The sequence below is a fragment of the Gleimia hominis genome (assembly GCF_002871945.2).
In the GTDB taxonomy this organism is placed as follows: domain Bacteria; phylum Actinomycetota; class Actinomycetes; order Actinomycetales; family Actinomycetaceae; genus Gleimia; species Gleimia hominis_A.
In genome coordinates this window covers 864775-922445 of record NZ_CP126963.1, presented here as the reverse complement: position 1 = coordinate 922445, position 57671 = coordinate 864775, and the positions used below count along the sequence as shown (strand labels likewise).

Sequence of the window (57671 nt, the reverse complement as noted above, 5' to 3'; positions counted from 1 at the left end):
GCCGAGCGCTTTGAAACGTTCAAAAAAATGGGATTGGGACAAGCCACCGACGTGCCCCTGCCCGGCGAATCCGCGGGCATTCTACGCAGCCCCAAAGACTGGGACCGGCGCCTGCGCTACACCACCATGTTCGGACAGGGATACTCGATGACACAGCTGCAGCAGGTGTCGATGATGGCCGCGGTCGGCAACGGCGGCGTGTACCTACCGCCACGCCTGATTGACGGGTGGACCGATGCGGATGGTTCGTACCATCCAACCGAAGCGAGTAAGCCGCGCCAAGCGATCGACCAGAAAACCTCGCAGATGCTTACCACCATGTTGGAGTCCACACTGTCGGACGAAGAGGGCACGGGCCACTGGTTCAAAGTAGACGGCTACAACATTGCGGCTAAAACCGGGACTGCGGAACTGTTCACAAACGGCTCCCACTCGGGAATCGCCGGATCTATCGTGGGGCTCGTGCCCGCACAAAAACCCTCAATCGCGGTCTCGGTTGTGCTCTACCGGCCGTCCACCGGTAAGTTCGCAACGGATACGGCTGGCCCACTGTTCCATGATGTAGTCGTAGAATCAGTGCGTAGCCTCGGGGTGCCTTCTTCAAGTGACTCGCCGACGCTCTACCCCACAAAACCGTAGTCGAAACACGGTTGTGGCAATACAGGGGAAATGGGAGGAACAGTGGAACTAGAACAGCTGCGACCCACAGCGGTCCAGCCAAAACCGATCGACGCGCTCGGTGGGCGCGTGATCCGCTCTGGCCCAGCCATAACCGGGGTGACCCTAGATTCAACTGATGTGCAGCCCGGTGACCTGTTCGTCGCCGTGCCCGGGGCAAAACACCACGGGGCGGAGTTCGCCAAGCAGGCATTCGAACGCGGCGCGGTGGCGGTGGCAACTGACGCGCGCGGAGTCGAACTGATTGCCGACCTAGACGCGGGCGTACTACAGGTTGCTAACCCCCGCGTTTTTGCTGGCGACGCCGCCGCACAGGTTTACGGGCATCCCTCAAGCAAATTGATAATGGTGGGAATTACGGGAACAAACGGGAAAACTACCACCACGCATTTTGTCCGCCACGCCCTGCAATCCCAAGGGTTGGCGACTCTGCTACTGGGAACCGTGGGAGTGAGCCTAGCGGGCGTGCACGTGCCGTCGGCCCGAACTTCGCTGGAAGCACCCGTCTTGCACCGCGTGTTGGCGTGGGCGTTGGAACAGGGCGCGCAGGCAGCGGTAATGGAAGTGTCATCGCATGCACTTACCCTTCACCGCGTGCAAGGGCTGCGATTCGACACCGTTGGGTTCTTGAATTTGCAGCGCGACCACTTGGATTTCCACCACACCATGGAAGCTTATTTTGAGGCCAAAGCTGCTCTGTTCACACAGCAGCTCGCGCGGCGGGCAGTAATCTGCATCGACGACCCCTGGGGGCAGAAACTAGCGCGCCGCTGCGAAGTGCCGTTCGAAACGGTACTAACGCAGCCGGGCAGCAATGGCACGAACAGTGGGTGGAGCGTGGAGGAAACGCGTGCGGATACCAGCACTGCGGGCACCGATGTGGTTGTCAGCCACGCGGGCGAACACGTCCACATGCACTGCCCCCTACCCGGGGATATTAACGTGCAAAACGCGACTGTCGCACTCGCGGCGGCTACCCAAGTAGTCGGCGAGAGTGGGGCAGCGACGCCAGCACCAGCGGACGCAGCAAAGCCGGCAGCAGCGGACGCAGCGGGTACGCATGCTTCCGCGCATGTTGCCGAGCAAGTGGCGGAAGCAATCAGCAATACCCCGCAGGTACCCGGCCGCATGGAAGTGATCGCGCACCGCGACGAGCAAACCCCACTGGTGATCGTAGATTTCGCGCACACGGCAGACGCGTTAACCGCCGCATGCCGCACCCTTGACCCCGTGACCCCGGGGCACCTATGGCTTCTGTTTGGAGCCACCGGGGAACGCGACCGTGGAAAACGCCCCCTCATGGCCCAAGCTGCGCAAGCAGCCGCAGACACAATAATCGTTACTGACGACGACGTGTACGGAGAAGACCCCGCGACCATCCGCGCCGAAGTGCTCGCCGGCTTCACCGGCAAAGAGGGACGCGCCTCACATATCTGGGAAGGCATGGAACGCGCCGCCGCCATCGACTACGCAGTCACCCACGCCAAACCGGCCGACACGGTCGTGATCGCCGGGCGCGGCCACGAAACCATCCAAACCATCGGCACCAGCACCATATTTCTGGACGACCGCGAACGAGCCCGGCAGGCACTGAAACAACGCCGCTTAGGTGCGGTTGCCTCGAGCGAAAACATGGTGGCCCACCACCCGGTTTAACCCGCGGGCACAAACGTGGGAAAATACAACAGACGGAACAACTAAACGCGCACCCGCGCGAAAAAACAAAAGGATCGCAGATGACCTACACAGCGCAATGGATCGCTAACGCGATGGCCGGACGCCTCGAAGGCGAGGACGTCACCATAACCGGCTCCACCGTAACCGATTCGCGCGAAGCGCAACCCGGGAGCCTCTACATCGCCCGCGTTGGCGAACACACGGACGGACACAACTTCATCGACGCAGCCCGCGAACACGGGGCCGTAGCCGCGGTAGTAACCCGGCCGCAAGAACAACTGGCCCTACCGCAAATCGTGGTGGAAGACGCCACCAAAGCACTCGGCATGTTCGCCCGCGCACACCTAAAAGAACTCCGCGAACACGGCACTATCTCCGTGGTGGGAATTACCGGGTCAGTGGGGAAAACCACTACGAAAGACATTACTTCCACAATCTTGAGTACGTTCGGCCCCACCGTGGCGCCCAAAAAATCTTTCAACAACGAAGTGGGAATGCCCCTAACGATCCTCAAAGCAGACGAAACCACACGGTACCTCGTGCTCGAAATGGGAGCATCGGGGCGCGGACACTTGCGGTACCTCACGCAAATCGCCCCACCCGACGTGGCGGTAGAACTCGCGGTTGGCAAAGCCCACCTGGGTGGTTTCGGCGACGTCGAAACCCTGGCGCGAGCAAAAGCGGAACTCGTGGACGGTCTGAAACAAGGTGGGACCGCCGTGCTGAACCTAGACGACAAAAACGTGGCGAACATGGCGGAGCTCACGAGCGGCCCCGTCCTGTTCTTCTCCGCCGCCGGTAACCCCAAAGCGGACGTGCAGGCAAGCAACATCACGCTCGATGAACGCTCGCGCCCCAGCTTCGACCTGCTCGCCGGTGAAGTTATCAAACGCGTCCGCCTCGGGCTGGTGGGCAAACACCAGGTGTCAAACGCACTCGCAGCGATCGCGACCGCGCTCGCGTTAGGTATTCCCCCGGTAAAAATCGTTGAGGTAGTAAACGATCTGCACGCGAAGAGCCCGCACAGAATGTCTATCTTCGACACCGACGGAGTGACGTACATCGATGACTCCTACAACGCCAACCCAGATTCGGTACGCGCCGGGCTCGACGTGCTCGAACGCGTCGGCGAATACGCGCCCCGCCGGATCGCAGTCCTGGGGGAAATGCTCGAACTGGGGGAGAAGTCTCAGCAGCTTCACGAGCAAGTTGGTCAACAAGCATTCGACCGCAACGTGGACCTCGTGATCGCAGTGGGGGAAGGTGCCGGCGCGATCCTCACGCCGATTCGTGACCGCCTCGAGTGTCACCAGGTGGATTCCGCGCAGGCGGCGGCTACGCTATTGAAGGAACTCGTTCGTCCTCGCGACGTGGTGTTACTGAAAGGGTCGAACGGAACGGGCATCTGGACCATCGCGGATAAGCTCGCTCGCTAGTTTAAGTAACGAAGGAAGGACTGAACCGTGGTAGCCGTTGTCGCGTCGTGCGCATTGTCGCTAGCTGTAACCCTGCTGGGGACAAAGGCATTCATCCGACTATTGGTTTCTAGGAACTTCGGGCAGTTCATCCGCCAAGACGGCCCCACGGCGCACTACACGAAACGCGGTACCCCCACGATGGGTGGGGTGGTGATCATCATCGCCGCTCTCGTGGGCTGGCTCGGTGGCCACGCCGCGATCGGGGAGATTCCCGACCTGTCTTCGTGCCTGCTGATGTTCCTATTCGTTGGTACCGGCGTGGTTGGTTTCTTAGACGATTACATTAAGATTTCAAAACAGCGGTCCTTGGGGTTGAACCCGGCCGCGAAGATCCTTGGCCAGTTAGCGGTCGGCACTATTTTCGCGGCCCTTGCCCTGTCTTTCCCGGATGCGCGTGGCAACACCCCGGCTTCCACCAAGTTGTCTTTTATGCGCGATCTACCGTTGGATCTGGCATTCGCAGGGGCCGCGATCGGCATCATATTGTTCATCCTGTGGGCTAACTTTCTGGTGTCCGCATGGTCGAACGCGGTGAACCTCACTGATGGTTTAGACGGGTTAGCAACCGGCGCTTCCATGTTCGCGTTCGGGGCTTATACGATTATTTCACTGTGGCAGTTCTTGCAGTCGTGCTCCGTGCAGGTTACGAATATTGACGTGTGCTATGAGGTGCGGGACCCGCTCGGGTTGGCGATCGCATGCGCCGCCATTGTGGGTGCTTGCTTTGGGTTCTTGTGGTGGAACGCCTCGCCCGCACAGATATTTATGGGAGACACCGGCTCGCTTGCCCTCGGGGGTGCGCTCGCGGGGATTTCAGTACTTACGCACACGGAGTTCCTGGCGGTGATTATCGGGGGGTTGTTCGTCACGATCGTAATGTCGGACGTCATCCAAATCGGGGTGTTCAAAATGACTCGCAAACGCGTGTTTAAGATGGCGCCGCTGCATCACCATTTTGAGCTTTCTGGGTGGAAAGAGATCACGATCGTGATTCGGTTTTGGATTATTGCTGGCCTGTGCGCCGTGGTTGGTTTAGCACTGTTTTATGGGGAGTGGGTGTCGCAACTATGATTCCGTTCAATAAGCCGATTGCCGTGGTTGGTCTCGGTAAGTCCGGTTGCGCTGCCGCCCGCGTGCTGACGGATTTGGGGGCACAGGTAGTGGGTTTTGACCGCCGGGAAGTAGATGTTGATTTTGAGGCGGTGTTCGGCACGGATGAGCAGCAGGCTAGCGCCGTAGCTGGTTACGATTTCGATATTGCAGTGCTTTCGCCGGGCGTGAATCCGCGTTCCCCGATTTGGCGGGCCCTGAAAAACAGTGGGTGTGAGATTTGGGGTGAGGTAGAGCTTGCCTGGCGGGTTCAGCAGCATTTGGGTAAGCACATTGAGTGGCTGACGGTAACGGGTACGAATGGGAAGACCACTACAGTTTCCCTGCTCGGCTCGATGCTGCAGGCCGCGGGGGCGCGCTGCGCCGTGGTTGGGAATGTGGGCACCCCGATTGTGGAGGCGGTTGCACACGCGGACCTTGAGGTTGTGGCTGTGGAACTGTCCAGTTTTCAGCTGTACACCACGCAGACCGTGCAGCCGCTTGCGAGCGTGTGTTTGAACGTGGATGCGGACCACTTGGATTGGCACGGTTCGTTGGAGGCGTATCGGGAGGCCAAGGCGCGGGTGTATCTGAACACGCGCCGCGCCTGCGTGTACGATGCGACGGACCCGATGATCCTCAAAATGGTGCAGGAAGCGGACGTGGTCGAAGGGGCGCGTGCGATTGGCTACACCGTGGGGATCCCAAGCATTTCGGAACTGGGCCTGGTGGAAGGGCAGTTCGTGGACCGCGCGTTCATAGAAAACCGGGAGCATGAAGCCCAAGCGGTAGCCAAGCTGGATGACATGGTGGGGTACGCGGGGCAGCACCCGTCGATCGCTTTAGTTAAAGACACGTTAGCTGCCATGGCTCTTGCCCGCGCGTGGGGTGCGAGCCCGGACGCCATCGCTCAGGGCATGCACCGGTTTGCGCTTGCTAACCACCGCAGGAAGATACTCGGCCAAGTGGAGCAGGTGACGTGGATCGACGATTCCAAAGCCACGAACGCCCACGCTGCCCTCGCGTCTATGGTGGGATTTCCAAACGAGCACGTGGTGTGGATCGTCGGTGGGGACACTAAAGGGCAAGACCTGCGCCCCCTGGTGTCCCAAGTTAAACCGCTTTTGCGGGGCGTGATTGTGATTGGCGCCGACCCTAAACCGGTTTTGAACGCGCTTGAGGACGCCGCCCCGCAAGTCCCCAAAGTGGTGGTCGATGGGCATGAAGACTGGATGTTCTCGGTAGTTAATGAAGCCGTCGCCATGTCCCGGCCCGAAGACACGGTGATTCTTGCGCCCGCATGCGCTTCGTGGGATCAGTTCAACTCGTACAGCGAACGCGGTGACGCATTCCAAGACGCAGTGGAGCGGCTAGCCCACCAGCGGGGTGTGCGGCTGTGAGCAAACCAGCGTTGCTCAAGCGGTTAAACCTGCGCATGCCGAAACTGAGGTTCAAACCAGCTACGGAACCTCCCGCACCTCCCTCAAACGTCACCACTTACTACATGATCTACGGGTCCGTCCTGTGCCTCATGTTCGTCGGGTTCATCATGGTGTTCTCCGCCTCCGCAGTGTCTTCCATTGCAGAAGGTCTGAACCCTTACCTCGCGTACATGCGTAACTGCCTGATCATGGTGCTCGGCCTCGTGCTGTTCCACCTGGTGGCGCGCGTCCCCGCGCGGATTTGGAACTCGTTCGCACTCCTCATATTTTTCGCCACCCTGGGGCTGCAACTACTGGTCCTCACCCCACTTGGACGCGGCGAAGGGGGCAACCGGAACTGGTTGAAAATCCCGGGCCTACCCATGGTGCAACCAGCGGAGATTCTAAAGCTTGGGCTAATTCTTCTGCTCGCCCACGTGCTCGTGCAATCTCGCCTCAAACACGACAACCTGTGGCACATGGTGCCCAACTTCTTCCTCCCGTGCGCACTCGCGATCGGAGCCATCATGGGTGGCCACGACCTCGGTACCGCCCTGATTTTTGTGGCAATCATCCTGTGCATCATGCTTCTGGTGGACTTCCCGCGCCGGTGGTACTGGTACCTGGCCGGTGGGGGGCTGTTCTTGGTCGGTTTTTTTGTGATGCAAAAAAGCTCACGCCTGGCACGCATCCTGTCGGTAATCCCCGGTTTTAAGCAGCCCCCATCCACGCACGCGCCCGAACAGTTAGACCACGCGATCTGGGCACTTGGAGCCGGCGGATTAACCGGAGTGGGGCCGGGTGCCTCAAGGGAAAAATGGAACTACTTAGCGGCCGCGCACACAGACTTTATTTACGCAATTCTAGGTGAGGAACTGGGGTTAATCGGCACGGTCGCGGTACTGGCATGTTTCGGTGTGCTCGCTGTAGGAATGTACCGCGTAATCATCCATCACTCCGACCCGTTTGCCCGGTACGTAACCGCGGGGGTGAACGGGTGGATCGCTTCCCACGCGCTCGTAAACATGGGGGCGGTGGTGGGGCTAACGCCAATTATTGGGGTGCCCCTACCGCTCATATCCACCGGAGGATCAGCGTTCGTATTCACTTCAATCGCACTGGGCATAGTCTTGGGGTTCGCGCGGCAAGAGGCGGGAATATCCAAGACAATGGGAGTGCGGCACTGGGTGAGCAAACCTATTAAGCGGCAGCGGCAACCGCGCGGCGCCAAGTTGAAAGAAAGGGCGGGACAATGACACGTAGGCGCATTTTGATGGCTGGTGGAGGTTCAGCCGGCCACGTCAACCCCCTGCTTGCGGTCAGCGCGAAACTGGCTGAACGCGGCACCGACGTGCTGGCGCTTGGCACCAAAGTCGGATTAGAAGCTGAACTGGTGCCCCAAGCGGGCTTTGAACTGTTAACAATCGACAAGATCCCAGCGCCCCGCCGCCCGGGACTAGCTGCCCTCCAGTTCCTCCCCAAACTTCGCCGCACCATCGCGCGCGTAGAAGAATACTTGCGGGAGCGCGAAGTCGACGCGGTCATGGGGTTTGGCGGATACGTGTCCGCCCCAGCTTACCTTGCGGCCCGGCGTCAAAAAATCCCTACGCTCATTCACGAGCAGAACGTGCGCGCTGGGTGGGCGAACAAGCTGGGGGCACGTTCGGCAGACCGGGTGGGCCTCACGTTTGCAAACACGAAGCTGCGTGCGCGCCGCGGTCGCACGGAGGTAACCGGGCTACCGTTACGCACGCAGATTGAACGGTTAGCGAAACTGCGGCAAAATCCGCAGTCACGCACACGCGTGCGTGAGAACGCGGCAAAGAAGCTTCATTTGGATCCGAACCAGCCGACCCTGTTGATAACGGGCGGGTCGCTAGGGGCGAAACATTTGAATGAGGTGATGGTCGCTGCTGCGAGCGCGTTCGACAAGCGGCTGCAGGTGCTGCACTTGACTGGGAAAGGTAAATCCGAAGGTGTCGAGCAAGCGGTTCGCTCATGCGGATTTGAAGGCCGCTGGATTGTGCGCGAATACGCGTCGAACATGGCGGACTTCTTCGCGGCCAGTGACCTGGTGGTGTGCCGCTCTGGTGCCGGCACTGTGTGCGAGTTAACGGCGCTTGGAATCCCCGCGGTTTACGTGCCTTTACCGATTGGCAATGGGGAACAGAAACTCAACGCGGCCGCGCAGGTACAAGCCGGAGGCGCGTACTTGTTTGCCGATAGTGAGTTCGACGAGTCGGTGGTGCAAAACTGGGTGGCGCCGCTGCTGGCAAGCCCGTCGCGGTTAGAGTCGATGGCTGCTGCGAGCGCGCAACTGGGCCGCGTGGACGCAGCGGGCGTGCTGGCAGATATGGTCAGTGAAGTACTGCACGAACGCGCAGGAGCACCGCACACTCCGGGAGCGACGGATACAGATCCCGATGCGAAAGAGGCGAGGTAGGCGAACATGGTGAAGTTTCATCTGATTGGTGTGGGCGGCGCTGGGATGTCGGTGGTTGCTCAGCTGTTGGCGGCGCAGGGGGCGCAGGTGAGCGGTTCGGACCAGGCGGATTCCCCTCGCCTGCAGAGCCTGAGTGAGCATGGGGTCACCACGTTTGTTGGGCATGATGCGGCGCATGTTCCCGAGGATGCCGTGGTGGTGGTGTCCACCGCGGTTAAAGATTCAAACCCGGAACTGGCGGTGGCGCGGGCCCGGGGGCAGCGGGTGATCCACCGTTCGCAAGCCCTCGCGTTGGCAGCCACCGGGATGGAGTTCGTGGCGGTTGCGGGTGCGCATGGGAAAACCACGACCTCCGGTATGTTGGCGCAAGCCCTGTCGCACGCGGGGGTGGACGCGTCTTTCGCGGTTGGTGGGGTAGTGAAAGGCTTCGGTTCGGGCGCGCACCTGGGGGCCAGCAATGTGTTTGTCGCCGAGGCAGATGAGTCGGATGCGTCTTTTTTGAACTATTCGCCGCGCATTGCGATGGTGACGAACGTAGAGGTTGACCACTTGGACTACTACGGTTCCAAGGACGCGTTCGAGCAGGCGTTTGTGGACTTCGCGGGGCGGATTGAACCCGGTGGGGCTCTGGTGGTGTGCGCGGACGATCCGGGTGCGAATAAGCTCGGGCAGGCGTATGCGCAGGCGGGGGGACGCGTTTTGACTTACGGTTTCCACGCGGATTCTGACGCGACTTTGCGCGACCCCCACTTGGGGGAGTGTGCGCGTGCCACCTTGAGTCACAACGGTTCGCAGTGGCCACTGCAGTTGCGGGTGGGCGGGGAACACAATCTGGAGAATGCGGCGGGCGCGTTCTTAGTTGGCGTTGAGTTAGGCGTCGAACCGGCAGTTATGGTGCGTGCGTTGAATGCGTTTGAGGGAACCGGGCGGCGGTTTGATTTCCGCTGCGAGGTAGATGGTAAGCGGTTGTTTGACGATTACGCGCACCACCCGTCTGAAGTGGAGGCGGTGTTGAAGCAGGCGCGTCAGGTTGCCGGTGATGGCCGGGTTCTGGTGCTGTTCCAGCCGCATTTGTATTCGCGGACGAAGAATTTTGTGATCGTTTTGCCGCGGCTCTTGCACATGCGGACGTGGTGGTGCTCACGGATATTTATGGGGCTCGGGAAGCTCCGATTGAAGGGGTTAGTGCCGCGCTAATTAGCGACCAGATTCCGGGGGCGTCGTTTGTTCCAGATTTGCATGAGGCGGCGCGGGATCTGGCGCTGCAAGCCCAGCCCGGTGACCTGTGTTTAACGATGGGCGCTGGAAGTGTAACTGAAGCGGGATCGACAATAGAACAGGTGTGGTTGAACCAATGAGGCGACCGCGTGGGCCGCGCAGCAGCAACCGCACCACTCGCACACCCGGGGATGACCGGGAGCGGCGCGATAATACGGGGGCGGAGGGAACTAAAGGAAAGCAGCCTGCCCAAGAGTCGCTGAAATCACGTATGCAGGCTAGGCTCCGAACCCAGAAGAACTATCTTCCAGCGCCGAGCGCATCGGAGGCGTTTTCCAGTAAGAAGAAAGTGCCGGAACTGTCGCGCTACCGTGACGAACGCAAGCGAGCGAAGACACGCGCAGCATTTTCCCGCATCGGGATTGCCGCACTCGTTGCAGTGATGCTACTGGCCGCGGTGTGGGCAGTCTTTTTCTCACCGATCTTCGCGTTAAACATGAATCAAGTAAAGGTAGCGGTCTCTGACTCGTCCGTGCCGGCAGATACTATTCGCGCGCAAGTTCGAACGTTCGAAGGTATACCCATTACACGCCTATCCACAACTACGGTGGCGCAGAAGGTAGAGGAAATAAACCGAGTGAAGCAAGTGACTGTGCGTCGCGCGGGCATACACGGCTTGACGGTGAACGTGCAGACGCGAAAACCAGCGGTCGCAGTAGCCCAGGGGGAGGCATGGTTGGTGCTCGACACCGACGGCGTACAAATAGACGCGGTTAAAGACCCACCGAAGAATCTGCCGCGCGCCCAAGTGGATGCGGGCTCGAAGCAAGAACGCCGTGCCGCCATTGACCTAATTACTTCCGTGCAGACGCAACTACCGGGGGAACTTATGCAGCGGGTGAAAGTGTTTGTCGCATCCGCCTCGCACCTGGATATTCAAACAGATGACGGCAAGACGATAAAGTGGGGCGATAGCAGTAATTCGAAAACGAAGGCACAGGTGGCGCTCGTGTTAATGAAGCAGCGGCCCGCAGAAACGTACGATGTGAGTGCGCCTTCTAGACCTGTAACCAGTTAGTGTCAACGCCCGTGCGCCGCGCAGTATCAACGCTGTGCAGCACGTGGCAACACCTGTTTGCGACACGCGGGTTCAGAAGTTGAACTAGTAGGTAAGTTTGTTTAACTTTCCTACGCAACGATCAGACGAAAACTGAACCTTCAACTTTAGGTTTAAGGTTCTGGGTTCGTAGAGGAACATTATTTGGGGGAACCAGTGGCAACAGCAACACCGAACTACCTGGCAACGATCAAGGTTGTGGGCGTGGGTGGTGGCGGCACCAACGCAATCAACCGGATGATCGAAGCCGGTTTGAAAGGCGTGGAGTTCATTGCGATGAACACGGACACGCAAGCACTTCTCATGTCCGATGCGGAAGTGAAAATTGACCTCGGCGAAGAACTCACCCGCGGTCTCGGCGCTGGCGCTGACCCCACGATTGGCCGCAAAGCTGCCGAAGCCAACGAAGATGGAATCCGCGAAGCCCTCGAAGGTGCCGACATGGTGTTCGTTACCGCGGGGGAAGGCGGTGGCACCGGAACTGGCGCCGCGCCCGTAGTCGCGCGCGTGGCCCGCGAAGAAGACGCGCTCACCGTCGGGGTAGTTACGCGCCCATTCGCGTTCGAAGGAAACCGCCGGGCGTCACAAGCCGAATCTGGGATTGAATCGTTGCGCAAGGAAGTGGACACGCTGATCGTTATCCCCAACGACCGCCTCCTGCAGATTTCCGACCGGAACGTTTCGTATTTGGATGCGTTCCGCATGGCCGATGAGGTTCTGCGCTCAGGTGTGCAAGGTATAACCGACCTGATTACGACGCCCGGCGAGGTGAACGTCGACTTCGCAGACGTTAAGTCCGTCATGAAAGATGCGGGAAGTGCCCTCATGGGCATCGGCAGTGCGCAGGGCGAAGACCGCGCGCTCCGGGCAGCGGAAGCGGCAATCGCCTCGCCACTTCTGGAAGCCAGTATCGATGGTGCCCACGGGGTTCTGTTCTTCTTCCAAGCTGCATCTGACATTGGCCTGTTCGAGATTCAGCAAGCCGCGATGCTCGTCAAAGAATCCGTGCATCCGGAAGCAAATATTATTTTCGGTTCCGTCACCGACGATTCTTTGGGCGACGAAGTTCGCGTCACCGTTATCGCGGCTGGTTTCGACGAGAGTCAGAGTTCCTACACAGATCCCGATGAGGTATTCGGTTCTGTAAAGAAGGCGGAGAAAGAAAAACCCGCGCAAGCAGAGAAGAAACCGACCGAAGAGAGCACGCCGGAGCGGCCCCTGGGTACTCTTCCGCAGCCTGCGCACCGAGCTGAACAGCCTGTGCCAACGCGGTCCGCTTTCCCCTCAGCCCGGCCAGAAAAAGAGAAGAAACGCGAGTCGGACGACTCCTTTGTCGTTCCCCGGATTTTCGATGAGGACGACGATGACGACAAGGGGCTGGACCTGCCGGACTTCTTGCGCTGATGCACACTAGCTCGCCCGACTTAGACGGTGCCCGCATCGGGTTCACGCGCATCCGTACTTCCGTTGCGGATGGTATCGACCGGCCCAACTACGGCCTCGCGGTCGGTGACGATCCGCAGGCCGTGCTTGCTGACCGGCGGTCCCTCGCGCACCTGGTGGGCAGTCCGATCGTGTGGATGGAGCAAACCCATTCCGACTGTGTCGCGGTGAACCCGCCTGCGGATCCGCGCGGCAAAAACGCGGTTCAAGCAGATGCGGTGATTGTTGCTTCGGGCGCGGCCGCGGTGCAGGTAGCGGACTGCGTCCCCATCCTCATGAGTGCCGATAGGGGCCGCTGGGTCGCAGCAGTACACGCGGGCCGCCGCGGTATCGAACAGTGCATTGTGGGCAAAGCCGTGCGGGCGTTGCGGGACCTGGGGGCAGAAAGCATCAGTGCCTGGGTTGGACCGTGTATTTGCGGCAAATGCTACGAGGTAGACGAAAAAACCTTTCGCGCGTGCACGCAGGTGCTACCGGTGTTGCAAGCGCAATCCCGGTGGGGGACGCGCGCGTTAGATTTGCGGGCGGGGGTGAATGCACAGCTAAACGAAGCTGGTGTTGATAACATCCATCACCGCGAAGAATGCACGTTAGAAACCCCTGACCTGCACTCTTACCGCAGATACGCCGGATGTGGCCGGCAGGTAGGGTGGATTCAAACCTCGGACCTGTAAGACACGCCGAGTCAAACCATGCGTCGCAAGCTTTCGTCATCTAACTTTGAGATATCGACTTAAGCCGGCGAAAAATGGGAGGTCTGGGATGTCAGGTGCGCTGAACCAGGTAATGGCAAAAATGGGGTGGCGTAGCTACTCGGATGAAGAACCTGAATACTACGAAGATGAGGCGGCGTACGAACCCGAGGAGGAATACGAACCCATGACTATGCTTCCGCGCCCTGAAGTTGTGTCTTCAAAGCAACCAGATCTGAGTCGGATTAAAACAGTGCGGCCCGCTTCTTACGAAGATGCGCGCACAATTGGGGAGGCATTTCGTGACGGCATTCCCGTGATCGTGAACCTCGCTGGGATGAGCGAGACAGAGTCACGGAGAATCGTGGACTTCTGCGCTGGGGTAACGTTTGGTCTACGCGGAGAAATCGAAGTTGTGGGCGGCGAGGTACTATTGCTTTCTCCCGAGTCCGTGAAGATTGAGAACGACGCGGTTAAAGCGTCTCGTTCTTCCTCCATTTTTGATTAAGAGCGATCCAACTTGGTATTAATCGGCAATATTATCCAGGTACTGGTCTCCGTGTACACCCTGGTTTTGCTGGCCCGGATGATCCTGGACTGGGTACAGTTTTTCTCCCAAGACTGGCGCCCTCAGGGTTTGATCCTTCTGGTGGCGAACGTCGTGTACGCGCTCACTGATCCGCCGTTGCGCTGGCTGCGGAAACGAATTCCTCCGCTGCGTCTGGGAGCGATCGCCTTGGACGTGGGCTTTATTGTGCTTTTTGTGGGGGTAATTTTTATAGGAAATTTGGCAAAATACCTGTTCTAGGTAGGAAGCCCGCTAGAAATTCGGTAACCTATTAGCGATGAGTGTTTGAAAGAACACGTCAATGGTGAAGGTCGGCGCTGGCTAGAGCTTCAGATCGCAATTGCGAAATGGGGCGTAGTCTGAACTCGACCCGCCGACCAAAAGAATTGTATCGAGATCCAGAGGTGAAGAAATGGCGCTGCTCACGACAGAGGATGTCTTAAATAAGACTTTCCAGTCAGTGAAGTTCCGTGAGGGTTATGACCAGGTCGAGGTAGATGAGTTCCTCGATGAGGTTGTAGAGACCATCTATGCCCTTCAGGTTGAAAACACCGAGCTGAAACAGAAGTTGGAAGAAGCGGAGTCGAATGCTCCGAAGGTGGCGGAAACTACGCCGCAGCCAGAACCTGTTGTTGAACCTGAACCCGAACCGGAACCGGAGCCTGAACCCGCTCCTGTTGCTGAACCCGCTCAGGCTACGCGCACCAGTGCTACCGGTGAGCCCGAGGACGCGACGTCCATGCTGGCGCTCGCTCAGCGGGTACACGACGAATACGTGCGCGACGGCCGGCAGGAAGGTGAGCGGTTGATCGCAGAGGCTCGCCAGCAGGGTGAGAAGATTGTGCGTGAAGCAGAAGATGAGCACACGTCAATCCTCAAGAAGCTCGATGAGGAACGGTCGATGCTCGAGTCGAAGATTAACGAGCTCAAGCACTTCGAGTCTGATTACCGCGGGAAGATCCGCAACCACCTCCAGTCACTACTTACTGAGGTGGACGCTCCACGCGAGTGAAATAGGTTCTGAACAAGCGAGCAATGTGGCGGCGGCAAGCACTATCGCTTGTCGCCGCTCTTGCTTGGACTCACGGGGATACGCAATTAGCTCTGCAGGTTTCAAAAAACAACGCACGACAACGGGGGTGTGGTGGGCGCACAATTAACGCGGCACGCAGTGACGCTTTGGGCCGTGGCGGCGGTGTGCGTTGCGGTTGACCAGGGAACAAAGCTTTGGGCCCTGACGGCCCTTGAATCTGGACAGGTACGGCCCTTTCTAGGGTCCTTCATTTCTTTACAGTTGGTGTCTAACCCCGGGGCTGCGTTCTCTTTCTTATCGGGTGCCACGTGGCTATTCACCCTCGTGGCAGGCGTTGTTTGTGCGCTAATCATTTACGTTTCGTTCCAGGTTAGTAGCCGGCCGTGGGCGCTGTGTTTAGGAATCCTTTTGGGCGGTGCGGTTGGGAACCTTGTGGACCGCATTACTCAACCTCCTGCGGTGGGAATGGGCCACGTGGTGGATTTCTTAAACTGGAACGGCTGGTTTGTTGGCAACGTGGCGGACATTTTTATCGTCCTGGCTGCCGCTGGCATATTTGGGCTGTCGATTGCCGGAATCCCATTTAGCCCCGAATCCAGCAAGGGTCGGAGCGAGCATCCTGCGGGCGTCCAAGAGCAAGTTGCACATAGACGAGGGCAACCCGATGAGTGACACCCGTTTCCTCCCGATCCCAGATGCCTTAGTGGGGATGCGCGTGGACACTGCGCTGGCGCGTATGCTCGGGCTGTCCCGCACCGCGAGTAGTGACCTCGTGGAAGCGGGGAAAGTTCGGGTTAATGCACAGACAGTGAAGAAGAACTTTAAACTACCGGGGGAAGGTCTGCTGGAAGTCGATATGGCGCAGCCGAAAGCAGTGCCACCCCCGGTGGTGGGCATGGACATTATCTATAACGACGAGGACGTCGTGGTGGTCAACAAACCGGTGGGAGTTGCGGCGCACACCGGGCCGGGCTGGTCCGGGCCAACCGTGTTGACCGAACTGGAGGCAAGTGGTTTACGTATCTCCACGTCAGGCCCACCGGAGCGACAAGGGATAGTACATCGCCTCGACGTGGGCACCTCTGGGGCAATGGCAGTAGCGAAATCCGAGCTGGCGTACACCAAACTCAAACACGCGTTCAAAGAACGAAAGGTGCGCAAAATCTACCACGCGATCGTGTGCGGTCACCCGGACCCGCAGACCGGGACGATTGACGCGCCGATTGCGCGCCACCCCTCAAAAGAATGGCGTATGGCAGTAGTAGCGGGAGGACGCCGCGCAGTCACGCACTACCGCACACTCGAACTGCTCGCGGGAGCCGCGCTGGTTGAAGTGGAGTTAGAAACCGGTCGTACCCACCAAATCCGCGTGCATTTCTCTGCCCTCCACCACCCGTGCGTAGGGGACACATTCTACGGTGCGGACGCGCAACAAGCACAGAAACTCGGGCTTAAACGCCAGTGGTTACACGCCCGCACCCTCGAATTCGAACATCCCCGCACAGGTATCCGCACGGTTGTGAACGCGCCATACATGGCGGACTTGGAAGGCGCGTTAACCCAACTGCGACACTTCGGTGAATAACCCGCACTCGGGTTAAACTGGCGCCATGGCTAAAGATCAGTTCGTTCACCTACACAACCACACCGAGTACTCAATGCTAGATGGCGCTTCAAAACTGAAGCCCCTGGTGGAAGAGGCTGCGCGGCTGAATCAAGAAGCCATCGCCATCACCGACCACGGCTACCTGTTTGGCGCCTACGAGTTCTACACCGAAGCGAAGGCCGCTGGAGTTAAACCAATTGTTGGGTTGGAAGCCTACATGACGCCCGGCATTTCCCGGTTCGAACAAAAACGCGTGCTGTGGGGCGAAGAGTGGCAGCGGCGCGACGACGTTTCGGCCCGCGGTGCGTACACTCACCTGACGCTCATCGCGGAAACGACCGAAGGGATGCACAACCTGTTCCGCATGGGGTCACTCGCTTCCCTCGAGGGACAGATGGGCAAGTGGCCGCGGATCGACATGGAACTACTTGAACGTTACTCAAAAGGACTGATCGCGTTCACCGGTTGCCCGTCCTCTGAGGTGCAGACCCGCCTGCGCCTCGGCCAGTGGGACGAAGCAGTGGCGGCGACGGGGCGGCTGAAAGACATTTTCGGTAAAGACAACCTCTACGTGGAACTAATGGACCACGGGATTGAAATTGAACGCCGCACCAAAGCAGACCTACTGAAACTGTCTAAACACATGGGACTGCCCCCGGTGGTCACCAACGACGCTCACTACGTGCGCAAAGAAGACCGCGATATTCAAGACGCGCTCTTGTGCATTAACTCCGGATCCACGCTCAACGACCCGGACCGATTCCGATTTGACGGTTCAGGCTACTACATTCGTTCGTCTGAGGACATGCGAAATGACTGGTTGGAACTACCGCAAGCATGTGACAACACGCTCGAAATCGCCCGCCGTTGCGACATCACATTCCGCACCACCGCGGATGGGGCGAACTTCATGCCGCGCTTCCCAGTGCCTCAAGGGGAAGATGAGACCTCATGGTTCGTTAAAGAGGTAGAGCGCGGACTCATCTCCCGGTTCCCGTCGGGCGTGCCAGACCACGTGCGTAAACAAGCGGAATACGAAGTGGGGATCATTACGCAAATGGGGTTCCCCGGCTACTTCCTGGTGGTGTCCGACTTCATCCGCTGGGCGAAAAGTCAAAACATTCGCGTGGGACCGGGCCGTGGCTCAGGGGCGGGCTCAATGGTGGCGTACGCGATGCACATCACGGACCTGAACCCCCTCGAACACGGATTGATCTTTGAACGGTTCCTGAACCCAGAACGCGTGTCCATGCCGGACTTCGACGTGGACTTTGACGAGCGTAGGCGCGGCGAAGTGATCGAGTACGTGACCCAAAAGTACGGTGACGACCGGGTCGCGCAGGTAGTTACCTACGGGAAGATTAAAGCTAAGCAGGCGCTGAAGGATTCCGCGCGCGTGCAGGGGCTCCCGTACTCAGTTGGCGAGAAACTGACGAAAGCCATGCCCCCATCCGTGATGGGTAAAGACATCACCGTGTCGGGCATCTTTGACCCAAACGATAAACGCTACGACGAGGCCGCGGAATTCCGGCGCTTACACGCGGAAGAACCGGACACGCACCCCGTGGTGGAAATGGCGAAAGGACTCGAAGGCATCACTCGCCAGTGGGGTGTGCACGCGTGCGCAGTAATCATGTCATCCGCACCGCTGCAAGACATCATCCCGATGATGAAGCGACCCGCAGACGGCGCGATCATCACGCAGTTCGACTACCCGACGTGCGAATCCCTCGGGCTACTAAAAATGGACTTCCTGGGGCTGCGTAACCTCACGGTACTATCGGACACGATTGAAAACATTGGGCTAAACGGAAAGAAACAACCGGACCTGCAGGAAGTCCCGCTCGACGACCAAGCGACATTCAAACTGCTCTCAACGGGGGAGACGCTGGGCGTGTTCCAACTCGATGGGGACGGGATGCAGAAACTGCTCAAACGGATGCGGCCCAACAACTTCGAAGACATTTCCGCTGTGGGTGCGCTCTACCGGCCCGGCCCGATGGGGGCAGATTCGCACAATAAGTACGCGGACCGTAAGAACGGGCGGGCCCCGATTGAACCAATCCACCCGGAACTGGCGGAACCACTGAAAGACATTCTCGGTACCACATACGGCCTGATCGTCTACCAGGAACAGGTGATGGCGATCGCGCAGAAGCTGGCGGGATACACGCTGGGACAAGCGGACTTGCTGCGCCGCGCCATGGGGAAGAAGAAAAAGGAGATTCTGGATAAGGAATACGTCCCATTCCGCCAGGGAATGATCGACCACGGGTACTCGGAAGACGCGGTGAAAACCCTGTGGGATATTTTGGTACCGTTTTCTAACTACGCGTTCAACAAGGCGCACTCGGCGGCCTACGGGTTGGTGTCGTATTGGACCGCGTGGTTGAAAACCCATTACCCAGTCGAGTTCATGGCGGCACTACTCACGTCGCAAAAGGACAATAAAGACAAACTGTCGCTGTACCTGTCGGAGTGCCGGCGCATGGGGATCACGGTGCTGCCTCCGGATGTGAACTCTTCGGAAGCGAACTTCACAGCTGTGGGGGAGGACATCCGGTTTGGGCTCGCAGCGGTGCGGAACGTGGGTGGCCACGTGGTGGATGGGATCACGGCGACCCGTAAAGAACGGAGGGACTACGAGGATTTCACGGACTTTTTGGATAAGGTACCGACCGCGGTGTGTAACAAGCGCACGATTGAATCGCTGATTAAAGCGGGTGCGTTCGACGCGATTGAACCGTGTCGGCGTGCTCTGGTGGCGATCCATGAGGAAGCGGTGGATTCTTCCGTGAAGCTGAAACGCAATGAGGCTGCGGGCCAGTTCGACCTGTTCGCATCCGCCACCGATATGGGGATGTCTGCGATGACGGTTGAGGTACCGCAGATTCCGGAGTGGCCGAAGAAAGAAAAGTTGGCGTTTGAACGCGAAATGCTGGGGTTGTACGTGTCAGACCACCCGCTGTCTGGGGTTAATCGGGCGTTGGCGCGGTACCAGGATCAGGAGATTTCACAGCTCGTGAACGCGGAATCGCTTCAGGACAGGCAGAGCGTTAAGGTCGCTGGGTTGATTACGGCGGTGGCGATTAAAACGACACGCAAAGGCGAGCTGTGGGCCACCGCTACACTTGAGGACCTGTCGGGCTCGGTGAATATCCTGTTCTTCCCCCGCACTTACCAGACGATTTCGCATGCGCTGAGTGCGGATTTGATTGTTCAAGTTGAGGGGCAGGTGCTGGACCGGGACTCGGAGGTTTCCATTGCGGGCCAGACGATGACGATTCTGGATTTGCGTGAGGACGGGACCGTGCCGGTGGTTTTGGATATGCCCTGGCAGTTCTGCACCACCGACCGCGTGGAGATGCTGCGTGATATTTTGAGCGCGCACCCCGGGCCTTCACCCGTGCACATGCGGATTAAGCGCGCGGGTACCCCCACGATCCTCGCGGAACTGGGGCAACGCTATCGGGTGAACACGGATTCGTCGTTCTACTCGGACCTGAAGGCCACGCTTGGGCCGGCAATCCTGGCGGACTAGTGCCTGCAGGCGAACCCGCGGGTTATGGGGCGGAAACGACCTGTACGGTTTCGTCGCCGTCGTCAAAGTGGACGGTGATGACCTGCCCGGTTTTCAGCTGCTTCCCCCGCCGGGTTTCCACTTGCCCGTCGACGTCCACGAATCCCCCTTGGATTGCTTCGCGCGCCATCACGCCATCTTCCACGAGGTTCGCTAGCTTCAATAGTTGCCCCAGTCGAATCGTGCCTTTAACGGGTACCTGCTGCATCGGGTTCCTTCCCAATCCTGTTTTTCCACCACGTTATCACCGCCCAGGCGAATAAAATACCGCCGAGGTCGAAGAGGGCATCAACCGGGTCGCCATCGCGTCCAGGGATGAGCAGTGCTTGCACAATTTCTGAGGTTATTGCGTGAACCACGCTGAATCCCACCACCCACCGTGAGGGCAGATGCGCAAGTAGGAGGGCGGCGGTTACAGCGGCAAAACTCGTTGCGTGGGCGACTTTGTCGAACCCGGGTTCCCCGGGTGCGGACGGGCCCGGTAACGGTGTGAGCACTTGGCGGAGCAGTGCCGCCAGCCCTTCGGTTGAGGGCGCGCCCGCAGGTGAATACAGCAACCACACCTGGCCCCCCAACAGGATCAGTGCGCACACTAACCAGGGTTTACTTCTTTCCATACGTCTTATTTCACCGTGCCAACTCCAACCTGTCCACCATCCCCAGTGCTTCGCGTACTGCCGGGGCGCGTCGTTGTGAACGGGCGGGGCAAATCCGGACTTCGGCTAGGTAAAAAAGGGGAAGGACACAAAGAGCGAGGGAGCGATTCCGCAAATGATGAATACTGCAGATACCATAGATGCTCGTACCGCTCGCGCCGCACCTAACCCGTGATGGCCGAGCAGATCCTAAAACACAAGTGTAGAAAGAATCATGGTGAAAACTTTTAGAAGGCTCCCGCTTTACGTCTGGATCCTGATCGCGATCGTACTCGCCGTTATCTGCGGCCAGTTTTTCCCTCCGGGGTTAGCGCGCGTGTTCTTCACATTTAACTCGATCTTTGGGACCTTCATCGGGTTCGCCATCCCATTGATCATCATTGGCCTAGTCACGCCCGCGTTAGCAGAACTGGGTTCGGGCTCTGCGAAATGGATTTTGCTGACCACCGCGATAGCCTACGTTTCCACAATGATTGCTGGCTTTGGAACGTGGGGCGTGAGCCACCTGGTGCTACCACCCTTTTTGCAAGGGCAAGCAATAGGGGCGTTAGACGCCAGCGAACACCCCGAGTTAGAACCGTACTTCACTGTCGCGAACGCGCACTCAGGTGACGGCGTGGAGATTGTGGTCGCGCCCGTGATGGACGTGATGACCGCCCTGATCCTCGCGTTCGTAATCGGTATCGGTGTCTCACTGGTGCGCGGCACAGTAGTTAAAGAGGGGTTCCGTGAGTTTCGGGTAATCGTGGTCGCATTGGTAGAGAAGATCCTCATCCCGCTACTACCCCTCCATATTTTCGGTATCTTCATGAATCTAACCATGAGCGGAGACGCCACCCGGGTGATCAGCACGTTCCTGGCGGTCGTGGTGATGACCTTCAGCTTGTGCATGCTGATCCTGCTGCTGCAATACACCCTCGCCGGTGCGGTTGCGCACCGCAATCCCCTCAAAAGCTTGTGGGTAATGAAAGACGCGTTCCTCACCGCGTTAGGTTCCTCCTCTTCAGCAGCCACGATTCCAGTAACCCTGGAATGCGCCCGGCGAAACGGCGTGTCAAAACCGGTGGCGTCCTTTGTTGTCCCGCTGTGCGCCACGATCCACCTTTCCGGTTCGGCCATTAAAATCACGGGCTTTTCGCTGGCTATCTTGTTTTTGACTGGCGGGCACACCGACTTCGCGTCATACGCACCGTTCATTTTGATGCTCGGAGTGATGATGATTGCTGCCCCCGGTGTGCCCGGTGGGGCAATCGCCGCGGCAGCTGGCCTGCTGTCTTCCATGCTTGGCTTTAATGACGCGCAAGTGGGCCTCATGTTCGCTACCTACATTGCGTTGGATTCATTTGGAACCGCCACTAACGTGACCGGTGACGGCGCAATCGCAATGATCATCGACCGCTTCGCCGGGAAACAACTGGGGGCGCACGCAGGTGGTGTTGATGATCACATGAAAGAAGCCTGAGGTACGCGGGCAAACAGGGCCGGGTAGATACCGATAGAATAGAAGCGGTTACAGCAGTAGGGGGAGTGAAAACACTGTGAGTTCCATTGATGACGAGTTCGAGAAAATCATGGCTGGGATGGATGATGAGCTCAGCATGGACGACCCCGTTGACGAGTCTTTACACCTTGAGGGTGGGCGGCGATCAATTGCACTTGTGATGGCGCCGATCCCTTCTGCACCAGGCGTGTCTGAACTGTTGGGTATGTACGGTATCAGCCGCTGGGTCGTGCCTCTCCAAGGCCAAGTGGCGCTGTACATGGACCTGGGAGAGGGGTCGGACGCCGACGAGTTCGCATCCCTACTGGGCGAAGACCGGCCCATCCCAGAAGAGTGCGACAAGTTTGCGCGCATCATGAGCCGGCTGACGCGTTACGGTGCGGTAGCGATCACCTCAATTCTTAGTGAAGATGAAAACGAGGTCGCCGGATCGGTTGTGGCCCGCCGCTATGTGAATGGAGAACCGGAAGAAGTGATTCCGGCGGGCCTGTTGATAAACACTATGGACGAGCGGGCGGAGGACCTCCTGCTGGGCCGCACGAAACCTCAAGACTACGACGATGCCGTGAACCCACAGGAACGGCCTGAATCACCGAAACGCGGATTTGGACGCCCGTGGCGGCGCGGTGGCAGCAGCTGATGGTACATTCACTGGAGCAACTGCAGCGTAGACTCTCGCAGCGCGTTGACACCACAGACCGGGGGGAGATCCTACCCGAAACTAAAGCAGCACTGCAGCAGATGGACGCTGGACAGCGGTTAAAACAGTTGGTGCACGCACTGCAGAAGGAACGGGTAATTGCCGCTGCCGTGGTTGAAACGAACCCGGATGATTGCGATGGTAGCGCCGGTGCAGTTAAGACGGATAGCGGGTGGGTACTCGCTGGGTTCACCAGCGCCGCAGCGCTCGCCAGGTGGGATAGTACCGCCCGGCCGGTTCCCGTATCCGGCCCTCAGCGCGCGCTCTTAGCTTGCGCCCAGTACGGCTCGCGCCTCATAATCAACCCGACACCCACCGGCTCAGCACCGGAGAACGCAGCGGCCCCAGCACGTGAGAGCGCGGCCTCAGCTCCGCTTTCCACTGACCCAAGTATGGGGGCAAACCACGCGACCTCAGCAGATAGTACAGGGACGCCGGCGGTACGGCTTCCGCGGCCCGCGGTGATTGCCCTTGCGCACGGGGATGTGTGGCTACCCCCGTGGGAAGATGACGAGTTACGCAATGCGCTGCAAACCCGCGTGGGTGCTCAAGCCCAAGTTCGTCTGCGCCCTTCCGGAGGCCAAACTCAGGTGATTGAAGTGGGCTTCACCGCTCAAGTTGGGCGCGCCGAAGTTGTGCGCGTCCTCAACGAACTTGCGGCCGAACCACGGTTGCGGGTCGCAGCCGAAACGGTGCAGTTTCAACCCACCGTCGTGAACGTGGCCTAGCATGACGCGACTTGGTGTGCGCAATCTCATGTACCACGCGAAGGAGCGCACTGTTTTTGCTCGCGTGGGTTTGCTAAACTAGAGCGCGTACATGTCAGGGTCACCTGATTAACGTGTCGCCAGACACAACAACGGCCAATCGGCCGACCAATAAGTAAGCGGAGTAATCCCACCTTGGGTTCCCCTGGACCATCTCGGTTCGGCATAGTAGGAAACGGGTTAGCAAGCGTTTTTGCGCGTGTTATGTGGGTCTTCGCCGGGAATGCGAAGACCTTCTTCGTGTTCATAGGGAAACTATGAAAGGAAGTTCTCATCAAGGAACCTCGCGTCAATGACCGCATACGAGTTCCCGAGGTGCGCCTCGTGGGACCAGAAGGTGAACAAGTTGGTGTCGTCCGAGTGGAAGACGCCCTCAGACTTGCCGAGGAGGCTGGACTCGACCTCGTTGAGGTAGCCCCCAAAGCCCATCCGCCCGTAACGCGCCTGATGGACTACGGTAAGTACAAGTACGAAGCTGCTCAGAAAGCACGTGACGCGCGACGTAATCAAGCCAACACGGTGTTGAAGGAAATTCGTTTCCGCCTCAAGATCGACGACCACGATTACGAAACGAAAAAAGGCCATGTTGAGCGGTTCCTAAACGGTGGCGACAAAGTTAAAGTCATGATCATGTTCCGCGGGCGCGAACAGTCCCGTCCAGAAATGGGCGTGCGCCTACTGGAACGCCTGGCGGAGGACGTGCACGAACTGGGCACAGTGGAATCACGCCCCCGCCAAGACGGCCGCAACATGACGATGGTGCTGGCCCCGACCCGTAAAAAGTCGGAAGCGAAAAGCGAACAGCGTAAACGCCGGGAAGCGCAGCGGCAGCAACGCCGCAACCGCCAGGCCGAACGCTCCGCTAAGAACGCGTAAAGACCAACGTTTACGCACGACAATCACTAGTTGAGGATTAGATAAATGCCAAAGATGAAGACGCACTCCGGTGCTAAAAAGCGTTTCCGTGTAACCGGTAGTGGCAAGCTCATGCGTGAGCGGGCAGGTAAACGTCACCTGCTGGAGCACAAGTCATCTCGCCGTAAGCGTCGCCTATCTCGCGACCAGGTTGTACACAGCGCAAATCTAAAGCAGGCTAACCGTCTACTAGGACGCTAAAGCAACTGCTGGGAACCGGAGTTTAAGGAGACTATAAGAGATGGCACGTGTAAAAAGGTCCGTGAACGCACGCAAGAAGCGTCGCAAAGTACTGGAACAAGCGTCGGGCTACCGGGGGCAGCGTTCCCGGCTGTACCGCAAAGCTAAAGAGCAGGTTACACACTCATTTGTGTACTCTTACCGCGATCGTCGCACCAAGAAACGCGAATTCCGTAAACTGTGGATTCAGCGTATCAACGCGGCAGCACGCCAAAACGGGATGACCTACAACCGCTTCATGCAGGGCCTGAACCTGGCGGGCATTGAGGTTGACCGGCGGATGCTCGCTGACCTGGCGGTGAACGACGCGACCGCATTCACCGCGTTAGTGGAATCGGCGAAGGCAGCACTGCCCGAAGACATTAACGCTCCCGCAGCGAAATAGCGAGGAAAGTTGAGTTCGACTGGGAACCAGTCGGCCAGGCGCCCGGCTATTCTAGCTAACCCCAACTCGGATCGAATCCGGGAGGTAGCTCGACTAGCCGGGCGTTCTGCACGCCGACGCGCAGGACGGGTACTAGTAGAAGGCCCCCAAGCGGTACGGGAAGCACTGCGGTTTTGTGGCCGCGACCTCAAAGACGTGTACCTCAGCTCGACTGCGATGGAACGCGACTTTGAACTCACCCAACTGGCGCGCACAAAAACCCGTTGGGTGCACGAAGTCACCGACGAAGTATCGACCGCTATTTCCAAGGATGCGCAAGGCGTCAGCGCGGTCGTAGAGGACTTCAGAACCGATGGCCTACCCCGCGTGGACTGGTCATTCGTGATGATTCTCGCTGGAATTCAAGACCCCGGCAACGTGGGCACGATGATTCGCATCGCGGATGCCGCCGGGGCGGATGCGGTGCTGGCATGCTCTGGCACCGCAGACGTGTCTTCCCCGAAAGTGGTGCGCGCCTCCGCCGGATCCGTATTCCACTTACCCACCGTAGTGAACGTGTCATTCGAAGATGCGGCGCAGTGGGCGCACGCGCGCAACATGACGGTGCTGGGCGCAGATGGACGTGGCTCAACCGATTTGTTCGACGCAGAATTAGGTGGGGAAGCAGTGGATTTAGCCGCGCCAACCGCCTGGGTTTTCGGCAATGAGGCACACGGATTCGCCCAAGTGGAAACCGGCGCGATCGACCACCTGGTGGCAATCCCACTGGCCGGGCACGCGGAATCACTGAACGTGTCCGCAGCCGCCGCCGTGTGCATGTTCGCGTCCGCCCGGATGCGCCGGCTCGTAGGAGGCGTCGCCGGGCCACGAGTGGGCGGTGATGGGGCAGGAGCAGGAGGCTCAAATGGGGCATGAGGACACGCTAATCGCCGCGATGCGTCGGCACCTGCCGGTGGGGGAACGCACCCTCATCGGTTCCGGTGACGACTGCGCTTCAATCGCGGCGCCCGAGCAGCGGTTCATTGTAACGACAGATGCAATTGTAGAAAATGAGCATTTCACGTTGGAATGGTCCTCGTTTCATGACGTGGGTCGGCGTGCAGCAGCGCAGAACCTCGCGGATATAGCAGCCCAAGGGGGGCGGGCGAGTGCCCTGGTGGTTGCGCTAGTGATCCCACCCCACGTGTCCGACGAGCAGGTGGTGGATCTCGTCAATGGTTTTGGTCAGGAAGTGTCGCGCACACGCGCAGGGGTTGTCGGTGGTGACGTGACCGCCGGGTCGCAACTAGTTGTGTCCGTAACCGCTTTGGGTTATACGCCGTATGGCGACGTGCAGCGCGGCAACGCGCAAGTCGGGGATGTGGTCGCGATTTGCGGTACGCTCGGTTTTTCTCTGGTTGGCTACCAGCTGTTGAACACCGGGCAGGTACCGGGGAGTTTGCGCACCAGTGAGGTGCAGCCAGCCTTGGCGCCGTACGTGGATACGTACCGGGCCCCGCACCCACCGTATGAGGCCGGTGTGCTTGCTGCGCAGGCGGGGGCGCACGCGATGATGGATATTTCCGACGGCCTGTCCACGGACGCCAAACGCATGGCGGATGCGTCCGCGGTTACGCTCGCGTTCGTCGGCACGCACCTGAGGGGCTTTTCGCGCCAGCTTAAACCGGGTGCGGAAGCAGCCGGGGTTGATCCGTGGGAATGCGTGCTAAACGGGGGTGAAGACCACTCGTTACTTGCCTGCTTCCCACCCGAAACCACGCTGCCAGACGGCTTTCAGGTAGTGGGCCGGGTTGAGGAAAGCACTGAGGAAAACGCTGAGGGAGGCGCGGTTACGCTGGACGGGCGGCCGGTGGTGGAAGCCGGGTGGGACCACCTCTCTGAACGCTAAACACGTTGTTTCCGCCGTGAGTGCTGAGGTTTGAAACGGCGTTGTTCCCGCCGTGAGTGCTCAGGTTTGAAACGGCGATGTTTGCGCCGCGAGTGCTCAGGTTTGAAACGGCGTTGTTTCCGCCGCGAGCGCTTCCCCTCGAACTCGTCTGGGCATGCAAAAAGACCCCGCGATGAGCGGGGTCTTTTCGTTTAAGAACGCGTTTACTTAGGCGGGACGCTGAATGCGTTCGCTCTTAATGCAGGTGGTGCACACGTTGAGACGCTTAGGCGTCCCGTTAACGATCGCGCGCACACGCTGAATATTGGGGTTCCAACGACGGTTCGTCCGCACGTGGGAGTGCGAAACGCTCTTGCCGAAGCCTGGACCCTTGCCACACACGTCGCACTTTGAAGCCACGGTCGTATCTCCGATTCTTATTAGCTTACTTTCCTACATGAGCGACAGACCACGTGGGTCCACCACCCACCCGCCCGGCACGTACAGCCGCTGCAGGCAACTTGATTAGTATAACTCACGCGTGTGCGTGCAGCTAGCTCCAACCCGTCTTTTCAATGTCAGGTTGAGCACAGTCACGCAGCCGGTGGTTCGCCCCTTTCTTTTTCGCCTGAGGATTCAGGTTACTCAAAGCCGGCCGGGTTTGCGTACAGTCGCTCGGGCCTCATGCGAATTGTGTAAAAACCTGGTCCTAAAGGACTAAACCTGAACTGCCAGCTAATGCTATGTAAACCCCGTGAAAACGCCCGAGAAACCATTGTGACCTGGCAGAAGCGAATGAAACGACTAGACTATTTGGGTGACGCAAATAACACAGTGGGACGCGTCTTCCCGGTTGTAAAAATAGGCCCAATGAAGCTCCTAGGAAGGTCTGAATGATGACTTTAATTCATCTGTGCGCCAACGGCGTAAGTGTTCTGATCGAAAGTGCGGACGATGCTCCACCAGCAATCTTGCACTGGGGGGAAGACCTGGGGGCAATAGACGCGGAATCGGCTACTCAGGTGCGCAGCTGTATCGACCTACCGGTGGGGACGAACGCGCCCGACGTGCCGCTGCGCCCCGCACTGCTAATGCAGGCGGGTGACGGGTGGAGTGGACGCCCCAGCGTGCAGGGCGCGTTCGCGGATGGTTCCGGATTCTCCCCGAAATTCACCACCACCGCAGTTGCAGCGCAGAACGGAGGCGGTGACGCGCAGCCCGTGATGGAAAAGTTCAAGCAAATGGGCTCGGGCAGTGTCGAGTACACGCTGGAGGCGGACACGGGGCTGGCGGGGGTGCTCACCGTTGAGCTGACCGCGCAGGGTTTGCTGCGCTGCCGAATGAAACTCACGAACGCGGCCGCGCAACCCTACCAGCTCAGTGGATTGTGCCTAGCGTTGCCGGTGCCGTTGGATGCGGTAGAGACCCTAGATTTTGCTGGTAGGTGGGGGAAGGAACGCGTTCCGCAGTGGCAAGAAATCACGGTGGGGACGCATCTGCGGGAGGGCCGCAAGGGTCGCACCGGGGCGGATGCCGCATACGTGCTGCATGCGGTAGAGCGCGGTTTCAACTTCGGAAGTGGGAAAATCTGGGCGCTGCACACCGCCTGGTCGGGCAACCACGTTACCTACTTGGAACGCACCTACAGTGGCGTGCAAGTACTGGGCGGTGGGGAACTGCTACTGCCCGGCGAATGCACACTCGAACCCGGTGACAGCTACACGTCTCCTTTCGTGTACGCCTCTTTTGGCCACGGGTTGGACCAGGTGGCGGCTCGTTTCCACCAGTTCATGCGCGCACGCCCTCAGCATCCGAAGACGCCGCGTCCGGTTACGTTGAACGTGTGGGAAGCGGTGTATTTTGACCACGACCTAGACAAACTCAAGCGACTAGCGGACATTGCCTGTGAGGTCGGGGTTGAACGGTACGTGTTGGATGACGGTTGGTTCGGTGCCCGCCGCAGTGACCACGCGGGGTTGGGTGACTGGGTGGTGTCCAAAGATGTGTGGCCACACGGGTTGCGCCCCCTGTCAGACTATGTGAAAAGCCTGGGCATGAAGTTCGGTTTGTGGTTCGAACCGGAAATGGTGAACTTGGATTCAGATGTGGCGCGCGCTCACCCCGAGTGGGTGATGCAGGCTGGTTCTCGTATGCCGATTCCGTCGCGTAACCAGCAGGTGCTTAACCTCGCGATTCCGCAGGCTTACGCGCATGTTCGCGATCAGATGGTGCGGGTCATTGAGGATGCGGACGTGTCTTACATTAAGTGGGATCACAACCGCGATCTGATCGATGCGGGGTACGCAGAGTCTGGGAAGGCAGCGTTCCACGCGCAGACTTTGGCGGCGTACGCACTGATGGATGAGCTCAAAGCCCGGTTCCCAGAGTTGGAGATTGAATCGTGTTCTTCCGGTGGGGGCCGCGTTGATTTAGAGGTGTTGCAGCATGCGGATCGCGTGTGGGTTTCGGATTGTATTGATCCGCTTGAACGCCAGCAGATGAACCGGTGGACCGCGCAGCTGATTCCACTGGAAATGATGGGGTCTCATATTGCGTCTGAGGTTTCGCACACCACGGGGCGGACGCATTCGTTGTCTTTCCGGGCAGTTACCGCCCTGTTTGGCCACTTGGGTATCGAGTGGGATTTGGAGGCCGCGAGCCCGGCGGATCGGCAAGAGTTGCACTACTGGTTGGATGTGTACAAGCAGCACCGCGACTTATTGTCGACCGGCCGCCTGGTGCGTGCGGATCGGGGTGAGGATTCTGTATGGGTCACGGGCGTTGTGGCACAAGACCAGGCGCAGGCTCTGTACCAGATGGTCAGCGTGGATCGTAGCGCCATGTCTCCGCGGGGCTGTTTCACGTTCCCGGGTTTGGATCCGCACAAAGACTACCGGGTGCGGTTACTAATGGCGCACACGCCGCCGTCGGGTTTTAAGCCGCCCAAATGGCTTGAGGGAAGTTGGCCAAACAGTGCTGCCAAGAGTGCGGGCAATGCTCCCGCTGAGCAGTCGGGACGGGCGTACGAGGTCGCGCGGATTCGCGGGAGCTTACTGTCTGAAGTGGGGTTGGCTGTACCGTCCATTAACCCCGAGCAAGCACTGTTATTTGAGGTTAGTGAGGCCGTCCGATGAGTGTGAATCCCACTTCGTCATCGCGGTGGCGCAGAAAACTGGGGGACTTGCCGCTGGCGATTGTCTTTCTTATCCCCGCGTCCATAGGCTTGTTGGTGTTCTTATTGCGTCCGCTAATTATGGGGATCTATTATTCGTTCACTAAATACGACTTGCTGACCCCACCGCAGTGGATTGGGTTAGAAAACTACCGGCAGATGTTTGCCGACCCCGTGTTTTGGAACGCGATTAAAGTAACGCTGTACTACGTGGTGGTCAACATTGGGGTACAGACCGTGGTGGCGCTGCTGATCGCGGTGCTGATGCAACGGTTGACGCAATCCACGTGGCTGCGTTCAATTGTGCTCACCCCGTACCTGGTGTCGAACGTAGTGGCGGCGATCGTGTTCTTGTGGATTTTGGACACGAACATGGGGATTGGAAACAAGCTGTTGGAAGCCTTGGGGATCGGCGCGCAGAACTTCTGGGGGAGTGAAGCCCTGGTGATCCCCACGATTGCGCTGGTGAACGTGTGGCGACACATGGGGTACACCGCATTACTTATTTTCGCGGGCCTGCAGGGAATCCCGAACGACGTGTACGAGGCCGCGAAGACAGATGGGGCAAGTGAGGTCCAAGCGTTTTTCCGAATCACTTTGCCACTGCTGCGCCCAATTTTGGCGCTGGTGCTAATCATGTCGATAGTCGGTTCGTTCCAAGTGTTCGACACGGTGTCGGTTGCAACGGGTGGTGGCCCAGTGGATGCCTCCCGCGTACTGCAGATGTACATTTACGACCGCGCGTTCGCCCAGTTCGACTTCGGATACGCTTCCGCGATGAGCGTGGCGCTGCTAGTAATCCTCGGGATTGTAACGATTGTGCAATACAAGGTTTCCCGCGCGGGCGAAACGGATTTGGGGTAAGACCATGGACAAGAACACACAACCTGTAGCGGGTCCGGTCCTTGAGGGGCGGAGTGCGCGCACAGATGCGGCACAAGCCCCCGCTCGTGAACCTGCCGACAAGACTGCAACGCGCGGCACTAAAAAGCGGCGTAAACGCTGGTCGGTGGGGCGAGTGCTCGCGTGGGCATTCATGATCCTGATCATCGTGATCACCCTCTTCCCGTTCTACTGGATTCTACGGACCGCACTGTCTGCCAACGGTGCGTTGGCAACCAACGCGGGTAACCTGTTGCCGGCAGGGGGCATTAACTGGGGTGGGTTTGCACGCGTCTTCGGTTTGCAAGATGTGCAAACCGCGATCGAGCAGGGAGGCAGCGGTGCCACCATCGACTTTTGGAGGTACCTGCTGAACTCCGTGGTGGTCGCCACGTGCATAACGGTGTTCCAAACCACGTTCTGTGCAATGGCTGCGTTCGCGTTCTCCCGCCTTCGTTGGCCCGGTAGAAACGCGGTGTACGCCATTTTCCTGTCCGCCCTCATGATTCCTTTAATCTTCACGTACTTACCGAACTTCACGCTCATCAAGAGTTTGGGGCTGGTGGACACGCTCCTTGGCATCATGCTGCCAACCATGTTCATCTCACCGTTCGCGATTTTCTTCTTGCGCCAGTTCTTCATGAACATTCCCCGGGAACTTGAGGAGGCGCAGTTGCTCGACGGAGTTTCCCGGCTCGGTACTTTTGTGCGGCTGATCGTGCCTATGTCACAGGGCCCAATCGTGACCCTCGCGCTACTGACGTACATCACTGCGTGGAACGATTACTTCTGGCCCCTGCTGGTTTCTTACACCGACGATTCACGCGTGCTCACTGTGGCACTGGGCGTGTTTCGCGCGCAGGCACCCCAATCCGGTACGGACTGGGCGGGGCTTATGGCAGCCACACTCGTGGCAGCACTGCCGATGCTGCTGCTGTTCGCACTGTTTGCTAAACGAATCGTCAACTCCATTGCATTCACGGGGATCAAGTAGGTCAAGATGAAGAATAGAACTGGAATTTTGAGCACCGCCGCAGCACTAGTGTCAACTCTTACGCTCGCGGTTGCCGGATGCTCCTCAAGCACATTTTCTGGCAGTAAAACTGCGATTGACTACTGGATGTGGGACGCGAACCAACTACCCGGCTACCAGCAGTGCGCGCAGGATTTCATGAAAGAAAACGACGATATTGACATCCGTATCACGCAGGTGGGGTGGGATGACTACTGGACTAAACTAACCGCGGGTTTCGTGGCGGATGCGGGGCCGGACGTGTTCACTGACCACGTGGCCCGTTACCCGGAGTTCCAAGAACGCGGTGTGCTGCTCCCACTCGATGACGTGGGGCCGCTCAAAGACCTGAACCCGCAGGAGTTCATGACCGGGCTGGCGGACATGTGGATTGGTCAAGATGGCAAACGCTACGGCGTGCCGAAAGACTACGACACCGTGGCGATCATGTACGACAAGAACGTGCTGCGGGATGCGGGAATCAGCGAAGAGGAACTGCAGAACGCGAACTGGAACCCCGACGACGGCGGTTCTTTTGGGAAGATCATCCGCCACCTCACCGTGGATAAGAACGGTAAACGTGGGGATGAAGATGGGTTCGATAAAACTAAAATCCAAACCTACGGACTCGCGGCGGACCCGACGTTAGACTACGTGGGGCAAACCAGCTGGTCCCCGTTCGCCCTGTCCACCGGGTGGACGCATACGGACGTGCCGGTGTGGGGCACAAAGTTCCAGTACGACGACCCGCGGTTCCAAAAAACCATGCAGTGGTACGCGGGGCTCACGAAAGAAGGGATACTGCCCGCGTACGGTGAGTTCGGGGAGGCATTCCCCGCAGAACAGCAACTGGGAGCGCACCGGGCCGCACTTGCCATTGCGGGTTCTTGGATGATCAACGGGTACGACCGGCTGAAAGACATTGATTTGGGAATTGCCCCGTTGCCCAGCGGTCCCTCTGGTCACCCCGCCACCATGTACAACGGGTTGGGCGATTCCATCTCTAAGCAGACTAAGAACCCGCGCGAGGCCGCCCGCTGGGTTGCCTACCTGGGCTCTGACAAATGTCAAAACGTGATCGGACGGCAAGGCATCGTGTTCCCAGCCCGCCCAGCGGGCACGCAAGAAGCAGTGAAAGCATTCCACGACCGCGGGATTGACGTCACCCCATTCACAGACCGGGTGGAACGCAAAGAAACTTCCCGCTACCCACTAACCGTCAGTGGCGCAGCCCTGTTTGCGAAAGCCCGCCCGTATTTTGACGCAGTCTGGATCGGCTCTAAAGATCCATCCACGTTCACAGAAATGAATCAGCAGATGAATCGCATTTTGAAACGCTAGCCACCCCTGCGGGCATAGTGACGCATCAGAAGTGAGCGGTGTGCGTTTGGAAGTGGAGCCGCGGGAAACTAGAAGTTCGCGAGCGTTCGAAGTGAACGGTGAGGAATTGGTGGCCCGCGAGCGTTCGAAGTGAACGGTGAGGAATTGGTGGCCCGCGAGCGCTCGAAGTGAACGGTGAGGATTGGTGGCCCGCGAGCGTTCGAAGTAAGCGGCCGGGCGGTACCTGGAAGTGAACGGCCGGGCAGTAACTGTGGGATACTACCGGTATGGATGCGATAGCCGGATTGCTAGACCGACCCCTAGAACAGGTGCTCGGAAAACGATCTGCTAAGAAACTCGCGGGCCTGGGGGTCGAAACCGGGCGGCACCTAATCACCCACTATCCACGTCGATACGCACACTGGGGGAAACTCACCCCGCTGGAACTAGTGCACCCGGGCCAAGACGTCACTATCCTCGCTTGCGTGCAGTCAGTGCAGATGCTGCAAAACCGAGCGGGTGGTGTGCGCCTTTCCGTAGTGCTCACGGACGGACACCGGTCGATAAACGCGGTTTTTTTCGCTAAACACCCCGGGCGGCTCGCCCCAATAGAACGCGCACTCGAACCCGGGTCACAGCACTTATTCGCCGGTAAAGTGGGGGACTACCAAGGCAGCTTGCAGCTGAGCCACCCGCAGTTTGAATCTACGCAAGCCCAAGACGCGCGCGCACGAGCCGACAAACCCATCCCCATCTACCCGGCGCAACAACGATGCCCATCGTGGTTCATCCACAAGTGCGCGAACCTGCTGTTAGGGATGCTCACCCCTCAAGACCTACCCGACGTCCTAAACGAAAAAGAACGGGAAGAACGCGGCCTCGTACCCCTTTTGGAAGGGGTGCGGGAGCTACACGACCCGACGTCAGACACCGCACTGGAAACGGCTAAGAAAACGGTGAAATGGTCCGAAGCCCTCGCACTCCAAGTGGCCATGCTGGCGCGGCACGACGAACTGAAACGCAAAAACGCGCCCGCAATCAACCAAAATGGGATCGAACAAGTGGTGGCAGACCTCCCATTTCAACTCACCGGTGGCCAACAAGATGCGCTGCACACCATCGCGCGGGACATGCAGCAGACCACTCCGATGCAACGCCTCCTGCAAGCGGACGTGGGCGCGGGCAAAACCGTGGTCGCCGGCCTCGCAATGACCGCGGCCGTGAACGCGGGCTATCAAGCGGCCCTGCTTGCCCCCACCCAAGTGCTCGCGCAACAGCACGCGCAATCGCTGTCGACCATACTGCCCGTCCCCGTTAGCGTACTCACCAGCGCCAGCAGTGCGAGCAGCCGAAACGAAGCCCTGCAGCGCGCCGCTAGTGGACAACCCGGTATCTTTGTTGGCACCCACGCCCTGCTAGAAGACAGCTTTAACTTCGGTGCGCTGGGCCTAGTGGTGGTCGATGAACAGCACCGGTTTGGGGTCCGTCAACGCGATAAACTGCGTGAAAACGCTGGCTCAATGTTGCCCCACATGCTCACCATGACAGCCACGCCAATTCCACGCACCATCGCCATCACCGTGTTCGGTGACCTGGATGTAACTACCATCCGCGAACTCCCCAAAGGTCGCAAAACCACTGAAACCTACGTGGTTCCCGCCGAAAACGCCGCGTGGATGAACCGGATGTGGGAGCGAGCCGCAGAAGAAGTGAAAGCAGGCGGACGCGTATTCGTAGTTACCCCCCGGATAGAATCGCAAGGAAAAACCGCCCAAGGAGAATCCGCCGCGGAAGGTAGATCTACTGCGCAAAGAAAATCCGCTAAAGGGGAAGAACCGGAGTTAGCGAACGTCGCGGACACTGCCCGTGAGCTCACCAACCTCCCGGCACTCGCGGGGATTCGCATAGGCACGTTGCACGGGCGGATGAATCCGGATAGCAAAACCGAGGCAATTGAAGCCTTTAACAACGGTGACATCGGCATTCTCGTCACCACCACCGTGATCGAAGTGGGGGTAGACATATCGGCCGCGTCGATGATGGTGATTTTGGATGCACACCAGTTCGGACTGTCCCAACTGCACCAGTTGCGCGGCCGGGTCGGCCGGGGTGGACAAAAAGCAGTGTGCATGGCCGTAGCGCGCCCAGACCTCCCCTCGGTGTCGATCAAGCGGCTGCAAGTGTTTGCCGACACCACAGATGGTTTTGAACTTGCGGAAGCAGACCTGAAGCTCCGTTCGGAAGGGGACGTGCTGGGGGAGGGCCAGTCGGGCGGACGCACTTCCCTGTCGCTTCTGCGAGTGATGCGGGACCAGGCGATCATCGAACAAGCCCGTTCGCTCGGTAAAGAAATAATTGCGGCAGATCCGCACCTGGCCCACCGGCCAGCGCTTGCGAGCCGAGTGGAAAACCTGCAAGTTCAAGCACAGTGGATGGAGAGAACATGACGCGGATCATCGCGGGCACGTACAAAGGCAGGGAACTGGCGGTTCCCACGCGGGGGACGCGCCCCACATCTTCGCGAGTGCGTGAAGCCCTGTTTTCGCGCCTAGAAGCTTGGGATGAGCTGGAGGGCGCGCGCGTACTGGACCTGTACGCGGGTTCGGGCGCACTGGGGTTAGAGGCCCTTTCACGCGGCGCGCAAAGCGCGGTTCTGGTGGATAAGGCGCGGGAGGCAAGCCGGGTGATGAGCAAGAACATCCGCTGCCTTGACGCACCAGCGCACGCGGTTGCGCAAGACGCCTACCAGTTCGCGTGCAGCACCAAACAACCGGCCTACACCCTGGTGTTCATTGACCCACCCTACGACTACCCAGCGCAGCAACTTGCACGCGTTCTCGATGCACTTCGGAGCGGTCTAGAACCTCAGGCACTTGTAGTAGTGGAAGGATCCACCCGCTCAACTGCACCTAGCTGGCCGGCAGGATACACGGAAGAATCGACGCGCAAATGGGGTGAGACGAGGGCGTGGTTCCTCACGTATACGGGTAATGAGGGTAGCGTGGAGATATGACGAGAGCGCTGATTCCCGGCTCATTTGACCCGATCACGTTGGGGCACGTAGATATTATCGAGCGGTGCACGAACCTGTTTGAAGACGTGATCGTGGGGGTAGCTAACAACTGGTCGAAACGGTACTTGTTTAACGCTCACGAACGAGTGAGTTTAGCCAAAACAGTTACGAAAAACCTGGCGAACGTGCAGGTTGCCCGCGTGGAAGGGCTCCTGGCGTTGTGGTGCGAACAAAACGGTGTGGACGTGATAGTGAAAGGGCTGCGCACCGCTGGGGACGCGAGCTTCGAACTGCCCCAAGCGACCGTGAACCACAACCTCGCGGACATTGAAACCCTGTTCCTACCAACCCGCGCGCACCTCGCGCACATTTCCTCGACGATTGTGAAGGAAGTGGCGGTCAACAAGGGGTCTGTGCGTGCAATGGTGCCCGAGCCGGTTGAATGCGCGTTACGCGATAGGATTGACAGCACTACCACCCTGTAAGGAGTCTTGAGATGAGTAACCACGAAACCCCCGCTTCGGATTTTGACGAGGTGGTGGCGGGTCCGAAAGCGGATTCGCAGAACATTGACGATGTTTACGGGCCATCTACCGTGATTGCCGCGATCGAACAGATTGAAGAACTTGTGGAGGAAGCGCGGGCCTTGCCGATGAGCGCGTCCGTGCTGGTTAACAAGGCGGAGATGTTGGATTTGCTGGCGCAGGCCCGGCAGGCGCTCCCGGATGACCTGTTGGCGGCGGATGCGGTAGTGGCAGATGCGGACGCGGTGATGGTACGGGCTGATGACGCGGCTCAAACCACGTTGGATGAGGCGAACGCGCGGGCGAAAACGATTGTTGAGGACGCGCGCAGTAAGGCTGAAGAACTGACCCAGCGGGCTCAGGAGGATGCACAGCAGGAGGTGGCGCGCGCGCAGCAGGAAGCATCAGCTACTGTTGAGCAAGCCCATGAGGAAGCGCGGCGAGTGGAACAGCAGGCCCGGGAGCGTGCGGAAGAGCTCGTTAGTGAACAGCCGATTGTGGAGCAGGCGCGTGAACGTGGGGAAGAGATTGTGAATAAGGCGCGCAAGCACGCGTTAGAACTGGCGAATGGGGCGGATTCGTACTGCCAGGAATCACTCACGGCGCTGACGAAAACTTTAGAGAAAATGTATTCTCAGGCGCAGGCGGGGCGGGAAAAGATTGAGTCCCACCGCCGCGCTGATCACGAGTAGCCGACTGCTATTCGTCGGGTGCAAATAGTTGTGATGACGAGCCGTCGCACTTAAATGCGGCGGTGTGGAGAAGAGAGGTTGAACGGCGTGAGCCAACCATTTGCGGGTGCCAAGCTGTCTATCGCCACGCTCCCTACGCGCAGTGGGAGTGTGCGGGATTACCAGTTGGAGCTTGCGGCTCCAGACGATTTGGGGACCCAGGTGATGACGGTTCCGGCGGGCCAGGTGATTCCCGTGGACGTGACTGTGACGTCTATGGAAGATGGCGTGTTGCTGCAGATTCAAGCCGATGCTTCGGCGCGGGCGGAGTGCGTGCGGTGTTTGCGTCCCGTTTCGCAAGGCGTGCACGTGGACGTGCATGAAATGTTGTTTACCCCTGAGGCTGTGGCCCGGATTCGTAAGGAAGATGGGGATGAAGCGGTCGAGGATCTGGTGGTGCTGGAGGGGGACGAGATCGAGCTGGAACCCTGGTTGCGGGACGCGATTGTGACGAGTTTTCCGTACGCCCCGTTGTGTAAGCCCGATTGTGAGGGGCTGTGCGACGTATGTGGGAAACGCTGGGAGGACCTGCCGGATGATCACGAGCACGAGGTATTGGACCCGCGGTTTTCGGCGTTGAAAGATTTCTTTAAGGAGGATTAGGGGTGTCGTCGCATTCGCGTAAAGCAGCGCCGCCGGCAGCGGTGAACTCGCAGATTGCGGACCTGATGGGGGCGTGGTCTATAGAGTTGGACCCGGATTTGGCGGTGACTGCGCTTACGCACCGGTCGTTCGCGTTCGAAATGGGTGGGATTGAGCACAATGAGCGGCTCGAGTTCCTGGGAGATTCCGTGTTGTCGATTGTGGTTACGGAATACCTGTTTAAAACGTTCCCATCTGAGTCGGAGGCGCAGCTGTCTCGTATGCGCGGGGCCATCGTGTCTGAGCGGACACTGGCGAAAGTCGCGCGCGGGATTCATTTGGGGGATTTCATTTTGCTTGGCAAGGGCGAGAACCTCACGGGTGGGCGCGAACGCGATTCGATTTTGTGTGACACGACGGAAGCGATGATTGGCGCGACCTATTTGACGTACGGCCTAGAGACCACGCGCAAAGTGGTGGAGCACCATTTGAAACCCTTCTTGGATAACGCGGTTCAGATGGGCCAGTCGTCGGATTACAAGACGACGCTTCAGGAATATTGTTCGCATGAGGGACTGGGGGAGCCGGTGTATGAGGCGATCGGCTCCGGCCCAGACCACGCGCGCCGGTTCCACGCAACCGTGACAATCGGGGGGCGCGTAGCCGGTGAGGGGGATGCGACCTCGAAGAAGAACGCGACTGCGGCGGCTGCGCGGGCTGCTTTCTTGAGTTTATCGGGCGCGAACTGATCGATGCCGGAGCTTCCCGAAGTTGAAACGATCCGCGCGGGGCTAGACCCCCACGTTCGGGGCCGCACTATTACGCGCGCGCACGTGTGGCACCCCCGCTCAGCTCGTACGTCGGCGTCGCCGCACGCACTTGAGCAGGCCCTCACGGGGCTGCAAATTGAGTCGACCGCGCGGCGGGGCAAATTCATGTGGGCGGTAGCGCAAAAGGAGCAGCGGGAACCCCTGGCGATTGTGATGCACCTGGGGATGTCGGGGCAGCTTCACTGGCATGAACCGGCCGCGGCGCCGTTGGCGCGTAAACGTCACGAACACGTGCGCTTAGAGTTTGACGACGGGTCGGTGCTGAGTTTTGTTGACCAACGCACGTTCGGGCGGGTTGAAGTGGTGCCACTGTTGGTTACGCAGCAGGGGGATCGCGTTCCCACCAGTGCGGCGCATATTGCGCGTGACCCACTGGATCCACTGCTGGACCCCGCGGCGGTCAGTAGGCGCATCCGCGCATCCCGCACGCCCATTAAAACCCTGCTGTTGAATCAGGCAGTAGTCTCGGGGGTGGGGAATATTTACGCGGACGAGGCTCTTTGGGCAACCCAGATTTTTGGGGGCCGGCGGGGACGGTCCCTGCGGGTGCGGGACGTAAGTGCGGTATTGAAGGCGTGCCGAGAGGTGATTGAACGGTCGATTGCCGCGGGAGGGACGTCGTTCGACACGCTGTATGTGAATATTCAAGGACAGGCGGGGTATTTTGAGCGCGAGCTCCAAGTGTACGGACGGGAAGGGCAAAACTGTCGGCGCTGCGGAGCTGTAATTAGGCGGATTGTGATTTCTAACCGCTCACATTTTTATTGTCCGCACTGTCAACGCGGGAGGTTAATCCGCGGCTAGTCTGCGTAGAATGGGACTGGTTTAGTTTTTGCCACTTCGAACCTGTGGGGTGAGTTTGTGAATAGTGAAAGTAAAGCCGTTCGCGTGATGATCATTGACGACCACGAGATTGTCCGAAGGGGCATCGCGGAACTCGTTGACCGGGCGGATGATCTGGAGGTCGTGGCGGAAGCCGGGTCGGTTGAAGACGCGATCCGCCGCGCCGAACTGGTGGTGCCCGACGTCATGCTGGTGGACCTGCAGCTACCGGACGGCACGGGGATTGACATTATGCGGAAACTGCGAGAGACAAAACCGCAGATCCGCCCGATTGTGCTCACGTCGTTTGATGACGATTCGGCTTTGTCAGAGGCTCTTGAGGTGGGGGCTTTAGCTTACGTTTTGAAGACGGTGCACGGGGCGGAGATTACGGATGTGATCCGCGCGGTTGCTGACGGTCGGGTACTGCTTGACGAGCGTACGGTGACACGGAGGCGAGCCGACCACGGGGACCCAACCGCCGATTTAACGCCGTCCGAACGCAAGGTGCTGGGCCTGATTGGTGACGGGTTGTCGAACCGTGAGATCGGGGAGAAACTCGGGGTGGCAGAGAAAACTGTGAAAAACCACATCACGTCCCTGCTTTCCAAAATGGGATTGCAGCGCCGCACTCAGGTGGCTGCGTGGGTTGCTGGTCAGCGCGCGGCGGCGTGGCGGAACCAAACCCCACCGCGACCATAATCTCCGCCTAACCAAGCAGGTGGACCCGCGCCGCGGGCGTGCCCCGCTGCGCCCCCTTTCGCACGAACCCCGCGAGGCAAGGCGCTCCCGCTCGGGAAGGCTGCCCGCGCGGGATCAGTAGTCTGCGAGCGGCACGGTCCAAACCATGGTGGTGCCGTGCCCAGTTTGTGCCGGCCCGATTTTGAACGATCCTTTCAACCTGCGCGCTCGCATCCGCAGGTTCCCCAGACCGGAGGTGCGGGTGCGGTTCTTCGGGATCCCCACCCCATCGTCTGTGACCCGCACGCTGATTTCCCCCAGTTCCGCGTGCCCGTGCACGTCAATCAGTACTTGCGCGGCGGTTGCGTGAGCGTGTCGGGCAATGTTTGATAGGCCTTCGCGCACCACAGCCACAACGTCGTCGGCGATCGCGTCATCCACCCGGGCGGACACTTCGTCGATACTATCCGGGTCGTCGGGTTCAATCAGCTGCCCGTCCAGATCCAGGATCAGCGAGGGCGCGAACCCCAGTGAGTTCCGCGCAATCGACGTTTCCCTGCGTAACCGTTCCACCAGGTCCACTTCCTGATCTGGCTCGCGCAGGTCGTGCACGATCGAGCGGATTTGCCGCACGGACGCGTCAACGGCCTCAAGCGCATCTGACAGAATCGAGTCGATCTGCTCTTTTGTGGTGTCGCCGGTGTAAAGTTTCGCTTTCGCCGTGTCAATCCGCATGCCCGTGGCGAATAGCTGTTGGATTGCGAAGTCGTGTAGGTCCCGGCCGATGCGGTCGCGTTCGTCGTAAAGCGCCGCCATATCCTCCGTGTGACGGGCTGAAGACAGTTCGAGGGCGAACGCAGCCTGCCCCGCCAGAGCTTCCGCGAGCGGCAGGTCGGAGCGGTTAAATGCGGGTGCACCAATTTTTCGCAAGATCAGTAGGACGCCCTGGGCCACGCCCCGGTTGATTAGCGGTACGTACATGGCGGGGCCGAAGTTTTTGAGTTGGTCGACCCGCAGCATGGAGGCGTTTGCGAGCGAATCCACGATCATGCCGGTTCCTTCGTGCACCACCGCCATGGCGCGGCCCTCTGGGGGAAATACGGTGCCCAGCAGGGTGTCCGCCATGTAGCCTTCTGAGATTTCGCACGCCCACGAGTAGCCCACGGACGGCAGGACGATCAGCGCGGTGTCTGCCTGCGCCACGTCTAGCACAGTTTTCGCGATGTGCGGCAGGATTTCCTCTTCGTCGTTGCCTTCCAGCATGGAGGTGACGATTCTTTGAGTACCTTTCATCCACCGCTCCCGGTTGCGTGATTCTTGGTACAGGCGCGCTTTCGCTACGGTTGCGGCGGCGACGCGCGTGAGGGCGTGCAGTACCCGCACGTCGTCATCGTCAAAATCAGTGGGCTTGTTCACTAGGTACAGGCGGCTCATGGTTTGATCGTGGATCGGCGTGGGGGTGACCAGGAGTTTTTGGAGGGTTTCCGCGTCACTTTGGGGGATGCGATCCAAGCTGGAGGCGTCGTTGAGGATGTAGGTTTCGTCGGTGGGCACTAGGTTCACCAGGTTCATACCCGTGAAGACTTGTTCGGTTTCACTGGGGTGGTTGTAGTCGCGGTTGAAAAACAGGCGGGCTTCCCCCCAGGTGTCGAGTATTGACAGGGCGCCGTAGCGGGCGTTCGTGAGTCTTGTGGCTTCGTTCACGAACGCTTGGAGGATTCCGTCTACACCGGATGCTGCCGTCAGTTTTATCATTGCGTCCACGAGTTTTTCCGCGTGGGGTAGGGTCGGCTGACTGTCAGGCGAGGTCATCGGTGTCTCCTTCTTGGGACAGGGCCCATTGGTACTGTTCGTTCGTTTGCTTCAAGTTGTTGTGAGTGCCGCGGGCAGAAACCGTGGCGCTGCGGGTCCCGTCTGGATTTGTGGTCGGGTCCAGCACGAGCACTTCATCTGCTGCTTCAAGCGGGGTGAGTCGGTGCGTCACCACCAGCACGCCCCGGTTTTGGTCCGATTCCAGCAGGTCACGGATCAGCCCGTCTGCCGTTTGGGTGTCGACGTGCTCACCGGGTTCGTCTATTAGCATGAGGGGAGCCGAGCTGGCGAGGGCTCGGGCGAGCAGTAGCCGGCGCCGTTCTCCTCCGGAAATTGTGCTGCCTTCGGATCCGAGGAGGGTACCGACCCCGTCGGTGAGTTCAGCGGCCCACTGTCCCAAGCCGGCGCGGCGCAGGAGTTCGTGCGCGTCCTCAGCTGTGATCGTGGGGGTGGCGACCCGCAGGTTCTCTAGAACGGTGGTGGCGAACACGTGTGCGTCTTCGGCGGTGAGGGACACGTATTTACCCACGTCGGCACGAGCGAGCGTGTGAATGTCGCGTCCGCACAGGGTTACGGAACCAGACTTGGGTTCTAGTAGGCCCGCGAGCGTGTATAGGAGCGTTGTTTTCCCGATTCCGGAGGGCCCCACGATCCCGGTGTGGGAGCCGGGCCGGAGCGTGAGGTTTATCCCGGATGCCACTACGGGTCCGCCGGGCCATCCGACTGCGAGGTTTTTGGCCTCTAACACGGGGGTGAGGCCGGGTTCTAAGTGTGCTTGGCCCTGTGGGGCGGCGCTCAACAGGTCGTCCAGACGCACGGCAGCGCGAGCAGATTTGACGAGTTGCACGGCTGCGGGCCCTAAGTCAGAAGTGGCTTCGAACGCGGACAGGGGGGTTAATACCACGACGGCGAGTGCCACGGCTGCGAGCGTGCCCCCAAGCGTTGAGGGAATCCCGATCCACATGGCTCCGCTCACCGCCACCGCCACGCCAACGAGGTCCACGAACGCGGCGAGGCCGGCAACGAACGCGGCGTCATTCTTCGCTTTACGCAACCGAGTTTCAGTTTCGGCAATTGAGTTGTGCACCGCGGGGAGGCGGCCCTCGACGGCTAGTTCACTGGCGTGGTCCACGAGCGTAACCGCGCTTGCGGCAAGTTCGGTGCGAGCTAAGTCGGTGGCCTCTTGGGACCGGCGCGTAGCCACAACCGTCAGGAGCGGGCCGGCTACGCCCGACAGCGCGAGCCCAAGTAGGAGCACGAGGGCACTGCCCACTGACAGGAACGCGATCCCCACCACGGTACCGACGCTGCACACGAGCGCGACCGCTGCGGGAAGAACGGATTTGACCAACAGGTCACCCACGGCGTCCACGTCCGTGCCGGTGCGGGCCAGCAGATCCCCGCGTCGCAGTGACACTACTTTATCGGCCTGTGAGCGCGCCAAAATTGCGTAGACGTTGTCGCGCAGAGCCGCGATTCCATCCATCGCGACCGCGTGCGAGGCCAGGCGCTGGGCGTAACGCAACACGGCTTTAGAGACCCCGAAGAACCTCACGCCCACGGTGGCGACCATTAGGTACATAACTGGTGGCTGCTGGGAGGCGCGGGCAATGAGCCACGCGGAGGTCGCGCCCAAACCGATGGCCGCACCGATCCCGAGCGCGCCCAGCAGCACGGCGAGAGCGAACTTTGGTTTAGAGATCTCTAGCAGTCGCAGAACGCGCCGGATTGCGCGGCGCTCGGTTTTGGATAGAAAAAGATTCACGACTGCGCTCCTTCGAGCAAATCCGGGGTGCTGGTGACGGTCAGGGTATGCGCTTCGCTTTGAACTAGTTCGGGGTAACGCTGTTCTTCCGCGGCTGTTGCGGCGCGTGAGACCACTTCGATCACGTGATCGGCTGCATCCGTGACGGCCTTGCGGTGGGCAATTACTATCACTCTCCGGCCTTGGCTTTGCAGCTGCTTGATCGTGTCGATCACCTGGGTTTGTGTCATGGCGTCCAGATGTGCAGTGGGTTCGTCAAGAATCACAATTGGCGCATCCGACAGTAAGGCGCGCGTCAGTGCCAGTCTTTGCCGCTGCCCCACCGATAGGCCCACGCCCGCGTGCCCCACTTTGGTGTCCCACCCTTGCGGGCACTGAGAGAGGACTTGATCGAAGCGGGTGGCGCGCGCCGCTGCGGCCAGTGCCTCATCACTAACTGCGCTTCCCGAGGTCACGTTGTCACGGATTGTGCCGGGCAGTATCGCAGGGTTTTGCGGCACCCACGTAACGCAGTTCCACCAGCTTTGCGGGTCCACGTCCCTCAGGTCTAAAACTGAATCACCGGCGCGCAGCAGAATATTTCCGCGCGTGGGGGGCAGTAATTGTAGGAGCGTCATGATGGTCGTGGTTTTCCCAGCGCCGGAAGCTCCCACGAGTGCGGTTATTGACCCCGGTTCGATGCGCGTATTCAGTGCTGCCGGTGCCCACGCTCCCCGCGCGGCGACGGACAGGTCGCGCAACTCTATGGTCGCGCCGCGCACATCGGGCGCCGGGATGGTGCCCGGTTTAATCACTGGGGTTTCTAAGATTTCGAACGCGGATTGGGCTGCGGAAAGTCCATCGGCGGAAGCGTGGAATTGTTCGCCAACTTCGCGCAGCGGTAAGAACACTTCCGGCGCGAGCATGATTACTGCCAGGCCGGTGAACAGGTCAACCGTGCCACTGACCATCCGCAGCCCCACCCAGACTGCTACCAGTGCCACCGAGAGGGTTGCTAAGAACTCCAAGATCGCGCCGGACAGGAACGCCACCCGCAGTGTCTGCATCGTGGTGCGTGCGTGTTTTTGCCCGAGCGTGTGAATGTGCTCGCGGGGCGCGCGTTGCCGCCCGAGTGCCTGCAGGGTCGGTAGGCCCGCGATTACGTCTAGCAGCTGCGTGGCGAGCCGTTCCATGGTGGCGAGTTTTTCGTCAGAAAACTGTTGCGTGAGTTTGCCCACGAGGATCATGAAAATGGGAATCAGTGGGATTGCAAAGATGGCGTACAGGGCCGAGGTCCAGTCGAAATACAGCATCACCAAAATCGTGAGGGGCGTTACCGTAGCGGTGAGGACTAGTTGCGGAAGGTAAGCCACGAAGTACGGACCCAAGTCGTCTAAACCCCGCGTGATTAGGGTCACCGTGTCGGTCCCGTGGCGAGCTAACCAGCGGGGCCCCAGCTGGCTGGCGTGGTGCAGTACTTTGGACCGCAGTTCAATAATCGTGTCGTGCGCGGCGCGTTCCCCCATGGACTGGCGCAGCCACGTGAGGGCCGCGCGGGTGAGCACTGCGATTAAAAAACCCAGAATGTATGCGCGTACCTGAACTAGGGAAGCACCGTGCGTGATGACGGGGGAGATGGCGGCCGCGATGCAGTACACCTGCGCAACCACGAGGATTGCGTTAAGGGTACCGAGCAGGGCCACGAGCCCGATGTACTTGCGGGCAGCGCGGGCGTAGCGCAGTAAGCGCGGGTCAAATGGTTTCAACCTGTTTCCTTCTGGCCGATTACGTACTGTTCCATCATAAGACTGCGGGACCAGCAAACGCTGGTCCCGCAGTAACTCTCAGTGAAGATTAGCCTTGAAGGAAGTTAGCTCCGAGACGAATCTTCGTGGGGTGCAAACCGGTGTTCGTGGACACGTCATCGGGGGAGATGCGGTCGCGGAACACGTGGTAAGACCATGCGGTGTACGCAAGCACGATGGGCACAAACACCACTGCGCAAATCGTCATGACCGTTAGCGTACCGGTCGTGGACGACGCCTGCTCGATCGTGAGCGAGTACATGTCATCGATCGACGAGCGCATCACGTTCGGTGCCATCGCAACGAAGATGAATGCGACTGCCGAGGCGATGCTCAGCGAGGACAGCAGGAACGACGTTACCGACTTGTTCATCGCTTTTTGCGTAAACGCCGCGGATGCAATCAGTGCTAGCGCAGCCACTACCAGGGGAATCCACGCCCAAGAGTTCGTGGCGTAACGCAGCATTGCCCACAGGGCCCACACTGCAACCACCAGGGTCGCAACGATTGAGAAGGTGGAAGAAAGCTTCTCCGCCCGCTCATGCACCGCGCCTTCGGTCTTGAGGGACAGGAACTGCGCGCCCTGTGACAAGCACAGCGACAGCACGGCGAGCCCACCGAGAATCGTGAACGGCGTGAGGAGAGAGAAGAAACCACCCGTGAGGTTGTGCACGGAGTGCGCCAGAACCTCAGGCGTAATTGCCCCCTGTACCGCCTCGTTAGTAGTGGGGTCCACAACCTCAATCTTCATGCCTTGAACCAGGTTGGCGAACGCAACCCCAAGCAGGATTGGCACAACCCAACCGGCGATACTGTGCAGCACGTCCCAGGTGTGGCGCCACCGCAGCGTGTTGATGCTCTTGCGCCATTCGAGCGCGGCAATACGCAAAATCAGCAGTACCAGCACCAGGAACAACGCTAGGTACATGCCGGAGAACATGGTGGCGTACCACTCTGGGAACGCCGCGAACGTAGCCCCACCGGCGGTTAGTAACCAAACTTCGTTACCGTCCCAGTGTGGGCCGATTGTGCGAACCGTTTGCGTGCGTTCTTTATCGTTTTTCGCCACGATTGGTAGCAACGCACCGACCCCGAAGTCGAAACCTTCGAGAACTAGGTAGCCCGTCCAGAGGACGGCGATCAGAATGAACCAAAGAATACTGAGCCAACTCATTGTCTATATCCTTCCTCAGTACCCGAATGCCAGTGCGGCGGAATCGTCCGCAGTGTCGGCTTTAGTTTCGCCTGGTACGTGCATGCCTTCGAGGGCGTAGCGACGCATCAGCCAGATCCAAATGACCCCAAGTCCACCGTACAGGAGGGTGAAAATAATGGTGGAGGCCAAAACTTGACCGGCCGGAACGGTTGCGGAAGACGCGAACTGAGTTAGCTGCAGTACCCCGCCAACCGGATCGTTGTTTAACGCAGCCGCGGAGTTCGGGTACACGACCCACGGTTGGCGTCCCAGTTCGGTGAACAGCCAGCCGGCGGACGCACCGATGAACGGCGCGAGGATGCTCCAGATCGCGGCCTTACCGATCGCCTTCGACTTGATGACCTTGTCGCCGCGCAGCCCGATGAGGGTGACTAGACCCGTGATGCACGAAAGCAAGCCGATGAAGATCATGACGCGGAACGACCAGAACGTCGGGGCGGCTGGGGGCCGGAAGTCGTATTGGCTGGCGTCGCCGTAACGCGATGTGAACGACTCGTTAGCGTTCAACATTTCAACGGTGCGTTCTTGAATGTCCTTAACCCCTTCGACCTCTGCGGTGAATGAGTTGTGGGACATGAACGATGCTACGCCCGGCACGGAGATGAACTTGGTGGGCTCGCCTTCGTCGCCAATCGGGCATTCCCCGAAGGATGCGACGGTGAAGGCTGCGGATTCTGTGTCCATACAAACGCCTTCTGCAACTGCCATCTTCATGGGCTGCAGGCGCACCATTTCTTGCCCCTGGAAGTGGCCGGTTAACGCCACGCCAACCCCACCGATTAGCAGTGCGATCGCACCGAAACGGGCAATCGGTTTCCAAACCTTCGTGGCTTTCGCGAACCCTTGGTCCCCTTCGTTAACTGCGCGCGTGTGCCACCACAGGGCGATACCGCACACGAACGATCCGGCGATCAGCACTGAAGTGGTGAACACGTGGGTCCAAGACCAGAACAGGACCGGGTTGGTAACCACATCGAGGAAACCGCTGGCACCATCTAGTTCCGCACGCCCAGTTTCGGGGTTGAACACGGCTCCAACTGGGTGCTGCATCCACGAGTTCGCACCGAGGATCCACAGTGCCGACACGGACGTACCGATCGCCACCAGCCAGATACTCACGAGGTGCATGGTTTTGGAGATGCGGCCCCAACCAAAAATCCACACGCCAAGGAACGTGGATTCGAGGAAGAAGGCGAGCAGCGCCTCAAAAGCAAGGGGAGCACCGAAAATGTCACCGACAAAGCGGGAGTACTCCGACCAGTTCATGCCGAACTGGAACTCTTGCACAATACCGGTTGCAACCCCGAGTGCGAAGTTGATGAGCAACAGTTTCCCAAAGAAACGCGTTGCGTTGAGCCAGACCTCATTGCCGGAACGATGCCACTTGGTTTGCATGATCGCAACCAGGAGTGACAGTCCGATTGTGAGCGGCACCTGGAGGAAGTGGTAGACGGTAGTTATACCGAACTGCCACCGTGCCAGGAGCACTCCATCGAGTGCTGCTGGGAGGACGGTCATGATGTCCGCCTTTCCGAGTTGATAGGTTAATTAAAATTATTTGTTGCTAGTTCGCAACCCTCATAAATAAGGATAATGGTATTCTATGCTGATTTCTGACTCTTCGTCAGCAAAACGCGGGGGCGCTGCCAGCTGGCGGAAAAATCCGGGTGGCGCCGAAATGCTGCGGGAACGGTATTTATAGCAATTTTGGGCCCCTAGTCCTATCAAATGCAGGTAAAGAAACTGCCTTTAATGTCACTTTTTCGCTTGAGGCACTTTGTGAAGCGGAGGGGGAAGTGATCTCCCCAATAGGTTCTGCGTGCGCATCTGTGGAATACTGTGCATGTAACTAGCGGAGTACCCCGCCGGTTGAGCTTACTGCCTGGACGCTGAGTTCGCGTAACTGAGTTGTGGCAGTAGGGGCGCGTTCCGTGCCTGTCGTGTTTGTGCACGTCGAGCGCTTTCAGAGTTTCCGCCTGGAGACAGGCGGCGGAGTTTGATCCGGTACTGGACTACTCGAAATTAGTGTGGAGTAAATAACGTGAATAAAGAAGGAAACGGCGATTCGGAAAATAAGTCGCTGCCAAATGCAGCGTTCCAAAACAGTGGGGCGCAAACACCAGGCGTTGGCATGAACCCGCTGTTCATGTCGGCCGAAGCCGGCGGGGCTGAGAATTCCAACCAGGGGCGGCCCCCAATGGGCAGTGACGCGTCGGGAGGAATCTTTTTCCAGGCCCCGCAAGTGGCCGCCGGATGGGATGCGGGAGCAGATCAGGACTGGGACGAAGCGGGCGACGAGAACGCTGAGGAAAGTAGGTCGCGCGGGTCGAAACAAAAATCTGGGCGGCGCCGGAACCGACGCGAACGAGACCGCAGTGACAGCGGCGGTAAACAGGCCAGTGCTGAACGCAATGACGAACCGGGGAGCAAACGCGGCTCGGATTCAGAAGATGAGGATGGGGCGGAAATAGAAACGTCCCGCCGTCGTCGGCGCCGCCGCCGCACCGCCAGCCACGAAGAGGTCGTAGCGGAAGTTGAAGGGGTTAAAGGGTCAACCCGGCTAGAGGCCAAACGGCAGCGCAGGCGCGAGGGTCGGCGTGAGAAACGACGGCAGGTAGTTACGGAATCGGAGTTCTTGGCACGTCGCGAATCGGTGCGTCGTGAAATGATTATCCGCGAGTCAGATGGGCTGAACCAGATCGCGGTGCTAGAAGACGGACTGCTTGTTGAACACTTCGTGGCCAGGCACACGCAGCAAACCATGGTGGGGAACGTGTACCTCGGGCGCGTGCAGAACGTGCTGCCCTCCATGGAAGCTGCGTTCGTGGACCTGGGGAAGGGCCGCAACGCCGTGCTCTACGCGGGGGAAGTGAACTGGGAAGCGGCGGGCGTAACCTCAAAACCGCGGCAAATAGAACAGGCCCTCAAATCTGGTGACACCGTCATGGTGCAGGTAACAAAAGACCCGATTGGACACAAGGGCGCACGGCTAACCGGTCAGGTCACGCTCGCGGGCCGGTTCCTCGTGTTCGTACCCGGTGGGGGGATGACCGGGATTTCCCGCAAACTGCCCGACGCGGAACGGTCTCGCTTGAAAAAACTGCTTTCGAAGATCGTGCCGAAGGAAGCCGGTGTGATCGTGCGCACCGCAGCGGAAGGTGCCAGTGAAGAGCAGTTGCGTGACGACGTGGAACGGCTCAGTAAGCAGTGGGACGAGATTAAGCAGAAAGAAAAACGCAAGCCGAAAGCACCAACTCTGCTGCGTTCCGAACCGGAACTCGCGGTCCGGGTGGTGCGGGACGTGTTCACGGAAGACTTCGAATCCCTCACGGTTCAAGGGGAGCGCACGTGGGAAACGATTCATCAGTACGTGTCTGACCTGTCGCCGGAGTTGGTGGAACGCCTGCGCCATTGGAAGAGTGACGACGACGTATTCGCTGCTCACCGCATTGACGAGCAGTTGGCGAAGGGCATGGACCGGAAGGTGTTCCTTCCCTCCGGTGGGTCCCTCGTGATTGACCGGACGGAAGCGATGACGGTCATCGATGTGAATACGGGTAAGTTCATTGGCTCCGGGGGGACCTTGGAGGAGACCGTTACGAAGAACAACCTGGAGGCCGCTGAGGAGATTGTGCGGCAGCTGCGGTTGCGCGATATCGGTGGGATTATCGTGATCGACTTCGTGGACATGGTGCTCGAATCTAACCGCGAACTGGTGCTGCGCCGCCTGGTGGAGTGCTTGGGCAGAGACCGCACCCGACACCAGGTGACGGAAATTACTTCCCTCGGGCTGGTGCAGATGACCCGTAAACGCGTGGGAGAAGGTTTGGTGGAAGCGTTCTCCACGCCATGTGAATGCTGTGATGGACGTGGCTTTATTGTGCACGATCATCCGGTGGAAATCTCGGACGAAAACGAAGGGCGCAACCGCAAACGTGGCAACAAGCACGGGAAGAAAAACCGGGAGCAAGACAAAGCGCGTGAGCAAGCGGATTCCAAGCAAGACCAGAAGCGTGAGGAAGTGAAGAGCGCACTCAGTGCGATTGCCGCAGCGACCGCGTCGGCGCATGAACAACCTCAGGAAAATGGGGCGGCAAATGCAGAATCCATAGAAAACAGTACTGAAGGCGCCGCGAAGAAATCGAAGAAGAACGGGCGGAAGAACCGTAAGAACTCGCAGAAGGCCAAGAGAAGCTCGGCGAAATCCGGGGGAGGGGCGAATTCTAAAGAAAATGAGTCTAACTCCGGTCACGGGCAGACTCAGGGGGAATCGGATTCGCACCCGGCTGACGGCACTGCCCGCAAGACCGATGCAGCAGGTAAAGCACCGCGCCAGGAAGAGGACCGGGACAAGCTGGGGAACGGGCGCAAGGAAAGTGAGTCTGAGAAGGCAGGTAAGGCGCCGCGCAAGCCACGTCGACGCGGGGTAACTATGGAACAGTCGGCGCCGGAGGAAGCGCCGGCAGCAGATGCGAAACCGACCCCGAAAATCGCGCGTCCGGTGGCGGCGACCGTGGAAACGGCTGAGGATTCCCCCGTGACGCGTCCGCGCAAGAAGCGCCATCGGCGGGTGGTATCTACCGACACTGGGGGTGGTGAATAACACACCGGACAAAGCGGTTTTTGAGGGAAAATCGTTTGAAAGATAACGGTAAATCCCGTATTCTAAAGCGTCGGTGCGTTTAATCCACTTCTAGTTTGTGGTGAGGAACGCGCAGTAAGTATTCGTAATCGATAAGAGATGAGCAGCAACGTGGTCTACGCGATCGTCAAGGCCGGCGGCCGACAGGAAAAGGTGTCCGTCGGTGATGTCGTCGTCGTCGACAAGTTGGCAGGAGAATCCGGCGACACCGTCGAACTCCAGCCCGTAATGGTGGTCGACGGTGACAAAGTCACCTCCAACGCCGATGAGCTTGGAAAAGTTAAGGTTACTGCCGAGATCGTCGAACCCATGAAGGGCCCGAAGATCTCGATTGTGAAGTACAAGAACAAGACTGGTTACCGCAAGCGCCAAGGTCACCGTCAACCCTTGACTAAGATCAAGGTTACGGGGATCAAGTAGGTTCTAAAAGGAAGAGGCTTAAGAGATGGCAAGTAAGAAGGGACTCGGTTCAACTAAGAACGGTCGCGACTCTAACGCCCAGCGTCTTGGCGTTAAGCGTTTCGGTGGCCAGTTCGTGAACGCAGGTGAAATTATCGTCCGTCAGCGTGGTACCAAGTACCACCCGGGTGTGAACGTTGGTCGTGGTAAAGACGACACCCTGTTTGCACTAATTGCTGGTGACGTGGAGTTTGGTAGCCGTCGTGGTCGCCGCGTGGTAAGCGTGGTGGAACCGGCTGCAGTTTAACCTCTTTAAGGTTTAACACGAGGGTGGGCGGAATAACCGTCCACCCTTGCATCATATCTTCGCGGATTTGCGGCGAACCCAGGCTGCTGAGCCTATAGCGCGAGGGCGCATGGGCAGTAGCGAAAGGGTGCATCGGAGGAAAGGGAATATAAATGGCTTCATTCGTGGATACCGTAAAGCTGTTCGTGTCGGGCGGTGATGGTGGCAACGGGTGTGCCTCCGTGCGCCGCGAAGAATATAAGCCTTTGGGTGGCCCTGACGGGGGAAACGGTGGTAACGGCGGGGATGTGATCCTCGAAGTGTCAGAACAGGTCACGACGTTACTGGATTATCACCGTTCGCCGCATCGGAGTGCAGAAAACGGCACTCCCGGTCAAGGGGATAACCAGGAAGGTAAGAATGGTGAGCACGTGGTGCTGCCAGTACCTCAGGGGACGGTTGTAAAGGAAAATGGTGAGGTAATCGCAGACCTCGCTGCCCCGCAGCAGAGGTACGTGATTGCTCAAGGTGGGCGCGGCGGGCTTGGGAACGCAGCGCTGGCGTCACGTAAACGCAAGGCCCCCGGGTTTGCGCTGCTGGGGGAGCCGGGACAGGAACGCACCGTCACGCTGGAACTTAAATCCGTAGCGGATGTGGCTCTCGTGGGGTTCCCGTCGGCGGGTAAATCCTCGCTAATTTCAGCGATGTCTTCGGCACGCCCGAAGATCGCGGACTACCCGTTTACCACGCTCGTGCCGAACCTGGGGGTGGCGGACGCGGATGGGTTGCGGTACACGATCGCGGACGTGCCGGGGTTGATTCCCGGGGCGGCGCAGGGCCGTGGTTTAGGCCTGGAATTTTTGCGCCATATCGAGCGGTGCGCGGTGATCGTCCACGTCCTCGACGCAGCCACGTTTGAAACTGAACGCGACCCCGTGTCTGACCTGAAGGTGATTGAGCACGAGCTGGCGCAGTACCGGTCGGATTTAGGGGACGTTGAGGGCTACGTTCCACTTGGACAGCGGCCCCGAATTATTGTGATCAACAAGATTGATATTCCAGATGGGCGCGAGATGGCACAGATGCAACGCACTGAACTGGAGGCGTTCGGCTGGCCCGTGTTCGAGATTTCAGCGGTTACCCATGAGGGGTTGCGCGAACTCGGTTTCGCACTGGCGAACGCGGTGGCCGAGCAGCGCGCCCAGCTACCGGAACCGCAGGTGCCGGAAGTGGTAACGGTGGAACCGGTGGGCCGTCGGAGGGGCTCGGACTTCACAGTGACCACCACTGATGTGGAAGGTGAGCGCGCGTACCAGGTGCGTGGAAGCGGTGTGGAACGGTGGGTGTCGCAAACCGATTTCGGTAACGACGAGGCCGTGGGCTTCCTCGCAGACCGGTTGAAACAAGCTGGAGTAGAAGACGCGCTGGTTGAGGCGGGGGCACTCCCGGGGGATCCGGTGGTTATTGGCCCGGCAGAATCAGGGGTCGTGTTCGACTGGGAACCGACTCTGCAAACTGGGGCGGAGCTGCTCGGACCTCGAGGTTCTGACGCGCGTATGGAAGGCTCCGGCAGGGCGACTCGCAAGGAACGTAAGGCCCGGTACCGCGAAAAGATGGATGCGAAAGCTGCGGCCCGCGAGGAACTGTGGACGGAACGTGAATCCGGTGTGTGGACGGACCCGAGCAGCAGGTAAGACGAGAGGAAAGCGTCGAGAGCTATGGAATACGCTGCAAACACAAGGGACGGTGGGCAAGTGAACCGCCCGTCGATCGGCGTGATGGGTGGCACCTTCGATCCGATTCACCACGGCCACCTCGTGGCTGCTTCAGAGGCGATGGCCGTGTTTGGACTAGACCAGGTGGTGTTCGTCCCAACCTCGACGCAACCATTTAAAGCCGGCCGCCGCGTAACTTCACCGGAGCACCGCTACCTCATGACTGTGATTGCGACGGCCTCAAATAACCGCTTCACCGTTTCGCGCGTTGATATTGAACGTGGGGAAACCACGTACACGATCGACACGCTGCGGGATCTGCATAACCAGCGTCCTGACGCAGACCTGTACTTCATTACTGGTGCGGATGCGTTAACGCGGATTTTGGAATGGAAAGATGTGGATGAGCTGTTTCAGTTAGCGCATTTTATTGGGGTGACGCGCCCGGGCCACGAATTGGGAACACAAGGACTCCCTGCTAGTAAAGTGTCTTTACTGGAAGTGCCGGCAATGGCCATATCATCTACGGATTGTCGGAAAAGAGTGAAAGCCGGTAAACCGGTGTGGTACTTAGTACCTGACGGGGTTGTACAGTACATTCAAAAGTACGGACTCTATAAGAGTTGAACCGAGTTTTAGGAGATATGGATCGTACGTGGAGCTTGAACGGGCAACAGTAGATTTAGTTACCGAACTGGCGGCGGCTGCGGAAGAAATGAAGGCAATCAACCCCGTAGCTATCAACGTGGGGGAGCGCACTGCATACTGCGATGTGTTCCTAATCGTTTCAGCAGACAACGAACGACAAGTGCGTGCGGTTACCCGTGCTCTAGTGGATCGGGCAGTGGAGCTCGGTTGGCGCAGGCCCAGTGTGGAAGGCGCCGAGGAAGCCCAGTGGGTTCTACTGGATTTCGGGGTGGTAACTGTGCACGTGCAGTTGGATACGCAGCGCGAATACTACGGGTTGGAACGCCTGTGGGCAGACTGTTCGCGTTTACCATTTGCACAGCCCGCGAAGGTGGGCGCGTGAGCACTCGCATTATCTTTATGCGCCACGGGCAGACGGATTACAATGCGGCGGGGCGAGTTCAAGGCCAGATTGATATTGCTTTGAACGAAGTGGGTAAATCCCAGGTGCGGGCTGCAGCTGCGCGGGTGGCGCAGTTGAAGCCGGATCGGATTATTTCTTCCGACCTATCGCGTGCCGTTGACACCGCGCAGGGGGTGGCGAACCTCTTGGATGTGCCCGTAGAAGTCGATAAGCGGGTGCGAGAACGTGCTTTCGGTGTGTTCGAAGGCATGAGTGGTGCGCAGATGCAGGCAGATTATGGTCCGTGGTACTCTCAGTGGCGGTCAGAAGGAGAATGCGCGGACGCGGGGATTGAATCGCGCCGCGACGTAGGCGAGAGGTTTGCGCAAGCGGTTTTGGAGGCCTCGCAAACTCCGGGTACGTACTTGTTTGTGTCGCACGGCTCTGCGATTGTGCAGGCGATGACGTGCCTACTTGGTTTAGATCCGCACGAGTGGGCGGGGTTACGCGGGCCAGATAACTGCCACTGGTCGATTTTGGTTCGCGGCGATCGGCCTCCGCATTGGCGCCTGTTGGCGCACAACTTCGGAGTTGGGCAGTTAGAGGGTTGAGTCTTTAACGTACGGTAGCGCTCGTCCTTCAACGCGGGTGATCCCAAATGGGATGCCGTACAGTTGCGTGAGGTTCTGTGCCGTCAGCGTGTTTTCCACCGGTCCTTGCGCGAGGATATGGGCGCCGCCCAGGAAGATAGTGCGCCCGCCCAGTACGGGTACGGTTTCGGGCGCGTGCGTGGTGAGCACGATGCTTTTGTTTTCCTGCTTCGCGAGCTCAGACAGCAGTGTGGTGAGCCGGTGCGCGTTCGCTGGGTCCAGGTCCGAGGTTGGTTCGTCGAGGAGTATGAACGGGGTGCGTTGGCACAGTGCGGTGGCTAATAGGACGAGTTTGCGTTCTCCGCCCGAGAGCTCATTGAAGTAACGGTACGCCAAGTGACGTACCCCAAGTTGCGAAAGTGCCTGCAGTGCCTCTTTGCGTTCACTCGCGCCGGGGGCGTGTAAGTATTGCAGTCGGGAAGTGGTACCCATGGTAACAATTTCGATTGCTTGAAACGAAAAGGTGACGCCCAGGGCTTGTGGGATGTAGGCAACCTGCTGGCTGAACTCCCGGGCTTTCCACTTGGATACTGGATTATTACCCAAAAGCACTTGCCCTCGGCTGGGTTTTAGGTGCCCTACCAGTAGTTCCATAAGCGTGGACTTACCTGTTCCGTTCGGCCCGAGGATACTCACGCATTCGCCACGCTTGATGTCTAAGTTAATGCCCTCTAAAACAGTGGGGCCGCCGTAGCTGAAACTCACGTCCCTCATGCGAATCATACGAACCGGATCTTTCTGCGAAACACGAGTAGTAAGAACAGCGGTAGGCCAACCACGCCGGTTAACACGCCTACGGGTAGTTCACCGGCTATCAGGGTGCGGGCAAAAAGGTCGATGAGCAGCATAAATGAGGCACCTAAAGAGATGGATGCGCCAAACACCGCGCGCATTTGTGGCCCCACAATCATGCGTGCGTAGTGGGGGACGACGATACCGACCCAACCGATCACGCCGGCGATTGAAATGCACAGTGACGCCAAGGCAGAAGCCATGATTAGCGCAATAGTGCGGTCGCGGCGTACTTGCACGCCAACGGATTGGGCGAACGTTTCATCGACGCTGATGACGGTCAGGCGCCACAGTAATCCGGCGATGAGCACGAGAATGAGGATGTAGGCGGGCAAAGTGGTTTTGAGGCTATCGGGACCAATCGAGGCGATGGAACCCATGAGCCAGAAAATGATTTGGGGCAGTTTTTCGTATGGGTCTGCAACGAACTTGATTAGAGCTGTGAGGGATGCGAACAGTGCGCCCACGAGGATTCCCGACAGTATCAGTGCGCTCGCGTTACCGCGCGAAGTGGAGGCGAATAAAAAGGTGAGTCCGACGGCAATTAAAGCCATGACGACGGCGCTGGCTTGAACGGCGAGTCCGCTTCCGAGTGTGAGGATCGCTAGGGCAGCGCCGAATCCGGCGCCGTTGGATACGCCCAGGGTGTAGGGCGAGCACAGTGGGTTGCGGAAAACTGCTTGGTAGATTGCGCCAGAGACCGCGAGGCCTGCTCCGACAACGACTGCTCCGAATACGCGCGGTAGCCGCACTTGGGTTAGCAGCGTGTATGCCTGCGGGTCCGCTGCATCTTGAGCGAATACGAGGTCGATGATTGAGCGCCAGATGGTGCCCGGGGCAATGTGGTATTTGCCCACACCGGCGCAAATGGTTGCAAGCACGAGTGGCAGGGCTACGAACCCTGCCACTGCGCTTATGCGCCTAACGCTCAATCTAC

The 57671-nt window shown here is 59.0% G+C and carries 54 protein-coding genes and 1 pseudogene (2 of these 55 only partly in view); 44 read left to right on the top strand and 11 right to left on the bottom strand.

The features are described 5' to 3' along the window. From CJ187_RS04165 to dnaE, 17 genes and pseudogenes are all read left to right on the top strand, one after another. Positions 1-639, top strand: partial view of a peptidoglycan D,D-transpeptidase FtsI family protein gene (locus CJ187_RS04165; RefSeq protein ID WP_102215620.1) — the end only. Its footprint begins 1119 nt before the window's first position; the window shows 639 of its 1758 coding nt (coding positions 1120-1758); its start codon lies beyond the left edge, outside the window; the stop codon is at positions 637-639. 42 nt (positions 640-681) lie between these two features. Next, the gene (locus CJ187_RS04160) at positions 682-2334 is read left to right on the top strand and encodes a Mur ligase family protein (RefSeq protein WP_158237688.1); all 1653 of its coding nucleotides are present in this window, start codon (positions 682-684) and stop codon (positions 2332-2334) included. Between the two features lie 80 nt (positions 2335-2414). Beyond that, positions 2415-3791, top strand: a complete 1377-nt coding sequence (locus tag CJ187_RS04155; RefSeq protein WP_102215622.1) for a UDP-N-acetylmuramoyl-tripeptide--D-alanyl-D-alanine ligase — start codon at positions 2415-2417, stop codon at positions 3789-3791. Positions 3792-3818: 27 nt separating this feature from the next. Further along, positions 3819-4904 carry a phospho-N-acetylmuramoyl-pentapeptide-transferase gene (gene mraY / locus CJ187_RS04150; RefSeq protein WP_102215623.1) on the top strand — a complete coding sequence of 362 codons (1086 nt, stop codon included), beginning with the start codon at positions 3819-3821 and terminating at the stop codon, positions 4902-4904. Next, positions 4901-6322 (top strand): UDP-N-acetylmuramoyl-L-alanine--D-glutamate ligase, encoded by a 1422-nt coding sequence (murD, locus tag CJ187_RS04145; RefSeq protein WP_102215624.1) that lies wholly within the window; start codon positions 4901-4903, stop codon positions 6320-6322. Before mraY ends, murD begins: the two co-directional genes overlap by 4 nt. After that, positions 6319-7599: an FtsW/RodA/SpoVE family cell cycle protein gene (locus CJ187_RS04140; RefSeq protein ID WP_233187258.1), complete on the top strand. Its 1281-nt coding sequence runs from the start codon at positions 6319-6321 to the stop codon at positions 7597-7599. Before murD ends, CJ187_RS04140 begins: the two co-directional genes overlap by 4 nt. Further along, a complete protein-coding gene (gene murG / locus CJ187_RS04135; RefSeq protein ID WP_102215625.1) occupies positions 7596-8786 on the top strand; it encodes an undecaprenyldiphospho-muramoylpentapeptide beta-N-acetylglucosaminyltransferase in 1191 nt (396 codons plus the stop codon). Before CJ187_RS04140 ends, murG begins: the two co-directional genes overlap by 4 nt. Positions 8787-8792: 6 nt before the next feature. Beyond that, a pseudogene (murC, locus tag CJ187_RS04130) lies at positions 8793-10144 on the top strand (UDP-N-acetylmuramate--L-alanine ligase). Further along, positions 10141-11082 carry a cell division protein FtsQ/DivIB gene (locus CJ187_RS04125; RefSeq protein ID WP_102215627.1) on the top strand — a complete coding sequence of 314 codons (942 nt, stop codon included), beginning with the start codon at positions 10141-10143 and terminating at the stop codon, positions 11080-11082. The pseudogene murC and the gene CJ187_RS04125 overlap by 4 nt, the downstream one beginning before the upstream one ends. Before the next feature lie 195 nt (positions 11083-11277). Beyond that, entirely contained in the window at positions 11278-12525 is a 1248-nt protein-coding gene (gene ftsZ / locus CJ187_RS04120) for a cell division protein FtsZ (protein WP_102216512.1), read from the top strand. Further along, positions 12525-13238, top strand: coding sequence for a polyphenol oxidase family protein (locus tag CJ187_RS04115; protein ID WP_102215628.1), 714 nt, complete (start codon positions 12525-12527; stop codon positions 13236-13238). The genes ftsZ and CJ187_RS04115 overlap by 1 nt, the downstream gene beginning before the upstream one ends. A gap of 88 nt (positions 13239-13326) precedes the next feature. Beyond that, on the top strand, positions 13327-13764 hold the full coding sequence (locus CJ187_RS04110) for a cell division protein SepF (protein ID WP_102215629.1): 438 nt from the start codon (positions 13327-13329) through the stop codon (positions 13762-13764). Positions 13765-13776: 12 nt separating this feature from the next. Continuing rightward, complete coding sequence (locus CJ187_RS04105) at positions 13777-14064, top strand: YggT family protein (RefSeq protein WP_102215630.1); 288 nt, start codon at positions 13777-13779, stop codon at positions 14062-14064. Between the two features lie 172 nt (positions 14065-14236). Next, positions 14237-14836: a DivIVA domain-containing protein gene (locus CJ187_RS04100; protein ID WP_102215631.1), complete on the top strand. Its 600-nt coding sequence runs from the start codon at positions 14237-14239 to the stop codon at positions 14834-14836. Positions 14837-14968: 132 nt separating this feature from the next. After that, the gene (lspA, locus tag CJ187_RS04095) at positions 14969-15529 is read left to right on the top strand and encodes a signal peptidase II (RefSeq protein WP_158237689.1); all 561 of its coding nucleotides are present in this window, start codon (positions 14969-14971) and stop codon (positions 15527-15529) included. After that, the gene (locus CJ187_RS04090) at positions 15522-16442 is read left to right on the top strand and encodes an RluA family pseudouridine synthase (RefSeq protein ID WP_102215633.1); all 921 of its coding nucleotides are present in this window, start codon (positions 15522-15524) and stop codon (positions 16440-16442) included. Before lspA ends, CJ187_RS04090 begins: the two co-directional genes overlap by 8 nt. A 25-nt stretch (positions 16443-16467) precedes the next feature. After that, positions 16468-20004, top strand: coding sequence for a DNA polymerase III subunit alpha (gene dnaE / locus CJ187_RS04085; RefSeq protein ID WP_102215634.1), 3537 nt, complete (start codon positions 16468-16470; stop codon positions 20002-20004). A gap of 22 nt (positions 20005-20026) precedes the next feature. Here dnaE and CJ187_RS04080 read toward each other — a convergent pair whose 3' ends face one another. Together CJ187_RS04080 and CJ187_RS04075 are read right to left on the bottom strand one after the other, a co-directional pair. After that, complete coding sequence (locus CJ187_RS04080) at positions 20027-20251, bottom strand: RNA-binding S4 domain-containing protein (protein WP_102215635.1); 225 nt, start codon at positions 20249-20251, stop codon at positions 20027-20029. After that, the gene (locus tag CJ187_RS04075) at positions 20232-20660 is read right to left on the bottom strand and encodes a VanZ family protein (RefSeq protein WP_102215636.1); all 429 of its coding nucleotides are present in this window, start codon (positions 20658-20660) and stop codon (positions 20232-20234) included. The genes CJ187_RS04080 and CJ187_RS04075 overlap by 20 nt, the downstream gene beginning before the upstream one ends. Before the next feature lie 253 nt (positions 20661-20913). Here CJ187_RS04075 and CJ187_RS04070 point away from each other — a divergent pair, with 253 nt between their 5' ends. The 8 genes from CJ187_RS04070 (at position 20914) to thiL (ending at position 27095) form a co-directional block, all read left to right on the top strand. Then, entirely contained in the window at positions 20914-22161 is a 1248-nt protein-coding gene (locus CJ187_RS04070) for a dicarboxylate/amino acid:cation symporter (RefSeq protein WP_102215637.1), read from the top strand. A gap of 76 nt (positions 22162-22237) precedes the next feature. Further along, the gene (locus CJ187_RS04065) at positions 22238-22840 is read left to right on the top strand and encodes a hypothetical protein (RefSeq protein WP_102215638.1); all 603 of its coding nucleotides are present in this window, start codon (positions 22238-22240) and stop codon (positions 22838-22840) included. Continuing rightward, the gene (locus CJ187_RS04060; protein WP_146003029.1) at positions 22840-23628 is read left to right on the top strand and encodes an SseB family protein; all 789 of its coding nucleotides are present in this window, start codon (positions 22840-22842) and stop codon (positions 23626-23628) included. The genes CJ187_RS04065 and CJ187_RS04060 overlap by 1 nt, the downstream gene beginning before the upstream one ends. Before the next feature lie 312 nt (positions 23629-23940). Continuing rightward, complete coding sequence (gene infC, locus CJ187_RS04055; protein ID WP_102215640.1) at positions 23941-24543, top strand: translation initiation factor IF-3; 603 nt, start codon at positions 23941-23943, stop codon at positions 24541-24543. 45 nt (positions 24544-24588) lie between these two features. Further along, the gene (rpmI, locus tag CJ187_RS04050; protein WP_102215641.1) at positions 24589-24783 is read left to right on the top strand and encodes a 50S ribosomal protein L35; all 195 of its coding nucleotides are present in this window, start codon (positions 24589-24591) and stop codon (positions 24781-24783) included. A 40-nt stretch (positions 24784-24823) separates the two neighbouring features. Then, positions 24824-25207 (top strand): 50S ribosomal protein L20, encoded by a 384-nt coding sequence (gene rplT, locus CJ187_RS04045; protein WP_102215642.1) that lies wholly within the window; start codon positions 24824-24826, stop codon positions 25205-25207. Between the two features lie 9 nt (positions 25208-25216). Further along, the gene (locus CJ187_RS04040) at positions 25217-26122 is read left to right on the top strand and encodes a TrmH family RNA methyltransferase (RefSeq protein WP_233187261.1); all 906 of its coding nucleotides are present in this window, start codon (positions 25217-25219) and stop codon (positions 26120-26122) included. Next, on the top strand, positions 26088-27095 hold the full coding sequence (gene thiL, locus CJ187_RS04035) for a thiamine-phosphate kinase (protein WP_233187262.1): 1008 nt from the start codon (positions 26088-26090) through the stop codon (positions 27093-27095). The genes CJ187_RS04040 and thiL overlap by 35 nt, the downstream gene beginning before the upstream one ends. Before the next feature lie 207 nt (positions 27096-27302). On the opposite strand, the gene rpmB is transcribed toward thiL, so the two are convergent. After that, entirely contained in the window at positions 27303-27494 is a 192-nt protein-coding gene (gene rpmB / locus CJ187_RS04030; RefSeq protein ID WP_102215643.1) for a 50S ribosomal protein L28, read from the bottom strand. A gap of 473 nt (positions 27495-27967) precedes the next feature. Between rpmB and CJ187_RS04025 the strand changes: the two genes are divergently transcribed. The 12 genes from CJ187_RS04025 (at position 27968) to CJ187_RS03970 (ending at position 40664) form a co-directional block, all read left to right on the top strand. Next, a complete protein-coding gene (locus CJ187_RS04025; protein ID WP_102215644.1) occupies positions 27968-30208 on the top strand; it encodes an alpha-galactosidase in 2241 nt (746 codons plus the stop codon). Further along, a complete protein-coding gene (locus CJ187_RS04020; protein ID WP_102215645.1) occupies positions 30205-31110 on the top strand; it encodes a carbohydrate ABC transporter permease in 906 nt (301 codons plus the stop codon). Before CJ187_RS04025 ends, CJ187_RS04020 begins: the two co-directional genes overlap by 4 nt. Before the next feature lie 4 nt (positions 31111-31114). Beyond that, positions 31115-32122, top strand: coding sequence for a carbohydrate ABC transporter permease (locus CJ187_RS04015; RefSeq protein WP_102215646.1), 1008 nt, complete (start codon positions 31115-31117; stop codon positions 32120-32122). A 6-nt stretch (positions 32123-32128) separates the two neighbouring features. Then, positions 32129-33481 (top strand): ABC transporter substrate-binding protein, encoded by a 1353-nt coding sequence (locus CJ187_RS04010; RefSeq protein WP_102215647.1) that lies wholly within the window; start codon positions 32129-32131, stop codon positions 33479-33481. A gap of 266 nt (positions 33482-33747) precedes the next feature. Continuing rightward, positions 33748-35907, top strand: a complete 2160-nt coding sequence (locus tag CJ187_RS04005) for an ATP-dependent DNA helicase RecG (protein ID WP_102215648.1) — start codon at positions 33748-33750, stop codon at positions 35905-35907. Further along, positions 35904-36473, top strand: coding sequence for a 16S rRNA (guanine(966)-N(2))-methyltransferase RsmD (gene rsmD / locus CJ187_RS04000; protein WP_102215649.1), 570 nt, complete (start codon positions 35904-35906; stop codon positions 36471-36473). The genes CJ187_RS04005 and rsmD overlap by 4 nt, the downstream gene beginning before the upstream one ends. After that, the gene (coaD, locus tag CJ187_RS03995; protein WP_102215650.1) at positions 36470-36958 is read left to right on the top strand and encodes a pantetheine-phosphate adenylyltransferase; all 489 of its coding nucleotides are present in this window, start codon (positions 36470-36472) and stop codon (positions 36956-36958) included. The genes rsmD and coaD overlap by 4 nt, the downstream gene beginning before the upstream one ends. 11 nt (positions 36959-36969) lie before the next feature. After that, positions 36970-37689 carry a hypothetical protein gene (locus CJ187_RS03990; RefSeq protein WP_233187263.1) on the top strand — a complete coding sequence of 240 codons (720 nt, stop codon included), beginning with the start codon at positions 36970-36972 and terminating at the stop codon, positions 37687-37689. 87 nt (positions 37690-37776) lie between these two features. Further along, positions 37777-38331, top strand: a complete 555-nt coding sequence (locus CJ187_RS03985) for a YceD family protein (protein WP_233187264.1) — start codon at positions 37777-37779, stop codon at positions 38329-38331. Positions 38332-38333: 2 nt separating this feature from the next. Continuing rightward, positions 38334-39059 (top strand): ribonuclease III, encoded by a 726-nt coding sequence (rnc, locus tag CJ187_RS03980; protein WP_233187265.1) that lies wholly within the window; start codon positions 38334-38336, stop codon positions 39057-39059. Positions 39060-39062: 3 nt separating this feature from the next. Continuing rightward, positions 39063-39944 (top strand): bifunctional DNA-formamidopyrimidine glycosylase/DNA-(apurinic or apyrimidinic site) lyase, encoded by an 882-nt coding sequence (mutM, locus tag CJ187_RS03975; RefSeq protein ID WP_102215652.1) that lies wholly within the window; start codon positions 39063-39065, stop codon positions 39942-39944. Between the two features lie 87 nt (positions 39945-40031). Beyond that, positions 40032-40664, top strand: a complete 633-nt coding sequence (locus tag CJ187_RS03970) for a response regulator (RefSeq protein WP_102216517.1) — start codon at positions 40032-40034, stop codon at positions 40662-40664. A 114-nt stretch (positions 40665-40778) separates the two neighbouring features. Here the strand turns inward: CJ187_RS03970 and CJ187_RS03965 are convergent, their stop codons facing one another. From CJ187_RS03965 to CJ187_RS03945, 5 genes are all read right to left on the bottom strand, one after another. Further along, complete coding sequence (locus CJ187_RS03965) at positions 40779-42455, bottom strand: sensor histidine kinase (RefSeq protein ID WP_102215653.1); 1677 nt, start codon at positions 42453-42455, stop codon at positions 40779-40781. After that, complete coding sequence (gene cydC / locus CJ187_RS03960; RefSeq protein WP_102215654.1) at positions 42442-44220, bottom strand: thiol reductant ABC exporter subunit CydC; 1779 nt, start codon at positions 44218-44220, stop codon at positions 42442-42444. The genes CJ187_RS03965 and cydC overlap by 14 nt, the downstream gene beginning before the upstream one ends. After that, positions 44217-45965: a thiol reductant ABC exporter subunit CydD gene (gene cydD / locus CJ187_RS03955; RefSeq protein WP_284667986.1), complete on the bottom strand. Its 1749-nt coding sequence runs from the start codon at positions 45963-45965 to the stop codon at positions 44217-44219. Before cydD ends, cydC begins: the two co-directional genes overlap by 4 nt. A gap of 88 nt (positions 45966-46053) precedes the next feature. Continuing rightward, positions 46054-47178, bottom strand: coding sequence for a cytochrome d ubiquinol oxidase subunit II (cydB, locus tag CJ187_RS03950; RefSeq protein ID WP_102215656.1), 1125 nt, complete (start codon positions 47176-47178; stop codon positions 46054-46056). A 15-nt stretch (positions 47179-47193) separates the two neighbouring features. Next, positions 47194-48738, bottom strand: coding sequence for a cytochrome ubiquinol oxidase subunit I (locus CJ187_RS03945; protein WP_102215657.1), 1545 nt, complete (start codon positions 48736-48738; stop codon positions 47194-47196). Between the two features lie 523 nt (positions 48739-49261). Between CJ187_RS03945 and CJ187_RS03940 the strand changes: the two genes are divergently transcribed. The 7 genes from CJ187_RS03940 to CJ187_RS03910 all read left to right on the top strand — a co-directional run bounded on the left by CJ187_RS03940 (position 49262) and on the right by CJ187_RS03910 (position 55903). Continuing rightward, positions 49262-51823, top strand: a complete 2562-nt coding sequence (locus CJ187_RS03940; RefSeq protein WP_434737343.1) for an Rne/Rng family ribonuclease — start codon at positions 49262-49264, stop codon at positions 51821-51823. Between the two features lie 138 nt (positions 51824-51961). After that, a complete protein-coding gene (gene rplU / locus CJ187_RS03935) occupies positions 51962-52282 on the top strand; it encodes a 50S ribosomal protein L21 (RefSeq protein WP_102215658.1) in 321 nt (106 codons plus the stop codon). A gap of 25 nt (positions 52283-52307) precedes the next feature. Then, complete coding sequence (gene rpmA / locus CJ187_RS03930; RefSeq protein WP_102215659.1) at positions 52308-52568, top strand: 50S ribosomal protein L27; 261 nt, start codon at positions 52308-52310, stop codon at positions 52566-52568. 152 nt (positions 52569-52720) lie between these two features. Further along, positions 52721-54241 (top strand): GTPase ObgE, encoded by a 1521-nt coding sequence (gene obgE / locus CJ187_RS03925; protein WP_102215660.1) that lies wholly within the window; start codon positions 52721-52723, stop codon positions 54239-54241. A gap of 24 nt (positions 54242-54265) precedes the next feature. Then, complete coding sequence (gene nadD, locus CJ187_RS03920) at positions 54266-54889, top strand: nicotinate-nucleotide adenylyltransferase (RefSeq protein ID WP_102215661.1); 624 nt, start codon at positions 54266-54268, stop codon at positions 54887-54889. Between the two features lie 28 nt (positions 54890-54917). Beyond that, positions 54918-55292: a ribosome silencing factor gene (gene rsfS / locus CJ187_RS03915; RefSeq protein WP_233187266.1), complete on the top strand. Its 375-nt coding sequence runs from the start codon at positions 54918-54920 to the stop codon at positions 55290-55292. Continuing rightward, on the top strand, positions 55289-55903 hold the full coding sequence (locus CJ187_RS03910) for a histidine phosphatase family protein (protein ID WP_102215662.1): 615 nt from the start codon (positions 55289-55291) through the stop codon (positions 55901-55903). Before rsfS ends, CJ187_RS03910 begins: the two co-directional genes overlap by 4 nt. Here the strand turns inward: CJ187_RS03910 and CJ187_RS03905 are convergent. The 3 genes in view from CJ187_RS03905 to CJ187_RS03895 are tightly spaced (at most 20 nt apart) and all read right to left on the bottom strand, a layout consistent with a single transcriptional unit that may run on beyond the window. Next, the gene (locus tag CJ187_RS03905; protein ID WP_102215663.1) at positions 55892-56665 is read right to left on the bottom strand and encodes an ABC transporter ATP-binding protein; all 774 of its coding nucleotides are present in this window, start codon (positions 56663-56665) and stop codon (positions 55892-55894) included. The genes CJ187_RS03910 and CJ187_RS03905 overlap by 12 nt on opposite strands. Beyond that, positions 56662-57642, bottom strand: coding sequence for a FecCD family ABC transporter permease (locus CJ187_RS03900; RefSeq protein WP_233187267.1), 981 nt, complete (start codon positions 57640-57642; stop codon positions 56662-56664). The genes CJ187_RS03905 and CJ187_RS03900 overlap by 4 nt, the downstream gene beginning before the upstream one ends. Before the next feature lie 20 nt (positions 57643-57662). Next, positions 57663-57671 carry the 3' portion of an ABC transporter substrate-binding protein gene (locus tag CJ187_RS03895; protein WP_233187268.1) on the bottom strand. It continues 1119 nt past the right edge of the window, so 9 of the gene's 1128 nt are visible here — the last part of the coding sequence; the start codon falls outside the window, past its right edge — the gene reads right to left on this strand; the stop codon is at positions 57663-57665.

What these genes read in the sequence shown, in the direction of transcription:
- CJ187_RS04155 (WP_102215622.1), top strand. Translation starts at nt 2,415, where the DNA reads ATGACCTACACAGCGCAATGGATCGCTAACGCGATGGCCGGACGCCTC.
- murD (WP_102215624.1), top strand. Translation starts at nt 4,901, where the DNA reads ATGATTCCGTTCAATAAGCCGATTGCCGTGGTTGGTCTCGGTAAGTCC.
- murG (WP_102215625.1), top strand. Translation starts at nt 7,596, where the DNA reads ATGACACGTAGGCGCATTTTGATGGCTGGTGGAGGTTCAGCCGGCCAC.
- CJ187_RS04125 (WP_102215627.1), top strand. Translation starts at nt 10,141, where the DNA reads ATGAGGCGACCGCGTGGGCCGCGCAGCAGCAACCGCACCACTCGCACA.
- CJ187_RS04115 (WP_102215628.1), top strand. Translation starts at nt 12,525, where the DNA reads ATGCACACTAGCTCGCCCGACTTAGACGGTGCCCGCATCGGGTTCACG.
- CJ187_RS04110 (WP_102215629.1), top strand. Translation starts at nt 13,327, where the DNA reads ATGTCAGGTGCGCTGAACCAGGTAATGGCAAAAATGGGGTGGCGTAGC.
- CJ187_RS04100 (WP_102215631.1), top strand. Translation starts at nt 14,237, where the DNA reads ATGGCGCTGCTCACGACAGAGGATGTCTTAAATAAGACTTTCCAGTCA.
- CJ187_RS04090 (WP_102215633.1), top strand. Translation starts at nt 15,522, where the DNA reads ATGAGTGACACCCGTTTCCTCCCGATCCCAGATGCCTTAGTGGGGATG.
- dnaE (WP_102215634.1), top strand. Translation starts at nt 16,468, where the DNA reads ATGGCTAAAGATCAGTTCGTTCACCTACACAACCACACCGAGTACTCA.
- CJ187_RS04080 (WP_102215635.1), bottom strand. Translation starts at nt 20,251, where the DNA reads ATGCAGCAGGTACCCGTTAAAGGCACGATTCGACTGGGGCAACTATTG.
- CJ187_RS04075 (WP_102215636.1), bottom strand. Translation starts at nt 20,660, where the DNA reads ATGGAAAGAAGTAAACCCTGGTTAGTGTGCGCACTGATCCTGTTGGGG.
- CJ187_RS04070 (WP_102215637.1), top strand. Translation starts at nt 20,914, where the DNA reads ATGGTGAAAACTTTTAGAAGGCTCCCGCTTTACGTCTGGATCCTGATC.
- CJ187_RS04060 (WP_146003029.1), top strand. Translation starts at nt 22,840, where the DNA reads ATGGTACATTCACTGGAGCAACTGCAGCGTAGACTCTCGCAGCGCGTT.
- rpmI (WP_102215641.1), top strand. Translation starts at nt 24,589, where the DNA reads ATGCCAAAGATGAAGACGCACTCCGGTGCTAAAAAGCGTTTCCGTGTA.
- rplT (WP_102215642.1), top strand. Translation starts at nt 24,824, where the DNA reads ATGGCACGTGTAAAAAGGTCCGTGAACGCACGCAAGAAGCGTCGCAAA.
- thiL (WP_233187262.1), top strand. Translation starts at nt 26,088, where the DNA reads ATGGGGCAGGAGCAGGAGGCTCAAATGGGGCATGAGGACACGCTAATC.
- CJ187_RS04025 (WP_102215644.1), top strand. Translation starts at nt 27,968, where the DNA reads ATGATGACTTTAATTCATCTGTGCGCCAACGGCGTAAGTGTTCTGATC.
- CJ187_RS04020 (WP_102215645.1), top strand. Translation starts at nt 30,205, where the DNA reads ATGAGTGTGAATCCCACTTCGTCATCGCGGTGGCGCAGAAAACTGGGG.
- CJ187_RS04015 (WP_102215646.1), top strand. Translation starts at nt 31,115, where the DNA reads ATGGACAAGAACACACAACCTGTAGCGGGTCCGGTCCTTGAGGGGCGG.
- CJ187_RS04010 (WP_102215647.1), top strand. Translation starts at nt 32,129, where the DNA reads ATGAAGAATAGAACTGGAATTTTGAGCACCGCCGCAGCACTAGTGTCA.
- CJ187_RS04005 (WP_102215648.1), top strand. Translation starts at nt 33,748, where the DNA reads ATGGATGCGATAGCCGGATTGCTAGACCGACCCCTAGAACAGGTGCTC.
- rsmD (WP_102215649.1), top strand. Translation starts at nt 35,904, where the DNA reads ATGACGCGGATCATCGCGGGCACGTACAAAGGCAGGGAACTGGCGGTT.
- coaD (WP_102215650.1), top strand. Translation starts at nt 36,470, where the DNA reads ATGACGAGAGCGCTGATTCCCGGCTCATTTGACCCGATCACGTTGGGG.
- CJ187_RS03990 (WP_233187263.1), top strand. Translation starts at nt 36,970, where the DNA reads ATGAGTAACCACGAAACCCCCGCTTCGGATTTTGACGAGGTGGTGGCG.
- mutM (WP_102215652.1), top strand. Translation starts at nt 39,063, where the DNA reads ATGCCGGAGCTTCCCGAAGTTGAAACGATCCGCGCGGGGCTAGACCCC.
- CJ187_RS03970 (WP_102216517.1), top strand. Translation starts at nt 40,032, where the DNA reads ATGATCATTGACGACCACGAGATTGTCCGAAGGGGCATCGCGGAACTC.
- CJ187_RS03965 (WP_102215653.1), bottom strand. Translation starts at nt 42,455, where the DNA reads ATGACCTCGCCTGACAGTCAGCCGACCCTACCCCACGCGGAAAAACTC.
- cydB (WP_102215656.1), bottom strand. Translation starts at nt 47,178, where the DNA reads ATGAGTTGGCTCAGTATTCTTTGGTTCATTCTGATCGCCGTCCTCTGG.
- CJ187_RS03945 (WP_102215657.1), bottom strand. Translation starts at nt 48,738, where the DNA reads ATGACCGTCCTCCCAGCAGCACTCGATGGAGTGCTCCTGGCACGGTGG.
- rplU (WP_102215658.1), top strand. Translation starts at nt 51,962, where the DNA reads ATGAGCAGCAACGTGGTCTACGCGATCGTCAAGGCCGGCGGCCGACAG.
- rpmA (WP_102215659.1), top strand. Translation starts at nt 52,308, where the DNA reads ATGGCAAGTAAGAAGGGACTCGGTTCAACTAAGAACGGTCGCGACTCT.
- obgE (WP_102215660.1), top strand. Translation starts at nt 52,721, where the DNA reads ATGGCTTCATTCGTGGATACCGTAAAGCTGTTCGTGTCGGGCGGTGAT.
- nadD (WP_102215661.1), top strand. Translation starts at nt 54,266, where the DNA reads ATGGAATACGCTGCAAACACAAGGGACGGTGGGCAAGTGAACCGCCCG.
- CJ187_RS03905 (WP_102215663.1), bottom strand. Translation starts at nt 56,665, where the DNA reads ATGATTCGCATGAGGGACGTGAGTTTCAGCTACGGCGGCCCCACTGTT.